The organism is uncultured Kluyvera sp. (assembly GCF_902485085.1).
Classification (GTDB): Bacteria; Pseudomonadota; Gammaproteobacteria; order Enterobacterales; family Enterobacteriaceae; genus Kluyvera; species Kluyvera ascorbata.
Window position 1 is genome coordinate 1 of record NZ_CABTJS010000174.1, and the last position, 41,851, is coordinate 41,851.

General features: G+C 52.7%; 38 protein-coding genes, 3 tRNA genes and 1 pseudogene. 18 read left to right on the top strand and 24 right to left on the bottom strand.

Annotated features, from left to right (window positions below; translation table 11 throughout):
* The first annotated feature begins 47 nt into the window (after positions 1 to 47).
* Positions 48 to 119 (top strand) — tRNA-Arg (locus RDN66_RS21345).
* A gap of 60 nt (positions 120 to 179) precedes the next feature.
* Positions 180 to 458: a hypothetical protein gene (locus tag RDN66_RS21350; RefSeq protein WP_202217495.1), complete on the top strand. Its 279-nt coding sequence runs from the start codon at positions 180 to 182 to the stop codon at positions 456 to 458.
* 83 nt (positions 459 to 541) lie between these two features.
* On the opposite strand, the gene RDN66_RS21355 is transcribed toward RDN66_RS21350, so the two are convergent.
* The gene (locus RDN66_RS21355; protein WP_202217494.1) at positions 542 to 1,924 is read right to left on the bottom strand and encodes a diguanylate cyclase; all 1,383 of its coding nucleotides are present in this window, start codon (positions 1,922 to 1,924) and stop codon (positions 542 to 544) included.
* Between the two features lie 152 nt (positions 1,925 to 2,076).
* On the opposite strand from RDN66_RS21355, the gene RDN66_RS21360 reads away from it, so the two are divergent.
* Positions 2,077 to 2,553 (top strand): WbuC family cupin fold metalloprotein, encoded by a 477-nt coding sequence (locus RDN66_RS21360; protein ID WP_035896588.1) that lies wholly within the window; start codon positions 2,077 to 2,079, stop codon positions 2,551 to 2,553.
* Positions 2,554 to 2,611: 58 nt separating this feature from the next.
* On the opposite strand, the gene RDN66_RS21365 is transcribed toward RDN66_RS21360, so the two are convergent.
* The 4 genes from RDN66_RS21365 to RDN66_RS21380 all read right to left on the bottom strand — a co-directional run bounded on the left by RDN66_RS21365 (position 2,612) and on the right by RDN66_RS21380 (position 7,702).
* Positions 2,612 to 3,016: a hypothetical protein gene (locus RDN66_RS21365; protein ID WP_202217492.1), complete on the bottom strand. Its 405-nt coding sequence runs from the start codon at positions 3,014 to 3,016 to the stop codon at positions 2,612 to 2,614.
* A gap of 12 nt (positions 3,017 to 3,028) precedes the next feature.
* Positions 3,029 to 5,536, bottom strand: coding sequence for an autotransporter outer membrane beta-barrel domain-containing protein (locus RDN66_RS21370; RefSeq protein WP_202217491.1), 2,508 nt, complete (start codon positions 5,534 to 5,536; stop codon positions 3,029 to 3,031).
* Positions 5,537 to 5,755: 219 nt separating this feature from the next.
* The gene (locus RDN66_RS21375; protein ID WP_202217490.1) at positions 5,756 to 6,385 is read right to left on the bottom strand and encodes a helix-turn-helix transcriptional regulator; all 630 of its coding nucleotides are present in this window, start codon (positions 6,383 to 6,385) and stop codon (positions 5,756 to 5,758) included.
* Positions 6,386 to 6,826: 441 nt separating this feature from the next.
* Positions 6,827 to 7,702: an extended-spectrum class A beta-lactamase CTX-M-5 gene (locus RDN66_RS21380; protein ID WP_032072602.1), complete on the bottom strand. Its 876-nt coding sequence runs from the start codon at positions 7,700 to 7,702 to the stop codon at positions 6,827 to 6,829.
* Between the two features lie 546 nt (positions 7,703 to 8,248).
* Between RDN66_RS21380 and ypdK the strand changes: the two genes are divergently transcribed.
* Positions 8,249 to 8,320, top strand: a complete 72-nt coding sequence (ypdK, locus tag RDN66_RS21385; RefSeq protein ID WP_100249902.1) for a membrane protein YpdK — start codon at positions 8,249 to 8,251, stop codon at positions 8,318 to 8,320.
* Between the two features lie 65 nt (positions 8,321 to 8,385).
* On the opposite strand, the gene alaC is transcribed toward ypdK, so the two are convergent.
* Positions 8,386 to 9,612 (bottom strand): alanine transaminase, encoded by a 1,227-nt coding sequence (gene alaC / locus RDN66_RS21390; RefSeq protein ID WP_202217489.1) that lies wholly within the window; start codon positions 9,610 to 9,612, stop codon positions 8,386 to 8,388.
* Between the two features lie 389 nt (positions 9,613 to 10,001).
* Here alaC and RDN66_RS21395 point away from each other — a divergent pair, with 389 nt between their 5' ends.
* From RDN66_RS21395 to RDN66_RS21405, 3 genes are read left to right on the top strand one after another with little or no spacing between them, the layout of a single operon-like run.
* A complete protein-coding gene (locus RDN66_RS21395) occupies positions 10,002 to 11,699 on the top strand; it encodes a sensor histidine kinase (RefSeq protein ID WP_035895525.1) in 1,698 nt (565 codons plus the stop codon).
* Positions 11,700 to 11,711: 12 nt separating this feature from the next.
* Positions 11,712 to 12,449, top strand: a complete 738-nt coding sequence (locus RDN66_RS21400; protein WP_035895523.1) for a LytTR family DNA-binding domain-containing protein — start codon at positions 11,712 to 11,714, stop codon at positions 12,447 to 12,449.
* Between the two features lie 13 nt (positions 12,450 to 12,462).
* Complete coding sequence (locus RDN66_RS21405) at positions 12,463 to 13,320, top strand: helix-turn-helix domain-containing protein (RefSeq protein ID WP_115073813.1); 858 nt, start codon at positions 12,463 to 12,465, stop codon at positions 13,318 to 13,320.
* Between the two features lie 41 nt (positions 13,321 to 13,361).
* On the opposite strand, the gene RDN66_RS21410 is transcribed toward RDN66_RS21405, so the two are convergent.
* The gene (locus RDN66_RS21410; RefSeq protein ID WP_035895521.1) at positions 13,362 to 14,618 is read right to left on the bottom strand and encodes an MFS transporter; all 1,257 of its coding nucleotides are present in this window, start codon (positions 14,616 to 14,618) and stop codon (positions 13,362 to 13,364) included.
* Positions 14,619 to 14,899: 281 nt separating this feature from the next.
* A complete protein-coding gene (locus RDN66_RS21415) occupies positions 14,900 to 15,202 on the bottom strand; it encodes a hypothetical protein (RefSeq protein ID WP_035895519.1) in 303 nt (100 codons plus the stop codon).
* Between the two features lie 213 nt (positions 15,203 to 15,415).
* Between RDN66_RS21415 and RDN66_RS21420 the strand changes: the two genes are divergently transcribed.
* Positions 15,416 to 15,931, top strand: a complete 516-nt coding sequence (locus RDN66_RS21420) for a helix-turn-helix domain-containing protein (protein WP_202217488.1) — start codon at positions 15,416 to 15,418, stop codon at positions 15,929 to 15,931.
* 47 nt (positions 15,932 to 15,978) lie between these two features.
* On the opposite strand, the gene RDN66_RS21425 is transcribed toward RDN66_RS21420, so the two are convergent.
* From RDN66_RS21425 to RDN66_RS21440, 4 genes and pseudogenes are all read right to left on the bottom strand, one after another.
* Entirely contained in the window at positions 15,979 to 16,500 is a 522-nt protein-coding gene (locus RDN66_RS21425; RefSeq protein ID WP_202217487.1) for a hypothetical protein, read from the bottom strand.
* Positions 16,497 to 16,841 carry a DUF1294 domain-containing protein gene (locus RDN66_RS21430; protein ID WP_308538168.1) on the bottom strand — a complete coding sequence of 115 codons (345 nt, stop codon included), beginning with the start codon at positions 16,839 to 16,841 and terminating at the stop codon, positions 16,497 to 16,499. The genes RDN66_RS21425 and RDN66_RS21430 overlap by 4 nt, the downstream gene beginning before the upstream one ends.
* 53 nt (positions 16,842 to 16,894) lie before the next feature.
* Positions 16,895 to 17,295 (bottom strand): annotated as a pseudogene (locus RDN66_RS21435) (VOC family protein).
* Between the two features lie 78 nt (positions 17,296 to 17,373).
* On the bottom strand, positions 17,374 to 18,267 hold the full coding sequence (locus RDN66_RS21440; protein ID WP_202217485.1) for a LysR substrate-binding domain-containing protein: 894 nt from the start codon (positions 18,265 to 18,267) through the stop codon (positions 17,374 to 17,376).
* 100 nt (positions 18,268 to 18,367) lie between these two features.
* Here RDN66_RS21440 and RDN66_RS21445 point away from each other — a divergent pair, with 100 nt between their 5' ends.
* The 4 genes from RDN66_RS21445 (at position 18,368) to RDN66_RS21460 (ending at position 21,372) form a co-directional block, all read left to right on the top strand.
* Positions 18,368 to 18,670, top strand: coding sequence for a carboxymuconolactone decarboxylase family protein (locus tag RDN66_RS21445; RefSeq protein ID WP_202217484.1), 303 nt, complete (start codon positions 18,368 to 18,370; stop codon positions 18,668 to 18,670).
* A gap of 5 nt (positions 18,671 to 18,675) precedes the next feature.
* Positions 18,676 to 19,062 carry a tautomerase family protein gene (locus RDN66_RS21450; RefSeq protein WP_202217483.1) on the top strand — a complete coding sequence of 129 codons (387 nt, stop codon included), beginning with the start codon at positions 18,676 to 18,678 and terminating at the stop codon, positions 19,060 to 19,062.
* A 267-nt stretch (positions 19,063 to 19,329) separates the two neighbouring features.
* Positions 19,330 to 20,313, top strand: a complete 984-nt coding sequence (locus RDN66_RS21455; protein WP_035895503.1) for a DUF1852 domain-containing protein — start codon at positions 19,330 to 19,332, stop codon at positions 20,311 to 20,313.
* A gap of 27 nt (positions 20,314 to 20,340) precedes the next feature.
* The gene (locus tag RDN66_RS21460; RefSeq protein WP_123650213.1) at positions 20,341 to 21,372 is read left to right on the top strand and encodes a methionine synthase; all 1,032 of its coding nucleotides are present in this window, start codon (positions 20,341 to 20,343) and stop codon (positions 21,370 to 21,372) included.
* A 63-nt stretch (positions 21,373 to 21,435) separates the two neighbouring features.
* On the opposite strand, the gene ptsP is transcribed toward RDN66_RS21460, so the two are convergent.
* The 6 genes from ptsP to glk all read right to left on the bottom strand — a co-directional run bounded on the left by ptsP (position 21,436) and on the right by glk (position 28,903).
* Entirely contained in the window at positions 21,436 to 23,931 is a 2,496-nt protein-coding gene (gene ptsP / locus RDN66_RS21465) for a phosphoenolpyruvate--protein phosphotransferase (protein WP_202217481.1), read from the bottom strand.
* A 22-nt stretch (positions 23,932 to 23,953) separates the two neighbouring features.
* Complete coding sequence (gene ypdE / locus RDN66_RS21470; protein ID WP_308538172.1) at positions 23,954 to 24,994, bottom strand: aminopeptidase; 1,041 nt, start codon at positions 24,992 to 24,994, stop codon at positions 23,954 to 23,956.
* Entirely contained in the window at positions 24,994 to 26,076 is a 1,083-nt protein-coding gene (ypdF, locus tag RDN66_RS21475) for an aminopeptidase (protein ID WP_308538169.1), read from the bottom strand. Before ypdF ends, ypdE begins: the two co-directional genes overlap by 1 nt.
* 16 nt (positions 26,077 to 26,092) lie before the next feature.
* Positions 26,093 to 27,337, bottom strand: a complete 1,245-nt coding sequence (locus tag RDN66_RS21480) for a PTS fructose transporter subunit IIC (protein WP_035895494.1) — start codon at positions 27,335 to 27,337, stop codon at positions 26,093 to 26,095.
* 20 nt (positions 27,338 to 27,357) lie between these two features.
* Positions 27,358 to 27,684, bottom strand: a complete 327-nt coding sequence (locus RDN66_RS21485; RefSeq protein WP_035895492.1) for a PTS fructose transporter subunit IIB — start codon at positions 27,682 to 27,684, stop codon at positions 27,358 to 27,360.
* Positions 27,685 to 27,937: 253 nt separating this feature from the next.
* Entirely contained in the window at positions 27,938 to 28,903 is a 966-nt protein-coding gene (gene glk / locus RDN66_RS21490; protein WP_035895490.1) for a glucokinase, read from the bottom strand.
* Positions 28,904 to 29,140: 237 nt separating this feature from the next.
* Between glk and RDN66_RS21495 the strand changes: the two genes are divergently transcribed.
* Positions 29,141 to 30,379, top strand: coding sequence for an ion channel protein (locus tag RDN66_RS21495; protein WP_308538170.1), 1,239 nt, complete (start codon positions 29,141 to 29,143; stop codon positions 30,377 to 30,379).
* Here RDN66_RS21495 and RDN66_RS21500 read toward each other — a convergent pair.
* The gene (locus RDN66_RS21500) at positions 30,376 to 32,037 is read right to left on the bottom strand and encodes an alpha-keto acid decarboxylase family protein (protein ID WP_202218076.1); all 1,662 of its coding nucleotides are present in this window, start codon (positions 32,035 to 32,037) and stop codon (positions 30,376 to 30,378) included. The genes RDN66_RS21495 and RDN66_RS21500 overlap by 4 nt on opposite strands.
* 172 nt (positions 32,038 to 32,209) lie before the next feature.
* Between RDN66_RS21500 and mgrA the strand changes: the two genes are divergently transcribed.
* Together mgrA and RDN66_RS21510 are read left to right on the top strand one after the other, a co-directional pair.
* On the top strand, positions 32,210 to 33,208 hold the full coding sequence (gene mgrA / locus RDN66_RS21505; RefSeq protein ID WP_123650217.1) for an L-glyceraldehyde 3-phosphate reductase: 999 nt from the start codon (positions 32,210 to 32,212) through the stop codon (positions 33,206 to 33,208).
* Positions 33,209 to 33,334: 126 nt separating this feature from the next.
* Complete coding sequence (locus tag RDN66_RS21510; protein WP_123650218.1) at positions 33,335 to 33,652, top strand: DUF2502 domain-containing protein; 318 nt, start codon at positions 33,335 to 33,337, stop codon at positions 33,650 to 33,652.
* A gap of 75 nt (positions 33,653 to 33,727) precedes the next feature.
* Here the strand turns inward: RDN66_RS21510 and RDN66_RS21515 are convergent, their stop codons facing one another.
* Entirely contained in the window at positions 33,728 to 34,960 is a 1,233-nt protein-coding gene (locus RDN66_RS21515) for an Nramp family divalent metal transporter (RefSeq protein WP_308538171.1), read from the bottom strand.
* A gap of 335 nt (positions 34,961 to 35,295) precedes the next feature.
* Here RDN66_RS21515 and RDN66_RS21520 point away from each other — a divergent pair, with 335 nt between their 5' ends.
* Complete coding sequence (locus tag RDN66_RS21520) at positions 35,296 to 36,498, top strand: NupC/NupG family nucleoside CNT transporter (RefSeq protein ID WP_035897259.1); 1,203 nt, start codon at positions 35,296 to 35,298, stop codon at positions 36,496 to 36,498.
* A gap of 35 nt (positions 36,499 to 36,533) precedes the next feature.
* Here the strand turns inward: RDN66_RS21520 and RDN66_RS21525 are convergent, their stop codons facing one another.
* The 3 genes from RDN66_RS21525 to RDN66_RS21535 all read right to left on the bottom strand — a co-directional run bounded on the left by RDN66_RS21525 (position 36,534) and on the right by RDN66_RS21535 (position 39,105).
* Complete coding sequence (locus RDN66_RS21525; protein WP_374044037.1) at positions 36,534 to 38,678, bottom strand: EAL domain-containing protein; 2,145 nt, start codon at positions 38,676 to 38,678, stop codon at positions 36,534 to 36,536.
* Positions 38,679 to 38,914: 236 nt separating this feature from the next.
* Positions 38,915 to 38,990: transfer RNA gene (locus RDN66_RS21530), tRNA-Ala, on the bottom strand.
* A 39-nt stretch (positions 38,991 to 39,029) separates the two neighbouring features.
* Positions 39,030 to 39,105, bottom strand: a tRNA-Ala gene (locus RDN66_RS21535).
* A 216-nt stretch (positions 39,106 to 39,321) separates the two neighbouring features.
* Between RDN66_RS21535 and RDN66_RS21540 the strand changes: the two genes are divergently transcribed.
* A complete protein-coding gene (locus tag RDN66_RS21540; RefSeq protein WP_035897901.1) occupies positions 39,322 to 39,678 on the top strand; it encodes a YfeC-like transcriptional regulator in 357 nt (118 codons plus the stop codon).
* Between the two features lie 9 nt (positions 39,679 to 39,687).
* On the top strand, positions 39,688 to 40,083 hold the full coding sequence (locus RDN66_RS21545) for a YfeC-like transcriptional regulator (protein ID WP_202217476.1): 396 nt from the start codon (positions 39,688 to 39,690) through the stop codon (positions 40,081 to 40,083).
* A 47-nt stretch (positions 40,084 to 40,130) separates the two neighbouring features.
* On the opposite strand, the gene gltX is transcribed toward RDN66_RS21545, so the two are convergent.
* Complete coding sequence (gltX, locus tag RDN66_RS21550; protein WP_035897893.1) at positions 40,131 to 41,546, bottom strand: glutamate--tRNA ligase; 1,416 nt, start codon at positions 41,544 to 41,546, stop codon at positions 40,131 to 40,133.
* Positions 41,547 to 41,851: the final 305 nt, after the last annotated feature.

A 41,851-nucleotide genomic window follows, 5' to 3' on the forward strand; every position in this document is an offset into this window, starting at 1 on the left:
ACATACTTACCCCTGGGGGCAAAAAACGCTATACTCGGCGCCACTTTGTCCCCTTAGTTAAATGGATATAACGAGCCCCTCCTAAGGGCTAGTTGCAGGTTCGATTCCTGCAGGGGACAAATCCCGAATATTCCACTATGCTTCGTCGCACACCATTCCCCCTTTGAAGCTTGTATCTCATGATTATTTCTGCTCAAAACGTCCACGGTATTAATCTGTCTGAATATCCAGATTTTATTATTCGTATTATCGGCACGTCCCACCGTAATGGAACAAGCAATGGTGCAAACTGCTCAGGCTATAATATCAATCAAGAAATATATGACGGCATGACCGTGCAGGCCTACCAGGACATGATCAGACGTAGATTCGATCCCGCAGATCCGCAGTTTTCACTGACAAAACATCTGCGGTATGACATCAGAAAAGGATATCTGGAATTGCATGAGGTCGGATGACGCGTGACAGCCGCACCCAAAACGATGCGGCTGCGTAAAATACCTTCCTTCCACGCAAGAAAATGAAACCACAGCAGACTAATTTACTGCCCAGCCTTCCACATCTCCACGCGGTTTCTTCCCCGTTTTTTCGCGATATAAAGCGCTTCATCCGCCAGTTGAATCAAGCGCTCATAGTCCGGATGGCCATTAAACATCGCCGCACCAATCGACAGCGAAAGCGAAATATCGTTGCCGTCCGAGGCCTTCACCTTGGTTTTTTCCACCCGGCTGCGGATACGCTCGGCGGTACGCAGCGTGTCAATTTGCGTCGCTTCAGTCAGCACAATAACAAATTCATCGCCGCCGTAGCGGAAAACGTAGTCGCTGCTTCGGACGTTGTCATAAAAGACCTGGGAGACGCGACGTAAAATCTCATCGCCGGTATTGTGACCCCAGGTATCGTTAATCTGTTTGAACTTGTCCACATCAATCACCAGGACTGACAACGGCGTGCCAACCCGGTTAGCATGGGCAATTTCACGTTTGAAGATAGTCGGCAGGAAGCGGCGGTTGAGCAGCCGGGTGAGGACGTCCATACCCACCTCATGGCGCGAGACCTCTTCGAACAGCTCGCGTAACAAGGTCAGGATCTGCGATACCGTGCTCCTGAGCTGAATCAGGAATTTATTACGCTCGGCTTTATTACCGAGTGATTTCCCCTCGGTGCTCAGGGCATGAATCACACCGTCAAAATCCTGCATCAGCCTTGAAATATGCCCCACCTCGGCAATTCCACTGAAATAGTGGCGACCTTTATGGTTAAACCAGAGGCCGAAATCAGACTGGCTGAGCGGCATACCATTCCCTAAATCAACATCGAGTACGACTTTATAAAGAATATCGAGCTCCCAGGTCAGCAATGTTGCAATCTGCCGCTCTTTCTCCTCTTCAGCGTTCTCCAGCAGTGAGAAAATACGATAGTTTTCATCGTCTTTCGACATACTGCTTTCGCTGAAAGAAAAGGCCCGTGACATCACTTCCATCGCAAGATCGATACTGTTGATAGAAAAATGGTAGATCTGCAGCTTATCCGCAGACACCTGAGAACTAAAAATAATGACGGGATAGAGAATTTTTTTCAGCACCCGGAAGCCCATCTCCACTAGCTCAACCGGTATGCCGATGCGCGCGTGCACTTCAGCCACAGTGTGCTGGGCCGCAAGCAGGCGGTCAATATCCTCCTCTTTGCAAGACAGGATATCGATGATCCACCGTTCGAGCGCGCTCTTAAGCTGTTTTTCCACCTGCTCATTGCTGAGAAACTCTTCAGCATGCGGGTCAGCCAGCACCACTTTATAAAACTCGGCACACAGCGTGCGTGCATTTGCCACCGCAATTTCTGCGGTCAACTGTCGTATGTGAGGTTCGGTCTGCTCAAGTAGCGAAAGCCATTCGCTCTTCATCTTCTTCAGGTACATCTCCATCGGCATCTCTCACATAACAATTATTCATAAATTAAATAACAACAATGCAACTATGAGCCCTGGTGATGTAAGACACAAGCCGGCGCTTCACTTACCTATCAGGTTCTGGCAATCTGGCGACCATAATTTCCTCTATTAACAAGGCCGTCAGGATGAAGCAGATCACCTGTAACGATATGCAACAGCAAAGTGCCGCCGCCGCACATTCCCCTCGCCTGCGTGCGCACCGTAACTTTCACCCGGAGTTAAGCGACCCGGTTCAGCGCCTGGCGATTGCTATGGAGCCTGGCACCTATGTACGCCCCCATCGTCATCCGCACACCTTTGAGCTGCTACTGCCGCTCAGCGGGCGCTTTGTCGTGCTGAATTTTGATGAGCAAGGTACGGTGACGCACCGGGCGGTGCCTGGAGAAACCTGCACCGTGCTGGAAATGGAGGCCGGAACCTGGCACGCGGTGCTATCGCTCGATAACGGCGGCGTGATTTTTGAAGTGAAGCAGGGAGCCTATCAACCCGTTGCTGAAGAAGATTATGCGCCGTGGTCCCCTGCAGAAGGAGACGCGGGTACGGCCGAGCTGATGGCCTGGTATGCGATAGCGCAGGTGGGTGACCGCTATCTTCCCCATTAAGGCGATAAAAAAAGCCCCGTTTATCACGGGGCAAACTTTCAGGGAAATCGTTGAACACCTAGCGTAAGCCGAGCTGCTCTTTATTTCGTTGTAGGATGTAGGCTTCCGTTGCTACCAGGCCGTTGATACGCCCGAAGGCAGCCAGAAGATTTGCAATCGCCGACTGCTGCAGTGTCTTTTTATCCGCAGCCTCCGTCATATCATTCGCCAGGCTCCAGGTATGAGCAGCCTGCTGGCACAACGTTCTTACCGATTCAGGGTACTCTCTGGTCTCCATCTCCTGTAACAATGTTCGAAAAGTCATATCGCGTTGAGTGTCTTCACCATCATCAAAAATAATCTTCATGATAGCGTCCATAATGATGCGCAACTCTTCAGCATAAATTTTCATCGCGTTCTCGATACGCCAGCACATCAGCACCACCAGCGAAAACAGGTGGCTGGAGTGCTTTACACCAGCCACCTAGCCAAAGCATCAGAAGGCGTACTTCATCCCCAGCATACCCTGTGTATCGCTGTAACCTTTATCCCCAATCTGCTGAGCGACGTTGCCCCAGAGATGCAGGTTTTTCCCTAACTGTCCTTCCACACCGGCTTTGAGTTCACCGATATTGCGCGTCCCCGCCTGGTAGTTGGTGACACCATTCATGACAACGCCGTAGGACCGCGTGTTGTAGATCCAGTTAGTCTCAACGAACGGCTGAAACTCACGTTCTTTCCCTTCATCGATCGCGCTATATCCTTTGATAAACGCTTTCAGCCCAAGTCGGGTTTGCAGGTTGCCATCGCCCTTCCCCTTCACACGCGTACCGTTTGCTTCCGTATGATTATCGGCCTGCACCCCCATCCAGGTGAGCTGTGCTTTCGGCTGTAGCCAATAAGTAGAGCGCCCGTCGCGACGCTCACCCATCAGGAAGCTATAGCCCCCCTCAACGGATGCGGTAATGCCGTCTGAATCATATTTCTCGCTCGCCAGTCTCTCTCCGTACACCTTATTGTTAAACCAGTTGTAGAGGATCCAGCTATCCAGATAACTGCCCGTTTTATCCGCTTCGTTTGCATACCAGGTGCCATAAATCCCGGCGCTATAGCCCGTTACCTGTCCTCGGGAGTGATAACGACTCACATCAGACTTCGTATTGCTTTGGCTGTTGCCGTAGCCAGCCATCAGCCCCAGATGCCAACGATCAAGGCCGTTGGTACTCCACTGGGCAATATCTCCCCCCAACTGAAGCACATAGCGGTTACTCTGGGTACTCAACTGCCCGCTGGAATCTTTAAAGCGCGTATGCCCCCCGACGTTACGCATCCACATGCTGGTGACCTTCTGCTCCCCCGTTAACCGGTCGATATACTGCGTCTCACCCAGTCGGTCATGCAGACGAGTCGTAAACATCGTGTTGGCCGCGGCCAGGTTGGCAATATAGGAGCCGCTCTCCGGACGCAGCGTTGGCTGTTCTGGCACTGGCTGTTCTGGCACCGGTTCTTCCGGGGTGGTTGCGGCGTTCATCAAATACCAGTGGTTAAACGTTGTCCCTTCTCCCCGACGCAGCGCATACTCATAGCTGCCAGCGACAATGCGTCCGGACTGAACAAAGTTGCCGTCAGAAGCGCCATCAACGTGGATCACTTCAATCCCGTTAATCGTCTTATCACCGCTGCCCCCGGCATTGGTGACGGCAACGAACGTGGTACCGGAAGTATCTCCCTCCACCACCAGCTTATCGGTCACCGAATTATCATCACCGAGCACCGTATTAATCCGCAGAAGGCCGTTGTTTCCCTGGTAATTACCGGCCACCGTCAATACGTTACCCGCCGATGCTCCCGCCCACTCAACCGTACCGTTATTCAGCGTAAGTGAGGACAGCACCGAATCACCGGTCATTTTCCAGAGGCTGTTACTGCCATCAATCTGCAGGGCGATAGCCCCGGCATTGGCGGCTGAGGTTGCCAGCTGATTTGAGTTGGTGATACCGGTGAACACGCTGCCGTCAGCCATATGCAGCGAAACCTGTCCATCGTTATCGGCAACGATATTCCCGTTTATCAGGTACACGCCCGCTACCTCTGTACCGCTATCAATGTCGTAAGATTTTACCAGCGCCTCGGCGCCGGAGGCATAAACCGCCGAGCCGGTGCCTACGTTAATCACGGCATCTTTTGCCAGATAAATAGCCGCCTGCTGACCTGCTGATGACGAAGAAGCAAACAGCCCGTTGGCTAAGTCACCCATTGCCGAAATATTCACATTACCCAACGACACGGTACCCGCAGCCCGGGCATAAACGGCGTGTGCGCTCTTGCCGACCGTTTTAAGCGTGCTATCACCATTGAGGAAGATTTCCGCCTTGCCTTTCACCGCCGTACTGTTGGCTTCGGTATCCTGGCCTGCATACACCGCATAGCCCGCCACAGTAGAGCCTGCGGAGGTGGTTTCAATGGTTGTTGGCCCATTAAGGGTGATAGTGGCAACCGCATTGGCATTATTGATTGAGGCGTTGGCGCGAACGCCCATGCCCGTCGCCTTAATGTTGGTTTCATTATTGACCGTCACGCGGGAATAGTTCGCGTTAAGCTCCCGTCCAAGGTTGATACCGTCGGAGCTGTAACCACTGGTAATAGCGTTATAATTTTCAATAACGATATTGCCGCCGCCATTCTTGGTGTGAATACCGTCCGCCATCATGCCCGTGGTTTTAACAGTAAGATCGTTAAACTTATAGTTCTCACCGTTCATGTAGATAGCCCAGCCTTTAAGACCACCGCTGGTTGTTCCTCTATCGGTGGTAGTGATATTCACCTCATCATAGTTGGTGAAGTCGCTGTTATTTCCATTGCTATTACCGGATCCATAATAATAAAGTGTAGTAGTTGCAAGAAATGTTTCGGCATGCGCGGTAGTACAATAGAAATTAGACATCAGTAACGCGGTGGCGATACACAGTGCTAACGGCTTACGTTCCAGAGGTTTTGGCATCATAATAAACTCCTTCTCTTCTTCCTTTTTGTGTTGCTGCCAGATTGTTGTTTTAATATTTATTTATCAGACTACCTTTTATTAAGACGCAGGGAGCCCGTCATGACGTATTTACATCAATGTTTAAATAATGAAAAACATCCTTTCATTGAATTTAAATTGTAAGCCTCCCTCACCATGAGGTGATTTAGAAAAGATAAAAACAAACCTATTTAATGACGTTTATGATGAGTGCGAAAATCGAAGTAGCGTATTGATATCAGCACCCATTTTCTTCTCCGCCCGTCGCTTTGCGGCATACACCGCACGGATATCAAGATGGCGCCCCCTGGCCAGATGGTTACAATCTTCACCCGCAATCAGTGCCCCCAGGACATCGAACTCGAGCGTTGACAGAGATAGTCCATGAAAAAACGCATCTCTCTGATAGATAAATCTTTTCTTTAATTTCTCACCAGCAGACTTTAAATTATCCTGTTGATAAATAATCAAAAAAATATCTTTGTGATGCTTATACCAGTAATTAGCCAATGGTCTGAGTTGCCTATCGCAAACGAGAACAATCTTTAGTTTTGTTTCGTATAAATAGTCCAACCATTTTTTGTCAGTAAAAAAACGCAGATAGCTAATAGAGAAATCAACAAAAACACACCCAAGATACAGGTAGTGATATTGCTGTTTAAGGAGACCCTCCATGATACCGAGTGAGAAATAGCGACTGGCTTCAGGCCAGGTACAAAAACAGTATTCCTGACAAAATGAAACCCGTAGAGAGGCATTTGGCTTAACTTCACAATGAGAAGGGCAGCTCATACAGGTAACTCTTGCAAAATTATTATTGAGCGACTTCATTGTCCCCTCCTTATCCATATTAGAATAATTTCATTGAGGTAATTTATTGTCAATAAGCTTTTAAGATGGCTCTTAGTTCAACTATTAAAAATAAATAAAATTCTTAAAGCATAAAAAACCATTAGAAAACAACCATGCAGACAGAAAGGAGATACGGAAGGCCGAAATTATTCCAGTGTAAAAAAATAGGAATACTGCAAGTGTAAATCAGATAATTACAATAAAAACAAACAACCTAATAATTAAATGCCTTAAACATTATTTAAAATAAAATAGTTTACATAAGAAATTGTTATCTATTACCTTCCTGAAGCTAAGCTATTTGGTTCAGAAAAAAGAGCGGGATGATAGAAAGAGATGAGGGTTCGTTGCAAGACAAGACTGAAGTTCAGGAGCACATTTTTAACGTAAATGGAGCGATACCTCGCTCCATTTATTGCATCAGAAACCGTGGGTTACGATTTTCGCCGCCGCAGCCAGAACATCCCGACGGCTTTCCGCCTTCTGCTCCGGTTGGGTAAAGTAGGTCACCAGAACCAGCGGTGCGTGGTTTGCCGGCCAGATAACCGCGATATCGTTGGTGGTGCCATAATCTCCGCTGCCGGTTTTATCGCCCACTCCCCATGATTTCGGCAGACCCGCCCGAATGCTCGCGCTACCGGTAGTATTGCCCTTAAGCCACGTCACCAACTGTGCCCGCTGAGTTTCCGCCAGCGCTTTACCCAGCGTCAGATTTTTCAGGGTCTGCGCCATCGCGAGCGGCGTGGTGGTATCACGCGGGTCGCCTGGAATGGCGGTATTGAGCGTGGGCTCGGTTCTGTCCAGACGGAAGGTCTCATCACCCAACGAGCGAGCAAACGCCGTCACTTTATCGGGCCCACCCAGATGGGCAATCAGCTTATTCATGGCAGTATTGTCGCTATACTGCAGCGCCGCTGCGCCAAGCTCAGCCAGCGTCATCGTGCCGTTAACGTGTTTCTCCGCAATGGGATTGTAGTTAACCAGGTCGCTCTTCTTGATTTCAACGCGCTGATTTAGCAGGTGCTTATCGCTCTCGCTCTGTTTAAGCACCGCCGCGGCCGCCATCACCTTACTGGTACTGCACATCGCAAAACGTTCATCGGCACGGTAGAGAATCTGCGAATTATCGGCGGTGTTAATCAGCGCAACGCCAAGCCGACCTCCCGAACTTTTCTCCAGGGCTTCCAGCTGCTGCTGCACGCTGTTCGTCTGCGCGTGCAGCGTTGCGCTGCTAAATAGCAGGGGTAGCGTCGCCATCACCGTTAACATTGAGCGGCGAATGCTCTGAGTCATCATAAAAAATCCTCTATTAGTATTATCCCTCGGCCTTCAAGTATTCATTGAAAAAACAAAAAGTAAAAACAAAACCTGCCAATATCCCCACAATTTAGCCTGGTCCAGATTTGCGTCGCGGCGAAAAGCAAAAGTCAGAGATCGTTCACGAAAGCAGCAGCACATTTTGCAGCAGCGGAAAAAAGGATGAGGGGTACGCAGGCACGGTAAAAATTTTTGACGTCCGTCGCAAAATTAGCCATAAAATCAATAGGGTTTAAAGGGCGAGAAACGGTCAAAAGAAACGTCGCCAGAATGAAATTTATTACCGGATGAAATTAAAGTGTCGCCGAATCACGACACCCGTAAGTAACTAAAAATTAATAAAAAAATCCCTCTTGTTTCCCCTCATCTTTAGGCGTACATTAGCGCCATCTGGAGCACAAATGCACAGAATTCTGAGGTGATGTCAGCCGCGAAAATGGGTCAGTCTTTTTCCGTCGGTTGATATCAGCTCGCAGTACTACCTGGTCATAAATGCGTAGAAAAAATTACGCGGAGAGATGAGTCGTGAAATATTTCTTTATGGGCATTTCCTTTATGGTCATCGTTTTTGCCGGCACGTTCGCCCTGATGATCTAGCCAATAAAAATGCAAAAAAAACAGGAGCCGATTGGCTCCTGTTTGCATTTGTGGGGCAACGAAAATCAGCCAGCCGGTTTGTGCTCTGACGGCAGCAGACCGTCGGCGCGGAACATGGCTTTAATTCCACGGATAGCCTGACGAATGCGGTCACGGTTTTCAATCAACGCAAAACGGACATGAGTGTCGCCATAGTCACCAAAGCCGATACCCGGAGATACGCACACCTTCGCGTCCTGCAGCATCTTCTTGGCAAACTCCAGCGAGCCCATATGCGCGTACTGCTCCGGAATCTTAGCCCACACGTACATTGACGCTTTCGGCATGTCGACCATCCAGCCCGCTTCATGCAACCCTTTCACCAGCACATCGCGGCGGCGCTTATACTGGGCAGCAATATCGTGCACGCACTGTTGATCCCCTTCGAGGGCGGCAATGGCCGCCACCTGAAGCGGCGTGAAGGTGCCGTAGTCGTGATAGCTTTTAATACGCGCCAGCGCGTTGACCAGGGTTTTGTTACCGACCATAAAGCCGATACGCCAGCCCGCCATGTTGTAGCTTTTGGACAGCGTGAAGAACTCTACTGCCACGTCGCGCGCACCGGGTACCTGCATAATCGACGGCGCTTTCCAGCCATCGTACACGATGTCGGCATAGGCCAGGTCGTGCACCACCAGCACATCGTAACGTTTGGCCAGCGCGACCACTTTTTCGAAGAATTCCAGCTCGACGCACTGCGCGGTCGGGTTAGACGGGAAACCTAAGATCATCATCTTTGGTTTTGGGTAGCTTTCGCGAATCGCACGTTCCAGCTCGTTAAAGAAGTCGACGCCTTCCACCAGCGGTACGGATCGTACCTGAGCCCCGGCAATCACCGCGCCGTAAATGTGGATCGGGTAGCTTGGGTTTGGCACCAGCACGGTATCACCGTGATCGAGCGTGGCCAGCATCAGGTGAGCCAGACCCTCTTTCGAACCAATGGTGACGATCGCTTCGTCTTCCGGGTCAATTTCAACGTCGTAGCGCTCCTGATACCAGCGAGAAATCGCGCGGCGCAGGCGCGGAATACCTCGCGAAGTGGAGTAGCCATGGGTGTCCGGGCGCTGTGCCACGGTGCAGAGTTTTTCGACGATGTGCGGCGGCGTCGCGCCGTCCGGGTTCCCCATGCTGAAATCGATGATATCTTCGCCGCGCCGACGCGCAGCCATTTTCAGTTCAGCGGTGATGTTAAAAACATAAGGGGGTAAGCGATCGATACGCGTAAAACGGCGTTCAGGACTGGAGTCAGCCATAGGTTCCTCAGATTTACGTTAGCGCCCGAACCGTTCGAGCGACGCTGCCACCGATGTGGCATGACTAGAAAATAACCTGAAAAAAATGGCGCTGTCGAGAGGGGACGTAAAAAATTATTGCTGTGGTTAAAAGGGGAAGTCGCGAACAAACGAATCAATCACCGTTGTTCAGATAAGTGAAAAATAGAACATTATAATAACAGTGTGTTATCCAGATTTTTGCATTGTAGCTGTCGTGATACTCCGCAGATTCACCATCTCTCCTTCATGATTCATTTTCTCTATCAATCCCCTTTTAAAAATAAGGTTTATCCCTATTCATGCGTATCGCTGGTCATCCGCCGCCGGGTTTCTTATCATAAGACTTTCCTGAAAAACCCGGCGCTCCCATGCACGAAATATTCGATATGCTGCTCGCGGTCTATGACCGAGCCGCATTAATGCTGATTTGCCTCTTTTTCCTGATTCGCATCCGTCTGTTCCGCGAACTGCTGCATAAATCCGCGCATACCCCGAAAGAACTGTTGGCGGTAACGGTTATTTTCTCGATGTTTGCTATCTTCAGCACCTGGTCCGGCGTGCCGGTGGAAGGGTCGCTGGTGAACGTCAGGATTATTTCGGTGATGTCCGCGGGCATCCTTTTCGGCCCTTGGGTAGGTATCATTACCGGGATCATTGCCGGTGCGTACCGTTATTTAAGCGATATTGGCGGAGTGACCGCCATTCCTTGTTTTATTACCACCATTGCCGCAGGCATTATTTCGGGCGTCATTCACCGCAAAGTCCCAAAAGAGCGGCATTGGCGTGTAGGTATCCTCGGCGGTATGTTGTGCGAAACGGGCACCATGATTCTGGTGATTCTTTTTGCACCAACCATGGCGCTTGGGGTCGACATTGTGTCGAAAATCGGCATCCCGATGATTGCCGGCAGCGTCTGTATCGGCTTTATCGTCCTGCTGGTGCAGAGCGTTGAGGGTGAAAAAGAGGCCAGCGCTGCGCGCCAGGCCAAGCTGGCGCTGGATATCGCCAATAAAACCCTGCCTCTGTTTCGCCAGATTAACAGCGACACACTGCGCCAGATTTGCGACATTATTCGCCAGGATATTCACGCCGATGCGGTAGCCATAACCAACACCGATCGCGTACTGGCATACGTTGGCGTGGGAGAAGATAACTACCACAACAATGATGACGCCATCAGCCCAACCACCAAACAGGCTATCAACAACAACGAAATCATCATTAAAAACAATGATGAAGCCTACCGCACGCCGGAAATCCACTCGATGCTAGTGATCCCGCTTTTGGAAACCGGGGTGGTGACCGGGACGCTGAAAATCTATTACTGCCACGCGCACCAGATAACGTCGTCACTACAGGAAATGGCGATCGGTTTATCACAGATCATTTCGACCCAGCTTGAGGTTTCCCGCGCCGAACAGCTGCGGGAAATGGCAAATAAGGCAGAGCTGCGCGCGCTGCAAAGCAAAATTAATCCCCATTTTCTGTTTAACGCACTGAACGCCATTTCGTCGTCGATTCGCATGAACCCGGATACTGCGCGGCAGTTGATTTTCAATCTCTCACGCTACCTGCGCTATAACATTGAATTAAAAGACGATGAGCAGATTGATATCCGTAAAGAGCTGTACCAGATTAAAGACTATATCGCTATTGAGCAGGCGCGTTTCGGCGATAAGCTCACGGTGATTTACGATATCGACGATGAGGTGAACTGCTTTATTCCTAGCCTGCTGATTCAACCGCTGGTGGAAAACGCCATCGTGCACGGGATTCAGCGCAGCAAAGGGAAAGGTGTGGTCACCATTAGTGTGACGGAGTCCGGCAACCGCGTGCGTATCGGCGTGCGGGATACTGGCCCAGGCATCGACCCGCTGGTGATTGCGCGAGTCGAAGCCAATGAAATGCCGGGCAACAAAATTGGCCTGCTGAACGTACACCACCGCGTTAAGCTGCTGTACGGTGAAGGGCTGCATATCCGCCGCCTGGAGCCGGGCACCGAGATTGCGTTCTATATTCCAAACCAGCGTACGGCCATTCCGGCCGCCGCCACGTTACTGCCTTAACCCGGAGCCCGTATGAAGGTCATCATTGTTGAAGATGAATTCCTGGCCCAGCAGGAACTAACCTGGCTGATTCAACAGCATAGCCAGATGGAGATTATCGGTACGTTTGACGACGGGCTCGACGTGCTTAAATTTTTGCAGCACAACAAAGTCGATGCCATCTTTCTCGACATCAACATTCCGTCGCTCGACGGCGTGCTGCTGGCGCAAAACATCAGTCAGTTTGCCCACAAGCCATTTATTGTCTTTATCACCGCGTGGAAAGAACATGCGGTAGAAGCCTTTGAGCTGGAAGCATTTGACTACATTCTGAAGCCGTATCAGGAATCACGCATCGTCACCATGCTGCAAAAGCTCGAGTCGAGCTGGCAACAGCAGCAATCTGGCAATGTTAACGTTGTCAGCAGCGCGCCGCGTGAAAATGACACGGTTAACCTGATTAAAGACGAGCGCATTATCGTCACGCCGGTTAACGATATCTACTACGCCGAAGCGCACGAAAAAATGACCTTCGTCTATACCCGGCGCGAATCGTACGTGATGCCGATGAACATCACCGAATTTTGCGCCAAGCTACCGTCTAGCCAGTTTTTCCGCTGTCATCGTTCCTTCTGTGTGAACCTGAATAAAATACGCGAGATAGAACCGTGGTTTAATAACACCTATATTCTGCGCCTGCGTGACCTGGAGTTCCAGGTGCCGGTAAGCCGCAGTAAGGTGAAAGAATTCAGGCAGATAATGCATTTATAGCGCAGGATGGGGAATGAAAGCATCAGAACTACCAGCAGACCAACAGTTTTTTGCCGATCTGTTCAGCGGCCTGGTGCTCAATTCACAAAGGCTAGGCCGAGTCTGGTTTGCCACCCATCCCACCAGTCTGCCAAACGGCAGTCTGTGCCTAGACCTCCCGCGCCTCGACGTGGTGTTGCGCGGCGAATACGGCAATCAACTGCATAAAGATCAGCATCGCCTGACTGAGGGGGAGATGCTGTTTATTCCCGCTCGCGCCGCGAACCTGCCGGTGAGCGATAAACCGGTGATGCTGTTAAGCCTGGTTTTTGCTCCGGCCTGGCTGGGGCTTTCGTTCTACGATAACCGCACCGCCTCCCTGCTCCGCCCGGTTCGTCGTATCGAACTTCCGCATCTGCAGCGCGGCGAAGGCGAAGCCATCCTCACCGCCCTAACCCATCTGAGCCGCTCACCGCAGATGCAGGATGTTATTCAACCGCTGATGCTCAGCCTGCTGCACCTGTGCCGGAGCGTTGTTAATATACGTCCGGAAGCACAGCGCCCGCGTTCAGAATTTCTCTACCAGAGCATGTGCAACTGGGTACAGGACAACTATGCGCAGCCGCTCACCCGCGACAGCGTGGCACAGTTTTTCAATATCACGCCCAACCATCTCTCAAAGCTGTTTACCCAACACGGCACTATGAGCTTTGTCGAATACGTGCGCTGGGTGCGCATGGCAAAAGCAAGGATGATCCTGCAAAAATACCATCTCTCGATTGCGGAAGTGGCACAGCGCTGCGGCTATCAGGATAGCGACTATTTTTGTCGACTTTTCCATCGGGAATTTGGGCTCACACCGGGCGAGTACGGTGCACGATTTAAGGCATAAATCTGATACAGCGTATTTTGCTTGCTGGCGCGCCCCCCCATTTAAGCGTCCAGCAGGCGCGCCAGCATGTTTCTTCTGCTGATATAAATAATTGCGCACAGCAGCAGGCTCAGCAACGCTGTGCCGATAAACACCCCCGCCCCGGTCATCGCGAGCAGTACTCCACCGATTAGCGGCCCGACAGCGATACCCAGCGTCGACAGCGTTGATGCTCCCAGATAAGCGCCACGATGCTCAGCCGGCGCGAGCTGATCGAGCAAAATGTTCAGGTTCGGCATCAAAATCGCCTCCCCCATGCTAAACAGGCAGGTAGCCGACAGCCAGAGCCCCATGTCCGTCGAGCGTATGGAAAAAAAGCTCAGTTGCGCGAGAAAGAAGACCGCACCGCCCATCAGAATGCGCCTGGGCAGCGTCATCTGCGCCATAAATCGCACGATAAAGGTCTGAAATACCAGCACAGTACAGGCGTTGGTAACCAGTATCAGGGTTATCAGTTTAATCGCTGCGTTGCCATCCAGCGACAGAAGATACTGGGGCAGAACGGCTTCATAATGGATAAACACCACGCTGCACAAAATACTGCACAGCAGCGCCGCAATATAGATTTTATCTCTGGCAATCACGCCTATTACCTGATGAAACTTAATAGCAGGCCCGCTGCCGGTCTGCTGCCCCTCATCCAGAAGTTTACCCGCAGGAACAAACAGCAGTACGTAGACGAAAAACGGCAGGTAGCTGAGGCCCGTTATCAGGAAAGTGCCCTTTTGCGATGTCAGGCCGAAAACGATCCCCACCAGAGGGCCAAAGACGGCCGCGACGTTTATCAGGTAGTAGCGCATTTGCAGGGCAAGCGCACGGCGGCGACGGTCGCCCAATAAATCACTCATCAGCGCGCGCACCGGAGGGTCAACCCACGCAAAACAGACGCCGATAATCATCAGGCCACAGATAAACAGCGCCATGCCCGTCGCCTGCGCCAGAATGATGTAGCCCACGGCGGAAAACCCACAGCCCAGCAGAAGAATAACCCGTCGCCCCAACCTGTCAGAGATCTGCCCACCATACATCCCGAGCACCACCGAAATAAGCGCGCTACTGGTCATCGCCAGACCAATGGCAATAGGCGACATATGATAATTCTGCGTCATGATAACGGCGATAAATGGCCACGCCATAAAATAGCTGAACCGAATGACCAGGGTAAAAAACAGCAGCGCATGGACGGTCGCGGGGAACGTTTTTAACGTCTGAAACAGGCCAGGAGCCGCACAAACTTCAGCGGCAGGTTTTGTCGTCATAGGTCAGCTCGTGAGTGATGATGAATAGAGTGCTTCGCTATTTAATGTAAGCGATTAAATATTAATAAAATTATTCAACAATCGTCGCAAGAGAAATGTTAATGAAATGTTTAATACGCCTGTTTGTGAGGTCCGGCGTCTTAGTCTTAGCGAAAAATAAGGGAAAGTGTGAGGCGGTCACCAAAAAGCGGTAGTTAATACTGAGTTCACCGATAACCTATCGTCGGTTACCGGCGTATAACCTGAAATGGCTCCATCAATGCGTTATTTTCGCGCGAGAGTTATTCAAACAATAATGAAGATAGCCCGATAAACATGATGCCGTTAAGCACCAATAGCACCAGGACAATAATAAACGCCAGCACGCCAAACACCGTGATTTTCCGGCGTTGAATAAACGTAATCCCGGATAATACCGCGCAGAACAGAATCACCTTAAAGATATAAGACAGCGGCACCATCGCCGCATGGCCGGTATGGACCCCAGCCAGCCCCAGAAGGCCCAACACCAGAGCGCCACAAAATCCCCATCCCCAGAACGTCATCGGCAAGCTCAGTTGCCCTGTGACCAATTTTTTTAACACAGCCCTATCCTTATCTATTATCTCAATACGTTAACGTTTTTAGCATCCGCTATCCTGGCCTGCATAGCGAATTTTACCGTTGAGCGGCAGGTTAAAAAAGCCACCCAAATCAGGATGTCGTCCGCGTGTCGGGTTGATGTCGCCTGCCTGTCGTGCCGCTGCGGGAAAAGATGTGCAAGAATCTTTCTATCACGAATCTGCGAGGCAACAATCATGAATACCAGTGAAAAAATCAAAGCTTACCGGCTCAAAAATGCATGGTCACAGGAACAGCTCGCGCAGCTGGCTTCTCTGTCTGTAAGAACGGTACAACGCATTGAAAAGGGGCATACGCCGGGACTAGAAACAATCAGCGCGCTAGCCTCCGTGTTTAATGTCACGGTATCTGAGCTGTCCGATGAGGCAGAGCTGGCAAACGACGCGCTGGATACGCGCATTCTCGATGCCAGGCGTCGTGTACAGGAAGAGGCTCGCTTCTATCGTACCCTGACCATTGCTTTTCTGATCTGCACCGCGCTGATGGCGGTGAACTACTTTTACTCCCCGGGTAGCTACTGGTCACTGATAGTGACGCTTATCTGGGGATCGCTGATTGCCGTTCGCGCACTGAGGACGTTTGTCTTCCGGGAACGTATTGCCCAATGGCAGCATAATCGGATGCTGCGGCTATTACGCGAAAAAAATATCTCACTGTCGCGCGAAAACACCTCCGCCGACAAAGACCATTAACCGCAATCATGGCGATCGCCGGCGCCGCTCAGAAGCGCGGCGCGGCACTACGCCAGTTGATAAGGAAAGAGATGCACAACATTACTGGCTAACGGGTAAATACCCAGGCTTTCGGTTCTTTTCTGGAGTTCTTCCAGGGGCAGACCAGCAATAGGCTCACGCCCACCCCAGATAAGCAGCCCCTTTTTGCCATAGTCAGCCATGATCTCAAGCGTTTTGCCATTGCTCAGTTCAATCAGTAACTTATTCTCTTTTACAGGACGCAAATCCCCTTCAGTATCCGCAATGAACAGCGCTATTTCACCCGAAGCAATAATATTTTCATGCCGTGGAGAGATAATCATGCCGTTCGCCGCCACCGGTATCATGTTCAACTGTGAGCACCCGGTATAATCCGTCTCAGACGGCATTCTGCCTCCCCAGAGGTGAATACCTTCTGGGATTTCAGCCGGTAGCGGCTGCGGACTGTCTGTCAGTTCGAGCGTTTTACCGTCATCAAACTCAACCACGATGCGACTGCCGTTTTGTAAGGCTAAGTCCCCGTTCGGGTCAGTGATGTACAGGTTCATACCATCCCCCTGGTAAGTAGCATGTAAATCGCCACCATCGCCACGATACTTACTATCACGCTGATGATGAAATAGGTTTTAAACGGCTGCTTTTGCGTTTTGTGGCGAAAGGACTGCTGGCCCACAATCGCGCCGGGCCAGCCACCGACCACACCAAAAACCAGCAGCGTAGATTCCGGCACACGGCGCCAGGCCTTGCGCGCGGCAAGTTTATCGACGCCATAAATCACGATGGTCAGAACGTTGACCAGGAGAAACCACATCATAAAAGGATGCAGCGTAAAAATACTGCCGAGCGCCGCAAGGCCCAGCAGCAGATAGCAAAAACGATTGAGATTCATATCAGTAAATAGCGCCATATGGAGCGTGTCGACAGCGTATTATACGCACAACGTTAGCCTTGCTTGTTCTGGTAGAGGTCCCAGCGGTTGCCATACAGGTCTTCAAATACCACCACCGTACCGTACTCTTCTTCTCGCGGCGCTTCGCAAAACGTCACGCCATTTGCCTTCATGGCGTTGTAATCGCGCCAGAAATCATCGGTTTGCAAGAATAGAAACACCCGCCCGCCACACTGATTACCAATAAACCCTTCCTGCCGCTCGTTTGAAGCGCGCGCCAGAAGTAAATTGCAGTCGCTTTCGGGTTTGGAGAAACCACCACCCAGCGCTTACCGGGCTGCGGCGTATCTTCAACGAGGGTAAATCCAAGCTTTTGCGTGTAGTACGCGATGGCGCGATCGTAATCATCCACCACGATGGCAACGTACCCCAAACACCGTTTTTGCGTTCTCATTGTCTGCTCCGTCCGGTTTCAGGCATTGTTGCCCGCTCCCTTTTTATCATAAATGAATTTTCTTCACCCAACGTATCATCAGCGCACGCGCGCCACGCCGGTTAACGCCGCTTCCATAAGCGCGCCTAGCGCCGCTTGCGCTTCGCTAACCGTCGCCGTTCCGGTATTCATTTTCAGGGTAATGCCTAAATTGCCCGGCGAGGGCAACAGGTTTTCCACGACACACAGGCTGCCCGGCATACCAATACGCGTTCGCAGCGTAATGCCCAGCCCCGCCTGCACCGCCGACCAGATACCGCTCAGGCTGTGGCTGACAAAAACCACCCGCCAGGGAATATTCGCCCGATCCAGGCTGTCAATGGCGCGGGAGCGCATCATACAAGGGTGCTCGAACATCACCAGGGGCAGCGGCTCGCCCTGCGTCAGCAGCGCGGCAATATTGAGATCCGGATGCGCTATCCATTCCAGCGAGCACTGACTTATCAGCCTGCCGTTTTTGAGTTCTCCCTCCGGCTGCCAGAGCAGCGCCAGATCGAGCCTATTGTCGTTAAGCGCTTCGAGCAACGCTGGGTTACGGTCGATACGGGCTGACATCCGCATTCCCGGATGGTGACGCTTAAACTCGCCAAGGATGCCGGGCATCAGGGATTCGCCGAAATCTTCCTGCATGCCAATACGAATCTCACCTTGTAACGGTTCGCTGTTTAGCGCGCGCTGCGCTTCATCGTTTAGCGCCAGCAGCCGACGGGCATAGCCCAGCAATATCTCACCGTTGTGGGTCAGCTCCAGATGACGGCCTTTCCTGACCACCAGCGCGGTACCGCACTGCTGCTCCAGCTTTTTCAACTGCGCGCTGACCGCAGAAGTTGAGCGGCAAAGACGTTGTGCCGCCAGCGCAAAGCTGCCGGACGCCATGCCGGTAACGAAGCTGCGCAGCGCGTCGAGGTCGAGCGAAGGGGGAACTTTATTCATAATTGTCCTGAAATTCGGGATTGACAATCAAAAACGATTCAATTTTCAGGACGAAAATATCTCGCCAGAATGGGTTCACTGTCAATACGGAGAGAACACCATGTCAAAGCCCCTCGATCGTGAAACCCTGGCCCGCATCGCACCAAAGTTAGCCGAGCTAAGCCAGGAACTGCTGTTTAACGATATCTGGCAACGTGAAGGACTTTCATCACGCGAACGTAGCCTGATTACGCTTGCCGCCCTCACCGCGCTTGGGCGCGTGCAGCAAATCCCCTGGCACATTCACTTTGCGCAGCAAAATGGCCTGACAAAAGCCGAAATAGTGGAAGCGTTCACCCATTTGGCGTTCTACGCGGGCTGGCCTGCGGCGGTGTCCGCTCTCGAATGTCTGGATGAGGAATAACGACAATGCCATTTACCCGAATAACCCTACGCCAGGGCTACAGCGATGCCCAGATAGCGCAGATTTCTGACATTCTGCAGCAAAGCCTCGAAGACGAATTTGTCGTCCCGCCCCACGATCGTTTTCAAGTGTTTGAAACGCTACCGGCAAACCAGCGCGTGTTTGATAGCCGCTATTACAGCGCAGGGCGTAGCGAGAACTTCATTCAGTTTCATATCCTTGCGGGAAAACCGCGTTCATCTGCGCAAAAGAGAAACCTTTGCAGGACGCTCTGTGAACGACTCAATACGAAGATGAATATTTCTCCTGATGATGTGATGGTGATGATTCAGTTCAATACCGCCGATGACTGGAGCTTCAGCAACGGTCAAATGCTCTCTGAGCTTGATTAGCCCTATTCTCCGGTGCTAAACGCACCGGAGAGTCCGCTGCGGCGTTTCGTGACCCACCTCTCTTTTTCACCATTTCCCCGCATCATGAACTTCCCTCATGTTGCATTGAAATTAAGTCGCTTTCCCTCTTTCACCGCCTCTGGCATAAATTATCAACATTAACTTATCGGCAACATTAAGACTGCTGAATGAGAAAAGCAGAGCAGCGTCTCTGGCAATCAGTAAGTGAATTTAATTTTCATATCAGCACTCGGGATGACAGAGACGATGAATAAAGATTTTACCTTTACTATCAAGAGCAGCACCTTCGACGAAAACTATAACCCGTCAGAAAATACGCGTATTACTACCAACTTCGCGAATCTGGCTCGTGGGGAGAACCGTCAGGAGAACCTGCGCAATACATTGAAGATGATTGACAATCGTTTCAATACGTTAGCGCATTGGGATAACCCTAAAGGCGATCGTTACGGCGTTGAGCTTGAGATTATTTCCGTTGAGATGAATATCGATGCGGAAGGTAAAACCACGGCGTTTCCAGCCATCGAAATATTGAAAACCCATATTGTTGATAAGAAAACCAACGAACGTATTGAAGGCATTGTTGGCAATAACTTCTCTTCCTACGTTCGTGATTATGACTTCAGCGTGTTGCTGCTTGAGCATAATAAAAACAGAACCGAATTTAACATTCCGGATACCTTTGGCGAGCTGCACGGCAATATCTTTAAGCACTTTGCCAACTCACCGGAGTACAAAGCGAACTTCAAAAAATCGCCGGTTATCTGCCTTAGCGTGTCGAGCAAAGATGTTTATCGCCGCACGGGCAATGAACACCCGGTGCTGGGCATTGAATACCAGCCGAGCAGCGCCTCCCTGACCGAGCAGTACTTCGGCAAGATGGGCCTGAAAGTACGCTATTTCATGCCGCAAAACAGCGTTGCGCCGCTGGCGTTCTTCTTCTCCGGTGACCTGCTGAGTGATTACACCAGCCTGGAGCTTATCAGCACCATCAGCACCATGGAGACGTTCCAGAAGATTTATCGCCCGGAAATTTACAATGCCAACTCGGCGGCGGGCCTGTGCTATCAGCCAGACCTGAACCAGCAGGATCACTCATTAACCAAAATTGTTTATGACCGTGAAGAACGCAGCCGCTTAGCGATTGAGCAGGGGAAATTTACCGAAGAGCACTTTATCAAGCCGTATCAGAACATTCTTGAGCAATGGTCCGCTAACTACGCTCTTTGATTAACAAATAATACCAGGTTATTGAATATGAAAACATTGCTCCCGACTTCCACCGCTGGCAGCCTGCCGAAACCGTCCTGGCTTGCTCAACCAGAGACGCTGTGGTCACCATGGAAATTACAGAACGACGAGTTAGTTGAAGGGAAACAGGATGCGCTGCGTCTCTCCCTGCAAGAACAGCTGCTGGCCGGTATTGATATTGTTAGCGACGGCGAGCAGACCCGCCAGCACTTCGTCACCACATTTATTGAGCACCTGAGCGGCGTGGATTTTGAAAAACGCGAGATCGTGAAAATCCGTAATCGCTACGATGCCAGCGTGCCAACGGTTGTCGATGAAGTGGCACGTCAAAAACCGGTGTTTGTTGACGATGCGCGTTACCTGCGTCAGCTGACTAAGCAGCCTATCAAGTGGGCGCTGCCGGGGCCAATGACCATGATTGATACCCTGTATGACAATCACTACAAAAGCCGTGAAAAGCTGGCGTGGGAATTTGCCAAAATCCTCAACCAGGAAGCTCGCGAGTTAGAAGCCGCAGGCGTGGATATTATCCAGTTTGACGAACCGGCCTTTAACGTATTCTTCGATGAAGTAAATGATTGGGGTATCGCGGCATTAGAGCGCGCTATTGAAGGTCTGAAGTGCGAAACCGCGGTACACATCTGCTACGGCTACGGCATTAAGGCCAACACCGACTGGAAGAAAACGCTGGGTTCAGAGTGGCGTCAGTACGAAGAGGCATTCCCTAAGCTACAATCTTCGAATATCGATATTATCTCGCTGGAGTGCCACAACTCCCGCGTGCCAATGGATCTGCTGGAACTGATCCGCGGTAAAAAAGTGATGGTGGGGGCGATTGACGTTGCGAACCACGCCATTGAAACGCCTGAGGAAGTGGCTGAGACGCTGCGCAAAGCGCTGCAGTTTGTCGATGCAGAGAACCTCTACCCGTCAACCAACTGCGGCATGGCACCATTGCCTCGCCAGGTGGCACGCGGCAAGCTCAACGCGCTAAGCGCAGGCGCCGAGATTATCCGTAAGGAAATCCTGGGCCGATAACCCCATCTCCGCGTAGGCCGGATAAGCGAAACGCCATCCGGCCTGCAACGTCATACGCTCACTTTAGAGCACCAACTCCGATTCCAGCAGCGTCAAAATACCGTTAGCATCTTCTGCTGCAAATAGCGACTGACGGAACTGCTTATTCACCAGTTTCCGCGCCAGCTGTGAGAAAACCTTCACATGGTTCATGCCTTCGTCGGCACCCAGCGTCAGCATAATCACCAGCTCCACCTCGCCCATTTCAGACTGCCAGTCTATCGGCTGTGATAAGCGTGCAATGCTGATACTGGAATGACGTATCCACTGCGATTTAGTGTGCGGTATGGCCACGCCAAACCCTACGCCGGTGGTGACAATCTCTTCACGCTGCCAGACATCTTCCTCCAGCTCGAACGGATGCTCTGTGCGCCCATTCGCGCCGAGGTTACCGCAGAGGAACTGAATCGCCTGCTCTTTGTTGGCAAACGACTCACCGACAAAGATATTCTCTCGCGCCAGCAGCGGACGGACGTCTTTCTCGGGCGCAAACGCGTTCAGCAGCGTTTCAATCTCCTGCGCGCTCCGGCATTCGCACGCCTTAAGCGCCAGTTCGCGGCAGGTACTGGCATCCAGTTGGCGAATCTGGCTTTTCACCGCCGGGATCCGCGGGCTACTCATGCTCAGTTCATCAAGACCGAGCCCCAACAGTAGCGGTAGATAGCGGCTTTCTCCACCCAGTTCACCGCAAATGCCCACCCATTTTCCGCGATCGTGCGCCACGCGAATAATCTGCTGCAACATGCGCAGGAACGATGGCGTAATCGGGTTATACAGCGGAGATACCCGAGGGTTATTGCGGTCGACCGCGTAGAGGTACTGCGTCATATCGTTGGAACCGATACTGAAGAAATCCACCTCATCGCAGAAATGGTCAATGATGTAACAGACCGAAGGTACCTCAACCATAATGCCCAATGAAATATTTTCAGCATGCCGCAGCCCTTCCTGCTTGAGCGCCGCGGCGGCTTTCTGTAGTTCACTTTTGACCCACAGGATCTGATCAAGGCTGTGCACCATCGGAATCATCAGCCGCGCATTGCCGAAGGCTGCCGCGCGCAGAATAGCGCGCAGCTGGCTGCAAAATAGCCCGGCAAATTCGGGATAAATTCGCACCGCACGATAGCCAAGGAACGGGTTTTCTTCCTGCGGAATATTGAGATAGGGAATGTTTTTATCCCCGCCAATGTCCATGGTGCGGAAAATAACCGGCTTGCCTTCAGCCGCCAGCAGCACCTGCTGGTAAGCTTCAAACTGCTCCTGCTCGTCGGGAGCGCTGTCCCGGTCCATAAACAGCATTTCAGTGCGGAACAACCCAACCCCTTCGGCCCCATTGGCAAAGGCGCCGGGTGCTTCCAGCGCGGTGCCGATATTAGCGGCAACGTCGATGCGTTGGTTATCTTTGGTAAGCGCTATCTGCGCGGCATCCCGCGCCTGCTGCTGCTGGCGCTTTTCAGCCAGGCGTTGCGCTATCGCATAGTAGCCGATCACTGCGTCATTGGGATTGACCGCCAGCACGCCGCACTGTGCGTCCAACACCGCCGGTAAGCCGGCGTAGCCCGCAATCGCCTCCAGCGGTAGCCCGCTGAGCACCGGAATAGCGGAGGCGCGAGCCAGAATCAAGGTGTGGGAGGTACGCCCGGTTTTTTCCAGAATCATGCCGGAAAGATGTTGTAAATCAAGGCTTAAAAACTGGCTAGGCGTCAAGTCTTCCGCCACCAGAATCGTCGGTTTATCCAGCACCAGCGCGTTACGCGGGCGGCGGTCGGGCCAGGTGATATGCAGCAGCTGTTCGCTGATATCGCGAATATCGCTCACCCGCTCACGCAGGTAATCGCTGGCGGAGGCCAGCAGCTTGTCGCAGACCTGCTCCATATTGGTGATGATGGCATCGCCAAGACCCTTCTGTTGCCCCGCCATCAGACGGCGGATATTTCCGGCAAATTCATCGTCCTGGATGAGCGATAAGTGGGCGCTAAGAATGGTTTTGCTTTCTCCCCCGCGCTCACGAAGCTGGAGATTCAGACGCTCGGCAAGCGTCGCCAGACTGTGTTCCAGCCGCGTCGTGTCTTCGGCGCTGGCGGGAATGGCCCGATAGATATCCAGACTGTCGCTTTTGCACAACGTCAGCACTCCCGCGCCTACCCCTGCGGCCAGCACGTTGCCGTACAGCAGGTCCGGATTAAGACGAATCAGCGAGCGCGGCAGCGGGTGTGCCGCCAGCTCCGCTGCCGTCGGCTGAATGCTATCACTGTCAATAAAGCGGTTCTGGATGTACTCCTCCAGCGCACGCCTGGCCTGTTCGGCATCGCGGCCGGTAATGTTCAGACTGCAACTATCATTGAACAGCGTGCCGGTGCCAATCAGCGCTAACGAGCTTTTCGCATCAGCTTGCGCATTCTGACGATGGTTGATAAAGGTCACATCGCTTTGCCACTGACTGCACTGTTCTTTCAGCTCCCATGCGGGGCGAGCGTGCAGGCCATTCGGCAGCGGGCAGAGAAATTGAATCGTTAACATAACCACTCCTGTTAGCGTGAGATCAGCACCTGAAGTCCGTCAGGTGAGCCACGGTCTCACGCGTAAAGCTGGTAATCAGCGCGGATAGCAGCGCCTGGGTTTGCATAATGTCGCGGCAGTCCGCTATGGACGCCGCGCAATGCCCATGACGGGTGGCCGGGCCAATCACTACTGTCGGAACCCCGGTTCCGCTAAGGTGTACCGCGCCGCCATCGGTGCCGCCGTTGCTGAACATATCGAGCTGTAACGGAATTTCGGCTTCGGCAGATACGCGTTCAACTAAGGCAATCAACTTCGGCGGCGCAATCAGTGATTTGTCACTCAGCACCAGCATTGGGCCTTTACCCAGCTGACGATGATTTGCCGCTCCGTAGTCAAAATTTTTCGCCCAGCAGGCGGTATCCAGCACAATCGCCACATCCGGAGCCACCGCGCGCGCGGCCGTTTGCCCGCCGCGTAGCCCGACTTCTTCGCTGGAGCTTGCCACCAGCCAGACTTCGGCCGGTAATTCGGTCTCGTTCAGTTCACGCAGCAGCGCCACCAGCAGATAGCAGCCCAGCCTGTCGTCGAACGCTTTGCCCATCATCCGCTGATGCGGCAGCACCTGAAAAGGGGTATCAAAGGTCACGCGATCGCCCGGACGCACCCCGGCCTGAACCACTTCATCATAAGAGCGCGCGCCAATATCTACCCGCAGAGACCCCACATCATTACCGTTACGTTCACCGTCGAGCAGGCCGGGAATTTTGCTTTCCTCACGGGTGGTGATGCGAACCGGCTGTAGCTGACGCGCCGCCATGCGGACATTGCCGACCGGCAGCACATCAATCGCCCCTTCAGAAGAGATGCTACGAACGATAAAACCCACCTCATCCATATGTGCGCAAATCATCACCTTCGGGCCATCGGATTCATTTAATCCGATCAGTACCGATCCCAAACCATCGAAGCGCACCTCTTTGTGCAGACGATCCGCTTCATCCAGCAGGATCTGACGAACTTCTTGTTCTGAGGAGGCGATCGCATCAGCCTCGCTCAGGGCTTTCAGTAGCGATAAATCCATCATGCCTCTCCCGTGCATAACAATGTTTTTGGCATGCTATAGAGCACTTCGCCGCCGTCAGGCGTTACCAGCACGATATCTTCAATTCGCACGCCCCCCTGACCTGGAAGATAGATGCCGGGTTCAACGGTCAGCAGCATCCCCGCCGCAAGCGCGGTGGCATCCGTCGGCGAGAAACGCGGATCTTCGTGAACATCAATGCCAATCGCGTGACCCGTATTGTGTCCAAAGTATTCCCCGTAGCCCGCTTCATTAATGACGTAACGTGCGGCGAAATCCACATCAAGGCAGCGCGCGCCAGGATGAATGGCGGCAATGCCTGCAAGCTGGGCCTGAAGTACCACCTGATAGACCGAAAACAGCGGATGCGCTTCGGGTGCCATCGCACCGGAAACCAGAAATGTCCGCGTCATATCAGAGCAGTAGCCCTGATACTGAGCGCCGAAGTCGAGCGTGATAAGCTCTCCGGCTTCCACGCGTTTATCGCTGGCTTTACCGTGCGGCAGCGCGCCGCGCCAACCGCTGGCGACAATGGTATCGAAAGCGGCTTTTTCCGCACCAAGCGTACGCATGTACCATTCGAGTTCGGCGGCAATCTCCCGCTCAAGCATTCCCGGTTGAATAAAGCGACGAATATGCTCCGCGCTCTGGTCCGCAATCCGGCAGGCCTGGCGAATCAGGTCAATTTCCTGCGACGTTTTGATTTGCCGTAGCGCGTCGAGAGAAGTCCCTACCAGCGCGGCCTTAATGGATGCCTGCCAGCGCTGGGCGGTATGCCAGCTCACCTGTGCCCCTTCAAAACCGACGGTGTAAAGATCTTCGTCGGCCACAATCTGGTTCACGATGTCTGCCAGCGTTCGCTCGGCGTTCAGCAGATGAAGCTGGTAGCCGTCGGCGCGAGACTGAATATCAGCGTAATAGCGTGAATCAGCCAGAATATGCGCGCTGTTGCGCGCAATCAGCACATAGCCAGAGCCGGTAGAAATGCCCAGGTGCGGCTGCTTATTCTGGCGCGATGAAATCAATACCGCGTCAAGCTCCTGTTCAACCAGCCACTGCCGCAGCGATGCCAATAACATCATTGTTTCGTCCTTATCCTTAGAGGCTTTCAATCAGCAGTTTGCCTCTGCGGTACTGCAGGTTACGCAGGAACACCACCATCAGCGCGGTAATAATCGCCCCCAGCGCAATCCCCGCCATGTAGACGCCAAGGTTGCTTACCAGCGGCCACGCCCAGATAGCCGACTCAGGGAACCACTGCACCGCACCTAGCCAGACGGCAGCGGTTGAACCCACAATCGCCCCTACCATGTAGGACGGGATCGCGGTGATCGGGCTCTCCAACGCAAACGGAATCGCCCCTTCGCTGATGCCCATAAACGCGAGAAACATCGCCGTTTTACCCTGCGGATAAAGCTGGGCGCTGAACAGGCGTTTGCCGGTTAAGCGACGGTCAAGGATGGTCGCCAGACCCAGGCCAATCGGTGGAATGACGATAGCAATCGAACGGGCGGTAATTGGCAGGACGTGATCGGTGGTAAAACTAAAGGCCACAAAACCCGCCGCTTTGTTGATCGGGCCGCCGAGGTCAATAGCCGTTGCCGCTGCAATCCCCATCGCGTACATCAGCGTGCCCTTCTCGCCCGCCGTGGTCAGCAGCGTGCGAATACCGCCGTTGATCCAGCCGCCGAAAGGGGTAATGACGTAATACATCGCTAGCATGACGAAAATCGCGGAGAGGATCGGCAGTAAAAAGGTTGTTTTGAACGCGAGCAGAAAATCAGGCAACTGGATCTTCTGGTTCATCCACTTCACCAGATAACCGGCAACGATGGAGATAATCAGCGCGCCAATAAAGGTGGAAGGAACCGGTGCGGTCGTTACCCAGTGCAGCGTATTGGGGTCAAAATTAAGCATTTGCGTCGGCTGAGTAGACATCAACCCGCCGATAAACCCGGCCGGAAACGCCAGCTTACCGCCGATAGAGTTCGCCACAAACGCGGCAAACATCGGGATCGCAAAACCAAACAAGACGCCGCCGAAGGACTGCGACAGCCAGGCAAACTTTAACAAAGAGAGGTTAAAGCCCGAAAATTGCCCGCTATTGAGCGCATCCATAATGCCGGTATCAGCAGGGATCTTCAGCCAGCTATAAGCAATCAGCTGGCTGAAGGCAAGAATCACCCCGCCCATGATAAGCGTCGGTACCATGCGCGAAATCCCGGACATCACATGCTGCGGGAGTTCGCCCCAAAAGCTGTTACGGGCGGCTGGCGGCGTTTTTATCGCGGCGGCACCAGATGCGCCTGGCACAACGGTTGCACTGCGTTTTTTTATGGCCATAGTGGTATCCCTGTCGACAATTATTGTTGTTCGGCTGCAACCATCTCTTCGATTTCTTTAATAATGCCCGCGGCGTTTTTGATGGCATCCTGTAGGGTAATTTCGTACACGTCGCGCGTTTCAAAACGCTCGTTGTCTTCCGGCGTGACGGCAACGGAGTGGATAATTAAGGTCGCTTCGGCAATATCCTGCGCGGTCAGGCGGTTCTGAATACCGTCGGCGCCCTGCGTTTCAATTTTGACTTCATATCCCGCTTCCACCGCCGCTTCTTCCAGCGCCTGGGCAGCCATAAAAGTGTGTGCCAGCCCCATTGGGCATGCGCAGACGGCGATCAGTTTCTTAGTCATCACAAACTCCTCCAGATAGTTAACGAGAGGGATTATGGCTAAGTCGCCTCGGTCATTGTTAGCAGACGAACAATGCTTTTACTGGACAAATAATCCTGCCTGACAGAAGTGTGACGCGTGTCGGAATGGCAGAAGACGGGCGAAAAAAAACCGCGAATTGAACGCGGTTTGGGGATGTGCTTCCCGGCGTTGCTACGCTCGGCCGGGCTACGTGTTTTTTGTAGGCCTGATAAGCGTAACGCCATCAGGCAGTTTACAGAATTTGCCCCAGCGTTTGACGCAGGTGCGCACCGGAGCCGAGCAGGCCTGGGTTGTCGTGAACAATCAGGTAGACCGGGATCGGGTGAACGTAATCTTTAAAACGGCCTTTATCTTCAAACCCACCACGGAAGCCGGAGGCTTTGAAGAACTCAAGGAAGCGCGGCACAATACCACCGGCGATATAAACGCCGCCAAAGGTGCCAAGCGTTAACGCCAGGTCGCCACCAAAACGGCCCATGATGACGCAGAACAGCGACAGCGCACGGCGGCAGTCGGTGCAGGTGTCAGCCAGCGCGCGTTCGGTAATATCCTTCGGCTTATAGTTTTCCGGCACGCGGTTGTCAGACTTTACAATCGCGCGGTAGAGATTGACCAGGCCCGGGCCGGACAGGACTCGCTCGGCGGATACGTGACCAATCTCTTCACGCAGCACTTCAAGAATAATCCCTTCTTCTTCGCTATTCGGCGCGAAATCGACGTGACCACCTTCACCAGGCAGGCTGACCCAGCGTTTATCGACGTGAACCAGATGCGCGACGCCAAGGCCGGTGCCCGCGCCGTAAACGGCGATCGGTTTGCCTTCAACCGGTTCGGTACCGCCAAACTGGATCAGATGCTCTTTTTTCAGCATCGGAATCGCCATCGAGACCGCGGTAAAGTCGTTGATGATTTCCAGATGAGAGAAACCGAGGTTTTTCTTCATTTCCGCAATGGAAAACTGCCAGGTGTGGTTGGTCATCGCCACCCAGTCGCCGGTAATCGGGCAAGCAATGGCGATGCAGCCGTCCTCAACCGACACGTTATGCTCGTCGAGATAGACGCGGACAACGGCTTCCAGGCTTGGATAATCCAGGCCGGAATAGGTTTTCGCCTGCGAAATTTCACCGCTGGCTAAATCGCACAATGCCAGACGCGCATTGGTGCCCCCAACATCACCCACTAAAGCAAACTTTGTCATTCCGTTACGGCTCCGCTAAAGTCAGAATAAATCTTTGTCACACTGTAAATTCAAGGCGCTTTCACGACAATGACGTTTGTGTGAGCACCCCAGGATTATCGATCCCGGTCACATTTTTGGCGTCATTTTTATCAGATGCACAGGCCGTAGCGCCGTATCGTTTCAGCACCATTTGCGCTGAACGTAAACGCAGGAAAATGCAAAGTAACCTCAGCATTCAGTCAAAAGGATAAAAACATGCTCCATCCGCGAGCCCGAACGATGTTGTTGCTCTCTGTTCCCGCTGTGCTTATCGGCATCGCTTCTAGCCTGATATTGATTGTGGTGATGAAAATTGCGTCCGTGCTGCAACACCTGCTGTGGCGTAATCTGCCCGCCGCGTTTGGCGTATCCTTTGACTCACCGCTCTGGATAATCCTGATGCTAACCCTGACCGGTATCGCCGTCGGTCTGGTTATTCGCTATAGCCCTGGTCATGCCGGGCCTGACCCGGCCAGCGAGCCGCTCATCGGCGCGGCGGTTCCACCGTCCCATTTGCCGGGATTGTTGATTGCGCTAATTATCGGGCTGGCAGGTGGCGTAAGCCTCGGTCCTGAACACCCGATTATGTCGGTGAACATTGCGCTGGCCGTGGCGCTGGGTGCGCGATTTTTCCCGCGCGTGAGTTCCCTTGACTGGACCATTCTCGCCGCCGCAGGCACTATCGGCGCGCTGTTTGGGACGCCGGTTGCCGCCGCGCTGATTTTCTCCCAGACGCTGACGGGCAATAATGATTCCCCACTGTGGGACAGGTTGTTCGCTCCCCTGCTCGCCGCTGCCGCCGGGGCATTAACCACCGGCATGTTCTTCCATCCGCAGTTCTCCCTGCCCATTGAGCACTATCAAGGCCTGCGGCTGGTCGACATTTTCAGCGGTGCTATCGTGGCCGTCTTTGCTATCGCCATCGGTATGGTGGCGGTCTGGTGCCTGCCGCACCTGCACGCGCTGGTCCATCGTTTGAAGCATCCGGTACTGATCCTCGGCGTGGGCGGTTTTGTACTGGGGCTTATCGGCACCGTTGGCGGCCCGATTACGCTATTTAAAGGGCTGGATGAGATGCAGAGGTTAACGGCCGGACAATCTTTCGGCGCAGGCGACTACATGCTATTTGCGCTGAGCAAGCTGGCGGCGCTGGTCGTTGCCGCCGCCTGTGGTTTCCGCGGCGGTCGCATCTTCCCAGCGGTGTTTGTGGCTGTGGCACTCGGTCTGATGCTCCACGCGCACGTTGACGCCGTTCCGGCCGCCATTACCGTCTCCTGCGCCATTCTGGGACTGGTGCTGGTTGTCACTCGCGATGCGTGGCTGAGCCTGTTTATGGCTGCCGTCGTCGTGCCTGATACCACACTGCTCCCGCTATTGTGCATCGTCATGCTCCCCACCTGGCTCCTGCTGGCGGGGAAACCGACGATGATGGTACCGCGTAAACGGAAGGATTAATGCCCGTTGTTGCGGGCTTCCAGCGCCTGGGTGACGGCTTTTAGCAGCGGAGGAATGTCCATTTTTGGCAGCATGACTTCGAGCAGCATCAGCTTGTCACCCCGTGTCGCACGGGTAAGCGCATCGTTGAGCTGCGAGGCATTTGTCACTTTCCAGCACTCGGCCTGGCAGTCCAGGTTGAGCGCTTGCGGGATCTGGGTCCAGTTCCATAGGCTGATATCGTTGTAGCGTTGTTCCGGGCCGTGGATCGCGCGCTCTACCGTGTAGCCTTCATTATTTAGCAGCAGAATCAATGGACGGAGCCCGTCACGCAGCATCGAACTGAGTTCCTGAATGGTCAACTGTGCCGCGCCATCCCCCACCACCAGCACCACGCGCCTGTCCGGCTGCGAGGTCTGCGCGCCAAACGCGGCGGGCAGCGTGTAACCAATCGACCCCCACAGCGGTTGAACAATCAGGCTCGCCCCCTGCGGCAGCATCAGGTCAGCAAGGCCAAACGCCGCCGTCCCCTGGTCGCCCAGTAAAATGTCGTGCGGCTGGAGGTATTTTTCCAGCGTCTGCCAGAAATGGCGCTGGGTCAGATGCCCGTTATCCGCTGACGCAGACTTCATCACCCTGCCCGGCTGAATTTGCCATTGAGCCGAGAAGTCACGACTCAGCGTAATAAGCGCATTAACCGCCTCCTGCATGTTTATCCCGCTAAACCAGCGTTTCCCGACTCTAGCTGCAAAAGGTTGGATCTCAATGGATTTCTCCAGCGGAATATGGTGGGTAAATCCCGCGGTGATCGTGTCGGTAAAACAGGTGCCGATACACAAGATAACGTCAGCATCTTCAATCGCCGCGCGCGTCTCCGGCAGGCTCGCCCCGCCGCTGTAAGTACCCACAAACCCAGCGTGAGTCTCATTAAATAGCCCTTTCCCCATCAGCATGGTGGCGTGAGGAATCGGCACCGCATCCACCCATTTGTTTAACGTCGACTGAAGACCAAAGCGCAGCGCCAGCACATCCGCCAGCAGCGACACGCGACGACTATCGCGCAGCAAAGCGCGGGCATGTGAGACAAACTCGGCCAGTTCAGTTGAGTCTGTCGGCGCATTATTCGCGGTGAGAGCGTTTACAGGACGTGAGGTGGGCAGTGAAGCAATATCCGCGGGCAACAGGAGATAGCCTGGACGGCTGTGACGCACAATATCGCGCAGCACCCGGTCAATTTCATCGCGTGCGTTAGCCGCATCAAGCACACCCTGCGCCACTGAAACCGGGGCGCTCATCTGGCGAAAATGGTCAAAATTGCCATCTCCCAGCGTGTGATGTAAACACTCACGTCGCTGCTGTGCGCCGGTACTTGGCGCCCCGACGATATGCAGCACCGGGACGTGTTCGGCAAAGCTCCCCGCCACCCCGTTCAGCGCGCTAAGCTCCCCTACGCCGAAGGTGGTGAGCAGTGCGCCACAGCCCTGCATTCGCGCATAGCCGTCAGCGGCGTAGGCGGCGTTGAGTTCGTTGGCACAGCCAACCCAACGTATCTGACGGTGGGCAATAACATGGTCGAGAAACTGGAGGTTGTAGTCTCCGGGGACACCAAACAGGTGGTCAACGCCGCAGTCGGCGAGGCGGTCTAGCAGGTAATCTGCCACGGTATAGGACGTAGTCATCATGCACCTCCTCCAGTCAGCTGTTCCTTTGAGTATTGAAGAAGTGTTAAGGCTGTCCAGAATTCATAAGAAAGTCCTCTGGAAAGCTAATTTTACAGATTTCAGGAGTGTACGAGCCGGTGGACATTGGTTAGTGTAAGCGTATACACAACCGGATAATCTGGAGGACACAATGGTTTACCAGGCTTGCCCTACGCGTTATGAAGCCATGACGTTTCAGCGCTGCGGCAATAGCGGCCTCAAGCTACCAGCCGTTTCATTGGGGCTATGGCACAACTTCGGGGATGAAACGCGTGTCGAAAACAGCCGCCAGCTGCTGCACCACGCGTTTGACCTTGGGATCACCCATTTTGATTTAGCCAATAACTACGGGCCACCTCCAGGTTCGGCTGAAAGCAACTTTGGCCGTATTCTGCGGGAAGATTTTCTGCCCTATCGCGATGAGCTGATTATCTCGAGTAAAGCTGGCTATACCATGTGGGACGGGCCATACGGCGACTGGGGCTCGCGCAAGTATCTGATTTCAAGCCTTGATCAAAGCCTGAAGCGGATGGGGCTTGAGTATGTGGATATCTTCTACCACCACCGCCCAGACCCGGAAACGCCGCTGCTGGAAACCATGCGCGCGCTGGATCATATCGTTCGCCAGGGTAAAGCACTGTACATTGGGCTTTCCAATTATCCGGCTGAACTGGCAAGCCAGGCCATTGCGATTCTCAACGATCTCGGCACGCCATGCCTTATTCACCAGCCGAAGTACTCGATGCTTGAGCGCGGTGCTGAAAACGGCCTGCTTCAGGTACTGAAGCAAGAAGGTGTGGGCTGTATTGCCTTTTCACCCTTGGCAGGGGGTCAACTGACCGACCGTTACCTGCACGGCATTCCGGCCGATTCCCGTGCCGCCAGCGGCAGTATCTTTCTGAAGCCTGAGCAACTGACTGACGGCAAGCTTGACGCCGTACGCCAGCTCAACGCGATGGCCGAGCAGCGCGGGCAGAAGCTATCGCAGATGGCGCTGGCATGGGTACTGCGTCAACAGGCGGTGACATCAGTTCTGATTGGTGCCAGTAAGACGGCGCAGCTTGATGATGCCGTCGGTATGCTGGAAAACCGTCATTTCAGCGCACAAGAATGTGCCGAAATTGACCGCATTCTGAGCAGTATAAAATAACGGCGACTTTAGCAAAAAATGCTCTCTCCTGGCGATTTAAGAGTTACTCCAATAATCGCGGTATTTACCGAATTGTAATATTGCGTTAACAGGCCTTACAGGCCACGATCGTAATAGGAGAGAAGTATGTTCAGGTCACTGATTCTGGCGGCAGTGTTGATAGCATCGGCCCCGATGTTCGCGAATGCTGGTGAAATCACCCTGCTGCCATCCGTAAAATTACAAATTGGCGATCGCGATAACTACGGTAACTACTGGGACGGCGGCCGCTGGCGCGACCGTGATTACTGGCACCGTAACTGGTATCACCGCGATAACGGCTGGCACCGGGGCTGGGATAAACATAATGCCTATGAGCGCGGCTATCGCGACGGCTGGGGCGATCGTGACGATCACCGCGGTCGTGGGCGAGGCCACGGTCATGGACACGGGCATCACCATTGATTTTCCCGGCGTCTCTACGCTCGTCCGGGCTACCGTTCAGAAGTAGCCCGGACGAGCGTAGCGACGCCAGGTTGACTACATCAACGTTCCCACCAGCAGCCACCCATTCAGCGCTACCACAATCGCCACAATCACCCAGCCAATACGTTTAATCCACAACGTGTTGACCAGCTCGCCCATTAGCTGACGGTTGCTGGTGAAAATCAACAGCGGCACCAGCGCCAGCGCGATCCCAAAGCTAAGCAGCACCTGGCTCATGACCAGAATACGCGTCGGGTCGAGCCCCATCAGAATCACGATAAATGACGGCAGCATCGTCACCGCACGGCGGAACCACAGCGGAATATGGAAGCGAATAAAGCCCTGCATCACCACCTGACCGGCCAGCGTCCCCACGACCGTAGAGGAGAGCCCCGCCGCGACCAGGCTCAGACCAAAGATGGTTGCCGCCGCATGGCTTAACAACGGTTCGAGGGTGAGGTACGCTTCGTCGAGGTCAGCAATGCCGGTGTGCCCGTGGAAATGGAACGCCGCAGCCGCTGTCGCCATCATCGCCAGGTTAACAAAACCAGCAATGGTCATGGCAATGGCCACGTCCCAGCGCGTCGCTTGATAGCGCTCTTTCGCGCTCCCGCCGTGCAGATGCTGAGTCAGTGATGAATGCAGATAAATAACGTGCGGCATGATGGTCGCACCCAGCACGCCCGCGGCAAGAAACACCGCTTCGGAGTTAGGTAATGACGGAATAATCATTCCTTTCGCGAGCGGCGCCAGCTGCGGCTGGGAGAAAACCAACTCCACGATATAGGCCGCCGCGACAAACAGCAGCAGGCCGCCGATCACTTTTTCCAACGGCTTTTGCCCACGGCGTTGCAGCATCAGAATTAAGTAGGTCGCGATCCCAGTAAGCACAGCGCCTTGCAGCAGCGAAATCCCGAGGATCAGTTTAAAGCCGATAGCCGCGCCAATAAATTCAGCAAGGTCGGTCGCCATGGCGATAATTTCCGCCTGCACCCAGTAAAACCACACCACCGGGCGCGGATAGTGATCACGAATCTGCTCCGCCAGGTTTTTCCCCGTGGCGATGCCGAGCTTAGCCGACAGCACCTGAATCAGCATCGCCATCAGGTTTGCCCAGACAACGACCCACAGCAGCTGGTAGCCGAAGCTCGCCCCCGCCTGAATATTGGTAGCGAAGTTGCCGGGATCGATATAGCCGATGGCGGCAATAAATGCGGGCCCCATCAGCGCAAGCCTCATACGGCGCGCTGCTCGACCGGTGTTACTTTCAACGCGACTGTTGCTCATTCTCTGCCTCAAAAACATAGCCTTTGCTATGTTTCAGGCTAACAGAATGAGAATGATTATCAAGTTCATTTGTAAGAGATGATAATGATTACTCTGATAGCCGGAATCAATTGCCAGACTGGAGGTTGCGGGGGTTTGGTGTACGCTTATGATGAGAGTAGTACAACAAGGGAACTTTTCATACATTTACTTAACATCACAAAAATGTATCTTTGATCACTAATTTTGAGTTTGCTCACAGGAACTAAATATAGTGGGACGGGGATCTCGTTTTATTTAATGATGTTACATAGAATGTGCAAGAAAATTTAACCCGTCTCATGTTTGGAGCAAATATGGACCGCGTCTTGCATTTTATTCTCGCGCTCGTTGTGGTAGGCATCCTGGCCTTGCTGGTCAGCACCAACCGCAAACAGATTCGTATTCGTTATGTTATTCAACTACTTGTCATTGAAGTTTTACTGGCATGGTTCTTCCTGAACTCCGACGTTGGTCTGGGCTTCGTGCGTGGCTTTGCTGAAATGTTCGAAAAACTGCTTGGTTTCGCGAACAACGGGACCGACTTCGTCTTCGGCAGCATGAACGATAAAGGCCTGGCTTTCTTCTTCCTGAAAGTCCTCTGCCCTATCGTCTTCATCTCTGCGCTTATCGGTATTCTGCAGCACATTCGTGTTCTGCCAATTGTCATTCGTGCGATTGGTACCGTGCTGTCTAAAATCAACGGCATGGGCAAACTGGAGTCTTTCAACGCCGTCAGCTCCCTGATTCTGGGCCAGTCTGAAAACTTCATCGCCTATAAAGATATCCTCGGCAAAATGTCCCGTAACCGCATGTACACCATGGCGGCCACGGCGATGTCTACCGTTTCCATGTCTATCGTTGGCGCCTACATGACCATGCTGGAGCCGAAGTACGTTGTTGCGGCGCTGGTACTGAACATGTTCAGCACCTTTATCGTTCTGTCGCTGATCAACCCGTACCGCGTTGATGCCAGCGAAGAGAACATCCAGATGTCTAACCTGCACGAAGGGCAAAGCTTCTTCGAAATGCTGGGTGAATACATTCTGGCAGGTTTCAAAGTTGCGATTATCGTTGCTGCGATGCTGATCGGCTTTATCGCCCTGATCGCCGCGCTGAACGCCCTGTTCGCTACCGTGACCGGCTGGTTTGGCTACAGCATCTCCTTCCAGGGCATTCTGGGCTATATCTTCTATCCAGTTGCATGGATTATGGGTGTACCTGCAAGTGAATCCCTGCAGGTCGGTAGTATCATGGCGACCAAACTGGTTTCCAACGAATTCGTTGCAATGATGGACCTGCAGAAGGTTGCTGCTGAGCTCTCTCCGCGCGCCGTGGGCATCATCTCCGTATTCCTGGTTTCCTTCGCGAACTTCTCTTCCATCGGTATCATCGCGGGCGCTATTAAAGGCCTGAACGAAGAGCAAGGTAACGTGGTTTCCCGCTTCGGTCTGAAACTGGTTTACGGTTCCACACTGGTGAGCGTACTGTCTGCTTCTATCGCGGCACTGGTTCTGTAATTTAGTCTCGCTACATCCAAGGGTCTGTAACGTGGTTACAGACCCTTTTTTTTGTTCTCAAGCTGCCACAGCGGCTGCGGCTTAGCAATTAAGTAACCCTGCATGTAGTGGACGCCAAGCTGCTCCAGAAGCTCCAGCTGCGCTTGTGTTTCCACATACTCCGCCACAACCTCCAGATTACGCACCTTCGCGAGCTCGCAGATGGAGCGAATGATCATTGCGTCCATTGGGTCATTCAATACATCACGCACAAAGCAGCCATCAATCTTAATGATGTCAGCCTCCAGACGTTTGAGCCGTTCATAGTTGGCATAACCGGTGCCGAAATCATCAATGGCGATTCGACAGCCAAAGCGACGTAGCTGCTGAATGTTGGCTACGCTGACATCGGAATTAGAGAACGCCTGTTCCTCAGTTATTTCAATGATGATACGGTTAACATCGATGTGATAACGCCGAAATAGCGCGATAATCTCAGCGGCGCTCCCCTTTTGCATCAGGGTATACGGCATCAGGTTAACGGAAAAACGCTTCCCACCCAGCTCATCCAACGAACTGAACAGGTACTCCAGCACCTGCATATCAAAGCGCTTACTGAGGTTAAACTGTGCCAGCACGGGGATAAATTTATCCGGCATCACCATGCCTTGTGAATCAACAAGGCGGCTAAGAATCTCGTAATATCCTTCACCTGAAGATTTCCTGATGGGTTGGGCATAAAGCATAAAGCCCCCCCAATCCAGCGCATTTTTAACCCGGTTGAGTAAAACAATGCGTTCGCTGTTCAGGTCGAACGCTTCCACATGACCATTATCCAGTTTCAGGATTTGATTCCCCTCGCCGGCCTGTTCCGCCAGCCAGCTCAACTGCCCCAGCATATGGTGGAGATTGTTATCGCGCGCGCTCACCCGTCCCCAGGAGATGCCGTATTCGAGATTCAGCACCGAATTATTCCAGCGAATTTCCTTACTGCTAAGGTAGTCAATCAGATGAGTTAAGCGTGCTTCGGTATCTGGCCCGTTTAACACCAGCAGGAGCTCATTGCCGGGCAGGTGGAATAGCTTCTCCTCCTTGCAAAGAATGGGCTGTAACACCTGCGTTATGCTACGTTTGCACTGAATACGCATCATCATGCCGTAGTGACGGCTGAGAAATTCAAGATTCCTGATATGCAGGCAGCAGACGCTGACCGGGTCCGGACGCGCCATGTACTCCTCCAGCGCGCGCAGGTTGGGCAGGCCGGTAATTGGATCCAGCATCGCCTGTTCCTGCCACATCGTCTTCAGCCGCTGGCTTCGATTGTAAACCTGAAGCAGATATAACAAGCACACCGTGAAGGAGATCAGTGACGAGAGAATAAACGCCAGTGAATACTGCGTCTGTACGCCGTGGAGAAAATTGGTGTTGTACATCACCAGCAGGAAGGCGGAAACCGTCCAGGCCAAAATGACCATCGGGTAGGCCAACTGGCTGATGCCAAAAGAGAAAAAGATAAATATTGCAGGGACCAGGTAACCAGCGAAATAATAATCACCGAAGGGAGCACATAAAAATACCAGCATGCCGATGAGGCTGGTAAACCAACAGATGATAAATACACGATTTTTGAACCCGGTGTAACAAACGAAATTTCGACGCCAAAATGTTTTGGCGTATCTTGGGTTCAAGCACATTCTTAACGGATAATAGAAGAGCTTCGTAAAAATCAATGAAGCACAAACTAATCCTTGTATATCAACAATAGTGTAAATAACTGAAGTTATATTAAAATAACTGTACATTAATTCCGGTATAGCAATGATTTTACCGGTGAGATACATCAAGACCTTGCCCATCACGGGCGCAGCAAACCCTAACCAAAAAACATGCAACCATATGTTTTTTATTGGATTACCATGTCGCCATCGTCGCCCAAGCACGGAGTACAAAATAAGACACGAGATACAGACAGCCGCCAACTGACAGAATAATAATGTTAATGAATAAAATGGCGATAGATGCAGTTGCCAATAGTTGGTGACGGTAAATCCAATTGCCAGTGGAACAATCGCATGGCGGCCAAATAACATGATCAACGCAATCATCACGCCAAGCGGAAGCCAGGCTAGATATACGGAATGACCATCATAAAAAGCTGTGGGAGATATATATCTGGAAAAAGGGATAGCCACCAGGCTCATTATCAAAGCCAGACAGAATTTCCTTACTTGGGTACTCCGAATCGCCATCATGCGTATCTGCCGATATCCTTTATCGTACGTAGTTTGACTCTCTGAATATTATGGTGGTGAATTTATTGACGCAAGTTTAAGAGATGGAATCCTGATCTGTATGGGGCTTTTAAAAGCTAAATGCTGAATTTTTATCCATGCTGAAGATAAAAAAAACCCCCGCCTTAGGCGAGGGTTTCGAATTTTGGTGGAGCTAAGCGGGATCGAACCGCTGACCTCTTGCATGCCATGCAAGCGCTCTCCCAGCTGAGCTATAGCCCCACAGTTTCTTTACGTTCCAAACCTGATGGGAGCAGGATTTGGTGGAGCTAAGCGGGATCGAACCGCTGACCTCTTGCATGCCATGCAAGCGCTCTCCCAGCTGAGCTATAGCCCCAACGTAAAGCTGTCGTGTTGACGGGCGGCATAATATGAATTCCCTTACACAGTGTCAACGGCAAAATAGGCGAAATAGTTCTAATCGCTGAAAAAGCAGGCAAACGCGCCATATTGCTCGCCTCCTCGCAGGTTGGAGTTAAACCGGTCACGTTTTCTCATAAAATGATGCTATAACATGGACCTGTAATTCCCACACTGCGACTCAGGAAATTGTATGCTCAAGGAACGAATGACGCCGGAGGAGATTGCTCATCTGACGGGATACAGCCGACAAACCATCAACAAATGGGTGCGCAAAGAGGGCTGGAAAACGTCCCCCCGTCCCGGCGTTCAGGGAGGAAAAGCTCGCGTGGTGCACGTGAATGACGAAGTGATGGAGTTTATCCATAGCGCCCAGCGCGCCTCTGAATCTTCGGCCTCTTATGCGGTGAACGGCAGCGACAACCCTTTCCACACGCTGCTGCTGACGCTGGTTGATGAAATGACCGAGAGCGAGCAGAAACAGCTCACGTCACTGCTGCTACGGGAAGGGATTAGTGGCTTATTGCAACGTCTAGGAATTCGCGGTTAAGCAATGTCTATGAAAAAACTTCCCGCAAAGATGTCCACAGAAGAACTGGCTGAGATGCTGGGTATGACTCGACAGACGGTCAATCGCTGGATTCGTGAAAAGGGCTGGCAGACTGAACCGATGCCCGGCATTAAAGGTGGTCGTGCGCGGCTTATCTTTATGAGCGATGAGGTGATGGACTTTCTGGTTAATACGCCCGCTTTTCGCCAACTCCCGAATGAAAACCAGATAGACGAACCAGCCGGCAGTTACACCACCCACGCCTCTGACGAAGTCTGGCGACAAATCAGCGATGTCTTACAGAATATGACGTCGCCGGAGAAAGAGCGTTTACATCGATTGCTGGCGCGTGAAGGAATTTGCGGTTTTCTATCGCGGCTCGGGCTGAGCGAGCAAAATGATTAGGTATAAAAAAAGCGGGTTTCCCCGCTTTTTTCACATCTGAATGCCGATTACTGCTGGCTTTCACGCTCGGCGATAAACGCCAGCGCCTTGTTGATGCGCTCGATGCTACGGGATTTACCGATCGCATGAACAGTCACGTCCAGGCCTGGTGACTGACCTGCGCCGGTAACGGCAACACGCAGCGGCATACCGACTTTACCCATACCCACTTCCAGCTCATCGGCGGTTGCCTGAATCGCGTGGTGGACGTTTTCAGCGGTCCAGTCAGTGATAGCGGAGATTTTGTCTCGCACCACTTCCAGCGGCTGACGTGCCACCGGGCGCAGGTGTTTCTTCGCGGCGTCCGCGTCGAACTCTGCAAAGTCTTCATAGAAGTAACGGCAGCTCTGCGCCATCTCTTTCAGGGTCTTGCAGCGCTCACCCAGCAGTTTCACCAGCTCGCTCAGCTGTGGGCCCACGCGGGTATCAATATTTTCCTGCTCAATATGCCATTGCAGGTGCGTCGCGACATATTCCGGCGCCATCGTATTGATGTAGTGGTGGTTCAGCCACTGCAGTTTGTCGGTGTTGAACGCACTGGCGGATTTGCTGACCGCGCCCAGAGAGAAGAATTCGATCATCTCTTCACGGGTGAAGATCTCCTGATCGCCATGGGACCAGCCCAGACGCACCAGATAGTTCAGCAGCGCTTCCGGCAGGTAGCCGTCATCACGATACTGCATGACGCTGACCGCGCCATGGCGTTTAGACAGTTTTTTACCGTCGTCGCCGTTGATCATCGATACGTGCGCGTAAACCGGCACCGGCGCATTCAGCGCTTTCAGGATGTTGATCTGACGCGGGGTGTTGTTGATATGGTCTTCACCACGGACAACGTGGGTAATTTCCATATCCCAGTCGTCAACCACAACGCAGAAGTTGTAGGTTGGGGAACCATCAGTACGACGGATGATCAGATCGTCCAGCTCCTGGTTGCTGAATTCGATCGGCCCACGGATCTGGTCGTCAAAGATAACGGAACCTTCCTGCGGGTTAGCAAAACGCACCACGCATGGCTCATTGTCAGCATGATGTTCATGACCGTGTCGGCAACGGCCGTCATAACGCGGCTTCTCGCCGTTTGCCATCTGCTCTTCGCGCAGCGCTTCCAGACGTTCTTTGGAGCAGTAGCATTTATATGCCGTGCCTGCTTCCAGCATTTCATCAATCACCGCGTTGTAGCGGTCGAAACGTTTGGTCTGATAGTACGGGCCTTCATCCCACTCCAGATTCAGCCAGTTCATACCATCCATGATGGCTTCAATGGCTTCCGGCGTTGAGCGCTCGAGATCGGTGTCTTCAATACGCAGCACAAACTCACCTTTATGGTGACGTGCGAAAAGCCAGGAATAAAGAGCAGTACGAGCACCGCCGACGTGCAGATAGCCAGTCGGGCTAGGCGCGAAGCGAGTTTTGATTTTCATGAAATGGCCTTACGTTTATAAACATGCCGACAACCGGCAAATCCTGGAAATAGAAGTGGGCAATATTCTATCACTCCCACTCGGTTGTTCCCACCGCAAGCGCATGGTTTGCATTTTTTGCATACAATTCATACACCATAGCGCGTTTTGCGATCGTATTGTCTAATTTTACGACGAACAGATAAATTATTTATAAAAGGCGTTGACTCATTTTCAACTCTCCCTATAATGCGACTCCACACAGCGGGGGTGATTAGCTCAGCTGGGAGAGCACCTCCCTTACAAGGAGGGGGTCGGCGGTTCGA

Bases quoted from the DNA above. Each gene is read 5' to 3' on its own strand.
- RDN66_RS21350 (WP_202217495.1), top strand. From the start codon at position 180: ATGATTATTTCTGCTCAAAACGTCCACGGTATTAATCTGTCTGAATAT.
- RDN66_RS21355 (WP_202217494.1), bottom strand. From the start codon at position 1,924: ATGGAGATGTACCTGAAGAAGATGAAGAGCGAATGGCTTTCGCTACTT.
- RDN66_RS21360 (WP_035896588.1), top strand. From the start codon at position 2,077: ATGAAGCAGATCACCTGTAACGATATGCAACAGCAAAGTGCCGCCGCC.
- RDN66_RS21370 (WP_202217491.1), bottom strand. From the start codon at position 5,536: ATGATGCCAAAACCTCTGGAACGTAAGCCGTTAGCACTGTGTATCGCC.
- RDN66_RS21375 (WP_202217490.1), bottom strand. From the start codon at position 6,385: ATGAAGTCGCTCAATAATAATTTTGCAAGAGTTACCTGTATGAGCTGC.
- RDN66_RS21380 (WP_032072602.1), bottom strand. From the start codon at position 7,702: ATGATGACTCAGAGCATTCGCCGCTCAATGTTAACGGTGATGGCGACG.
- alaC (WP_202217489.1), bottom strand. From the start codon at position 9,612: ATGGCTGACTCCAGTCCTGAACGCCGTTTTACGCGTATCGATCGCTTA.
- RDN66_RS21395 (WP_035895525.1), top strand. From the start codon at position 10,002: ATGCACGAAATATTCGATATGCTGCTCGCGGTCTATGACCGAGCCGCA.
- RDN66_RS21400 (WP_035895523.1), top strand. From the start codon at position 11,712: ATGAAGGTCATCATTGTTGAAGATGAATTCCTGGCCCAGCAGGAACTA.
- RDN66_RS21405 (WP_115073813.1), top strand. From the start codon at position 12,463: ATGAAAGCATCAGAACTACCAGCAGACCAACAGTTTTTTGCCGATCTG.
- RDN66_RS21410 (WP_035895521.1), bottom strand. From the start codon at position 14,618: ATGACGACAAAACCTGCCGCTGAAGTTTGTGCGGCTCCTGGCCTGTTT.
- RDN66_RS21420 (WP_202217488.1), top strand. From the start codon at position 15,416: ATGAATACCAGTGAAAAAATCAAAGCTTACCGGCTCAAAAATGCATGG.
- RDN66_RS21425 (WP_202217487.1), bottom strand. From the start codon at position 16,500: ATGAACCTGTACATCACTGACCCGAACGGGGACTTAGCCTTACAAAAC.
- RDN66_RS21430 (WP_308538168.1), bottom strand. From the start codon at position 16,841: ATGAATCTCAATCGTTTTTGCTATCTGCTGCTGGGCCTTGCGGCGCTC.
- RDN66_RS21440 (WP_202217485.1), bottom strand. From the start codon at position 18,267: ATGAATAAAGTTCCCCCTTCGCTCGACCTCGACGCGCTGCGCAGCTTC.
- RDN66_RS21445 (WP_202217484.1), top strand. From the start codon at position 18,368: ATGTCAAAGCCCCTCGATCGTGAAACCCTGGCCCGCATCGCACCAAAG.
- RDN66_RS21450 (WP_202217483.1), top strand. From the start codon at position 18,676: ATGCCATTTACCCGAATAACCCTACGCCAGGGCTACAGCGATGCCCAG.
- RDN66_RS21455 (WP_035895503.1), top strand. From the start codon at position 19,330: ATGAATAAAGATTTTACCTTTACTATCAAGAGCAGCACCTTCGACGAA.
- RDN66_RS21460 (WP_123650213.1), top strand. From the start codon at position 20,341: ATGAAAACATTGCTCCCGACTTCCACCGCTGGCAGCCTGCCGAAACCG.
- ptsP (WP_202217481.1), bottom strand. From the start codon at position 23,931: ATGTTAACGATTCAATTTCTCTGCCCGCTGCCGAATGGCCTGCACGCT.
- ypdE (WP_308538172.1), bottom strand. From the start codon at position 24,994: ATGGATTTATCGCTACTGAAAGCCCTGAGCGAGGCTGATGCGATCGCC.
- ypdF (WP_308538169.1), bottom strand. From the start codon at position 26,076: ATGATGTTATTGGCATCGCTGCGGCAGTGGCTGGTTGAACAGGAGCTT.
- RDN66_RS21480 (WP_035895494.1), bottom strand. From the start codon at position 27,337: ATGGCCATAAAAAAACGCAGTGCAACCGTTGTGCCAGGCGCATCTGGT.
- RDN66_RS21485 (WP_035895492.1), bottom strand. From the start codon at position 27,684: ATGACTAAGAAACTGATCGCCGTCTGCGCATGCCCAATGGGGCTGGCA.
- glk (WP_035895490.1), bottom strand. From the start codon at position 28,903: ATGACAAAGTTTGCTTTAGTGGGTGATGTTGGGGGCACCAATGCGCGT.
- RDN66_RS21495 (WP_308538170.1), top strand. From the start codon at position 29,141: ATGCTCCATCCGCGAGCCCGAACGATGTTGTTGCTCTCTGTTCCCGCT.
- RDN66_RS21500 (WP_202218076.1), bottom strand. From the start codon at position 32,037: ATGACTACGTCCTATACCGTGGCAGATTACCTGCTAGACCGCCTCGCC.
- mgrA (WP_123650217.1), top strand. From the start codon at position 32,210: ATGGTTTACCAGGCTTGCCCTACGCGTTATGAAGCCATGACGTTTCAG.
- RDN66_RS21510 (WP_123650218.1), top strand. From the start codon at position 33,335: ATGTTCAGGTCACTGATTCTGGCGGCAGTGTTGATAGCATCGGCCCCG.
- RDN66_RS21515 (WP_308538171.1), bottom strand. From the start codon at position 34,960: ATGAGCAACAGTCGCGTTGAAAGTAACACCGGTCGAGCAGCGCGCCGT.
- RDN66_RS21520 (WP_035897259.1), top strand. From the start codon at position 35,296: ATGGACCGCGTCTTGCATTTTATTCTCGCGCTCGTTGTGGTAGGCATC.
- RDN66_RS21525 (WP_374044037.1), bottom strand. From the start codon at position 38,678: ATGAGCCTGGTGGCTATCCCTTTTTCCAGATATATATCTCCCACAGCT.
- RDN66_RS21540 (WP_035897901.1), top strand. From the start codon at position 39,322: ATGCTCAAGGAACGAATGACGCCGGAGGAGATTGCTCATCTGACGGGA.
- RDN66_RS21545 (WP_202217476.1), top strand. From the start codon at position 39,688: ATGAAAAAACTTCCCGCAAAGATGTCCACAGAAGAACTGGCTGAGATG.
- gltX (WP_035897893.1), bottom strand. From the start codon at position 41,546: ATGAAAATCAAAACTCGCTTCGCGCCTAGCCCGACTGGCTATCTGCAC.